Annotated in this window: 58 protein-coding genes (1 of these 58 cut by a window edge); 41 read left to right on the top strand and 17 right to left on the bottom strand. The window is 70.9% G+C overall.

Annotation, left to right across the window (positions count from 1 at the left end):
• On the top strand, nucleotides 1-402 hold the 3' portion of the coding sequence (locus tag FK529_RS16850; protein WP_146563352.1) for a hypothetical protein. It extends 363 nt beyond the left edge of the window; 402 of the gene's 765 nt are visible here — the last part of the coding sequence; the start codon falls outside the window, past its left edge; it ends in the stop codon at nucleotides 400-402.
• A 46-nt stretch (nucleotides 403-448) separates the two neighbouring features.
• On the opposite strand, the gene FK529_RS16845 is transcribed toward FK529_RS16850, so the two are convergent.
• Nucleotides 449-1663: a NupC/NupG family nucleoside CNT transporter gene (locus FK529_RS16845; RefSeq protein ID WP_146563350.1), complete on the bottom strand. Its 1215-nt coding sequence runs from the start codon at nucleotides 1661-1663 to the stop codon at nucleotides 449-451.
• Between the two features lie 108 nt (nucleotides 1664-1771).
• On the opposite strand from FK529_RS16845, the gene fdxA reads away from it, so the two are divergent.
• The 3 genes from fdxA to FK529_RS16830 all read left to right on the top strand — a co-directional run bounded on the left by fdxA (nucleotide 1772) and on the right by FK529_RS16830 (nucleotide 3634).
• Nucleotides 1772-2104, top strand: a complete 333-nt coding sequence (fdxA, locus tag FK529_RS16840; protein ID WP_068524555.1) for a ferredoxin — start codon at nucleotides 1772-1774, stop codon at nucleotides 2102-2104.
• A 17-nt stretch (nucleotides 2105-2121) separates the two neighbouring features.
• Entirely contained in the window at nucleotides 2122-3207 is a 1086-nt protein-coding gene (gene dapC / locus FK529_RS16835; RefSeq protein WP_146563420.1) for a succinyldiaminopimelate transaminase, read from the top strand.
• A 178-nt stretch (nucleotides 3208-3385) separates the two neighbouring features.
• On the top strand, nucleotides 3386-3634 hold the full coding sequence (locus FK529_RS16830; RefSeq protein ID WP_146563348.1) for a hypothetical protein: 249 nt from the start codon (nucleotides 3386-3388) through the stop codon (nucleotides 3632-3634).
• A gap of 72 nt (nucleotides 3635-3706) precedes the next feature.
• Here FK529_RS16830 and dapD read toward each other — a convergent pair whose 3' ends face one another.
• Nucleotides 3707-4657 carry a 2,3,4,5-tetrahydropyridine-2,6-dicarboxylate N-succinyltransferase gene (dapD, locus tag FK529_RS16825; protein WP_146563346.1) on the bottom strand — a complete coding sequence of 317 codons (951 nt, stop codon included), beginning with the start codon at nucleotides 4655-4657 and terminating at the stop codon, nucleotides 3707-3709.
• Between the two features lie 69 nt (nucleotides 4658-4726).
• Here dapD and mgtE point away from each other — a divergent pair, with 69 nt between their 5' ends.
• The 9 genes from mgtE to FK529_RS16780 all read left to right on the top strand — a co-directional run bounded on the left by mgtE (nucleotide 4727) and on the right by FK529_RS16780 (nucleotide 12987).
• Nucleotides 4727-6079: a magnesium transporter gene (gene mgtE, locus FK529_RS16820; protein WP_146563344.1), complete on the top strand. Its 1353-nt coding sequence runs from the start codon at nucleotides 4727-4729 to the stop codon at nucleotides 6077-6079.
• A gap of 16 nt (nucleotides 6080-6095) precedes the next feature.
• A complete protein-coding gene (gene dapE / locus FK529_RS16815; protein WP_146563342.1) occupies nucleotides 6096-7172 on the top strand; it encodes a succinyl-diaminopimelate desuccinylase in 1077 nt (358 codons plus the stop codon).
• 10 nt (nucleotides 7173-7182) lie between these two features.
• A complete protein-coding gene (locus FK529_RS16810; protein ID WP_146563340.1) occupies nucleotides 7183-7977 on the top strand; it encodes an LOG family protein in 795 nt (264 codons plus the stop codon).
• Nucleotides 7974-8522, top strand: coding sequence for an LOG family protein (locus FK529_RS16805; RefSeq protein WP_146563338.1), 549 nt, complete (start codon nucleotides 7974-7976; stop codon nucleotides 8520-8522). Before FK529_RS16810 ends, FK529_RS16805 begins: the two co-directional genes overlap by 4 nt.
• Before the next feature lie 9 nt (nucleotides 8523-8531).
• Nucleotides 8532-10343 (top strand): long-chain-acyl-CoA synthetase, encoded by a 1812-nt coding sequence (locus tag FK529_RS16800; RefSeq protein ID WP_146563336.1) that lies wholly within the window; start codon nucleotides 8532-8534, stop codon nucleotides 10341-10343.
• A 1-nt stretch (nucleotide 10344) separates the two neighbouring features.
• Entirely contained in the window at nucleotides 10345-11238 is an 894-nt protein-coding gene (folP, locus tag FK529_RS16795; protein WP_146563334.1) for a dihydropteroate synthase, read from the top strand.
• Nucleotides 11235-12143: a glucosyl-3-phosphoglycerate synthase gene (locus FK529_RS16790; RefSeq protein WP_146563331.1), complete on the top strand. Its 909-nt coding sequence runs from the start codon at nucleotides 11235-11237 to the stop codon at nucleotides 12141-12143. The genes folP and FK529_RS16790 overlap by 4 nt, the downstream gene beginning before the upstream one ends.
• 68 nt (nucleotides 12144-12211) lie before the next feature.
• The gene (locus FK529_RS16785) at nucleotides 12212-12685 is read left to right on the top strand and encodes a hypothetical protein (RefSeq protein WP_146563330.1); all 474 of its coding nucleotides are present in this window, start codon (nucleotides 12212-12214) and stop codon (nucleotides 12683-12685) included.
• Complete coding sequence (locus tag FK529_RS16780; protein WP_146563328.1) at nucleotides 12682-12987, top strand: winged helix-turn-helix domain-containing protein; 306 nt, start codon at nucleotides 12682-12684, stop codon at nucleotides 12985-12987. The genes FK529_RS16785 and FK529_RS16780 overlap by 4 nt, the downstream gene beginning before the upstream one ends.
• Here the strand turns inward: FK529_RS16780 and FK529_RS16775 are convergent, their stop codons facing one another.
• Nucleotides 12988-13686 (bottom strand): MerR family transcriptional regulator, encoded by a 699-nt coding sequence (locus FK529_RS16775; protein WP_146563326.1) that lies wholly within the window; start codon nucleotides 13684-13686, stop codon nucleotides 12988-12990. It abuts the gene before it with no gap.
• A gap of 57 nt (nucleotides 13687-13743) precedes the next feature.
• Between FK529_RS16775 and FK529_RS16770 the strand changes: the two genes are divergently transcribed.
• From FK529_RS16770 to FK529_RS16755, 4 genes are all read left to right on the top strand, one after another.
• Nucleotides 13744-14922 (top strand): erythromycin esterase family protein, encoded by a 1179-nt coding sequence (locus FK529_RS16770; protein ID WP_146563324.1) that lies wholly within the window; start codon nucleotides 13744-13746, stop codon nucleotides 14920-14922.
• Nucleotides 14923-14929: 7 nt separating this feature from the next.
• Nucleotides 14930-15250, top strand: a complete 321-nt coding sequence (locus FK529_RS16765) for a DivIVA domain-containing protein (protein ID WP_146563322.1) — start codon at nucleotides 14930-14932, stop codon at nucleotides 15248-15250.
• Nucleotides 15251-15361: 111 nt separating this feature from the next.
• Complete coding sequence (locus FK529_RS16760; protein WP_068532479.1) at nucleotides 15362-15529, top strand: DUF3117 domain-containing protein; 168 nt, start codon at nucleotides 15362-15364, stop codon at nucleotides 15527-15529.
• A 74-nt stretch (nucleotides 15530-15603) separates the two neighbouring features.
• Nucleotides 15604-16467, top strand: a complete 864-nt coding sequence (locus tag FK529_RS16755; protein ID WP_146563320.1) for a putative RNA methyltransferase — start codon at nucleotides 15604-15606, stop codon at nucleotides 16465-16467.
• 13 nt (nucleotides 16468-16480) lie between these two features.
• Here FK529_RS16755 and glgA read toward each other — a convergent pair whose 3' ends face one another.
• Nucleotides 16481-17662, bottom strand: a complete 1182-nt coding sequence (gene glgA / locus FK529_RS16750; RefSeq protein WP_146563318.1) for a glycogen synthase — start codon at nucleotides 17660-17662, stop codon at nucleotides 16481-16483.
• 167 nt (nucleotides 17663-17829) lie between these two features.
• Here glgA and glgC point away from each other — a divergent pair, with 167 nt between their 5' ends.
• A complete protein-coding gene (glgC, locus tag FK529_RS16745; protein ID WP_146563316.1) occupies nucleotides 17830-19047 on the top strand; it encodes a glucose-1-phosphate adenylyltransferase in 1218 nt (405 codons plus the stop codon).
• A 30-nt stretch (nucleotides 19048-19077) separates the two neighbouring features.
• Here the strand turns inward: glgC and FK529_RS16740 are convergent, their stop codons facing one another.
• Entirely contained in the window at nucleotides 19078-19887 is an 810-nt protein-coding gene (locus FK529_RS16740; protein WP_146563314.1) for an alpha/beta fold hydrolase, read from the bottom strand.
• 238 nt (nucleotides 19888-20125) lie between these two features.
• Between FK529_RS16740 and FK529_RS16735 the strand changes: the two genes are divergently transcribed.
• Nucleotides 20126-21589 (top strand): HNH endonuclease signature motif containing protein, encoded by a 1464-nt coding sequence (locus tag FK529_RS16735; RefSeq protein WP_146563312.1) that lies wholly within the window; start codon nucleotides 20126-20128, stop codon nucleotides 21587-21589.
• 43 nt (nucleotides 21590-21632) lie between these two features.
• Here FK529_RS16735 and FK529_RS16730 read toward each other — a convergent pair whose 3' ends face one another.
• From FK529_RS16730 to cofD, 3 genes are read right to left on the bottom strand one after another with little or no spacing between them, the layout of a single operon-like run.
• Nucleotides 21633-22190, bottom strand: a complete 558-nt coding sequence (locus FK529_RS16730; RefSeq protein ID WP_146563310.1) for an NUDIX hydrolase — start codon at nucleotides 22188-22190, stop codon at nucleotides 21633-21635.
• A gap of 7 nt (nucleotides 22191-22197) precedes the next feature.
• A complete protein-coding gene (locus FK529_RS16725; RefSeq protein ID WP_146563418.1) occupies nucleotides 22198-23580 on the bottom strand; it encodes a coenzyme F420-0:L-glutamate ligase in 1383 nt (460 codons plus the stop codon).
• A 35-nt stretch (nucleotides 23581-23615) separates the two neighbouring features.
• Complete coding sequence (gene cofD / locus FK529_RS16720) at nucleotides 23616-24641, bottom strand: 2-phospho-L-lactate transferase (RefSeq protein ID WP_146563308.1); 1026 nt, start codon at nucleotides 24639-24641, stop codon at nucleotides 23616-23618.
• 349 nt (nucleotides 24642-24990) lie between these two features.
• On the opposite strand from cofD, the gene FK529_RS16715 reads away from it, so the two are divergent.
• A complete protein-coding gene (locus FK529_RS16715; protein ID WP_146563306.1) occupies nucleotides 24991-25317 on the top strand; it encodes a WhiB family transcriptional regulator in 327 nt (108 codons plus the stop codon).
• Between the two features lie 60 nt (nucleotides 25318-25377).
• Here the strand turns inward: FK529_RS16715 and FK529_RS16710 are convergent, their stop codons facing one another.
• Nucleotides 25378-25878 carry a metallopeptidase family protein gene (locus tag FK529_RS16710; protein ID WP_146563304.1) on the bottom strand — a complete coding sequence of 167 codons (501 nt, stop codon included), beginning with the start codon at nucleotides 25876-25878 and terminating at the stop codon, nucleotides 25378-25380.
• 101 nt (nucleotides 25879-25979) lie between these two features.
• Between FK529_RS16710 and FK529_RS16705 the strand changes: the two genes are divergently transcribed.
• From FK529_RS16705 to manA, 4 genes are all read left to right on the top strand, one after another.
• Nucleotides 25980-26465: a DUF3499 domain-containing protein gene (locus FK529_RS16705; RefSeq protein WP_146563302.1), complete on the top strand. Its 486-nt coding sequence runs from the start codon at nucleotides 25980-25982 to the stop codon at nucleotides 26463-26465.
• Nucleotides 26466-26590: 125 nt separating this feature from the next.
• Nucleotides 26591-27961, top strand: a complete 1371-nt coding sequence (locus FK529_RS16700) for a phosphomannomutase/phosphoglucomutase (protein ID WP_146563300.1) — start codon at nucleotides 26591-26593, stop codon at nucleotides 27959-27961.
• Nucleotides 27962-28030: 69 nt separating this feature from the next.
• Entirely contained in the window at nucleotides 28031-29173 is a 1143-nt protein-coding gene (locus tag FK529_RS16695; RefSeq protein WP_146563298.1) for a tobH protein, read from the top strand.
• A complete protein-coding gene (gene manA / locus FK529_RS16690) occupies nucleotides 29173-30411 on the top strand; it encodes a mannose-6-phosphate isomerase, class I (protein ID WP_146563416.1) in 1239 nt (412 codons plus the stop codon). The genes FK529_RS16695 and manA overlap by 1 nt, the downstream gene beginning before the upstream one ends.
• Before the next feature lie 13 nt (nucleotides 30412-30424).
• Here the strand turns inward: manA and FK529_RS16685 are convergent, their stop codons facing one another.
• Entirely contained in the window at nucleotides 30425-30628 is a 204-nt protein-coding gene (locus tag FK529_RS16685; protein WP_146563296.1) for a hypothetical protein, read from the bottom strand.
• A 185-nt stretch (nucleotides 30629-30813) separates the two neighbouring features.
• Between FK529_RS16685 and FK529_RS16680 the strand changes: the two genes are divergently transcribed.
• Entirely contained in the window at nucleotides 30814-32310 is a 1497-nt protein-coding gene (locus FK529_RS16680) for an amino acid permease (protein WP_146563294.1), read from the top strand.
• A gap of 132 nt (nucleotides 32311-32442) precedes the next feature.
• Nucleotides 32443-33918 carry an adenosylhomocysteinase gene (gene ahcY / locus FK529_RS16675; RefSeq protein ID WP_166436432.1) on the top strand — a complete coding sequence of 492 codons (1476 nt, stop codon included), beginning with the start codon at nucleotides 32443-32445 and terminating at the stop codon, nucleotides 33916-33918.
• Nucleotides 33919-33921: 3 nt separating this feature from the next.
• Here the strand turns inward: ahcY and FK529_RS16670 are convergent, their stop codons facing one another.
• From FK529_RS16670 to FK529_RS16660, 3 genes are read right to left on the bottom strand one after another with little or no spacing between them, the layout of a single operon-like run.
• Nucleotides 33922-34677: an Rv0361 family membrane protein gene (locus tag FK529_RS16670; RefSeq protein ID WP_146563292.1), complete on the bottom strand. Its 756-nt coding sequence runs from the start codon at nucleotides 34675-34677 to the stop codon at nucleotides 33922-33924.
• Nucleotides 34664-35191 carry a DUF1003 domain-containing protein gene (locus FK529_RS16665; protein ID WP_146563289.1) on the bottom strand — a complete coding sequence of 176 codons (528 nt, stop codon included), beginning with the start codon at nucleotides 35189-35191 and terminating at the stop codon, nucleotides 34664-34666. The genes FK529_RS16670 and FK529_RS16665 overlap by 14 nt, the downstream gene beginning before the upstream one ends.
• Nucleotides 35188-36477, bottom strand: a complete 1290-nt coding sequence (locus tag FK529_RS16660; protein WP_146563287.1) for a magnesium transporter MgtE N-terminal domain-containing protein — start codon at nucleotides 36475-36477, stop codon at nucleotides 35188-35190. Before FK529_RS16660 ends, FK529_RS16665 begins: the two co-directional genes overlap by 4 nt.
• A gap of 49 nt (nucleotides 36478-36526) precedes the next feature.
• Between FK529_RS16660 and FK529_RS16655 the strand changes: the two genes are divergently transcribed.
• From FK529_RS16655 to FK529_RS16610, 10 genes are all read left to right on the top strand, one after another.
• A complete protein-coding gene (locus FK529_RS16655; RefSeq protein ID WP_146563285.1) occupies nucleotides 36527-37045 on the top strand; it encodes a YflT domain-containing protein in 519 nt (172 codons plus the stop codon).
• A gap of 428 nt (nucleotides 37046-37473) precedes the next feature.
• Nucleotides 37474-38475 (top strand): AurF N-oxygenase family protein, encoded by a 1002-nt coding sequence (locus FK529_RS16650; protein WP_146563283.1) that lies wholly within the window; start codon nucleotides 37474-37476, stop codon nucleotides 38473-38475.
• Nucleotides 38476-38507: 32 nt separating this feature from the next.
• Nucleotides 38508-39245 (top strand): TetR/AcrR family transcriptional regulator, encoded by a 738-nt coding sequence (locus FK529_RS16645; protein ID WP_146563282.1) that lies wholly within the window; start codon nucleotides 38508-38510, stop codon nucleotides 39243-39245.
• Between the two features lie 82 nt (nucleotides 39246-39327).
• Entirely contained in the window at nucleotides 39328-40779 is a 1452-nt protein-coding gene (locus FK529_RS16640) for an extracellular solute-binding protein (protein WP_231703147.1), read from the top strand.
• Nucleotides 40776-41711 carry a carbohydrate ABC transporter permease gene (locus FK529_RS16635; protein WP_146563280.1) on the top strand — a complete coding sequence of 312 codons (936 nt, stop codon included), beginning with the start codon at nucleotides 40776-40778 and terminating at the stop codon, nucleotides 41709-41711. The genes FK529_RS16640 and FK529_RS16635 overlap by 4 nt, the downstream gene beginning before the upstream one ends.
• An 8-nt stretch (nucleotides 41712-41719) precedes the next feature.
• Nucleotides 41720-42553, top strand: coding sequence for a carbohydrate ABC transporter permease (locus FK529_RS16630; protein ID WP_146563278.1), 834 nt, complete (start codon nucleotides 41720-41722; stop codon nucleotides 42551-42553).
• A 29-nt stretch (nucleotides 42554-42582) separates the two neighbouring features.
• Nucleotides 42583-43764: an ABC transporter ATP-binding protein gene (locus FK529_RS16625; RefSeq protein WP_146563276.1), complete on the top strand. Its 1182-nt coding sequence runs from the start codon at nucleotides 42583-42585 to the stop codon at nucleotides 43762-43764.
• Nucleotides 43765-43773: 9 nt separating this feature from the next.
• The gene (locus FK529_RS16620) at nucleotides 43774-44448 is read left to right on the top strand and encodes a metallophosphoesterase family protein (protein WP_146563274.1); all 675 of its coding nucleotides are present in this window, start codon (nucleotides 43774-43776) and stop codon (nucleotides 44446-44448) included.
• Nucleotides 44438-45304: a chromosome partitioning protein ParB gene (locus FK529_RS16615; RefSeq protein ID WP_146563272.1), complete on the top strand. Its 867-nt coding sequence runs from the start codon at nucleotides 44438-44440 to the stop codon at nucleotides 45302-45304. The genes FK529_RS16620 and FK529_RS16615 overlap by 11 nt, the downstream gene beginning before the upstream one ends.
• 25 nt (nucleotides 45305-45329) lie before the next feature.
• Nucleotides 45330-45938 carry a suppressor of fused domain protein gene (locus FK529_RS16610; protein WP_166436430.1) on the top strand — a complete coding sequence of 203 codons (609 nt, stop codon included), beginning with the start codon at nucleotides 45330-45332 and terminating at the stop codon, nucleotides 45936-45938.
• On the opposite strand, the gene corA is transcribed toward FK529_RS16610, so the two are convergent.
• A complete protein-coding gene (gene corA / locus FK529_RS16605; RefSeq protein ID WP_438947208.1) occupies nucleotides 45935-47029 on the bottom strand; it encodes a magnesium/cobalt transporter CorA in 1095 nt (364 codons plus the stop codon). The genes FK529_RS16610 and corA overlap by 4 nt on opposite strands.
• A gap of 53 nt (nucleotides 47030-47082) precedes the next feature.
• On the opposite strand from corA, the gene FK529_RS16600 reads away from it, so the two are divergent.
• Entirely contained in the window at nucleotides 47083-47988 is a 906-nt protein-coding gene (locus tag FK529_RS16600; protein ID WP_146563268.1) for a glycine betaine ABC transporter substrate-binding protein, read from the top strand.
• 57 nt (nucleotides 47989-48045) lie between these two features.
• On the opposite strand, the gene FK529_RS16595 is transcribed toward FK529_RS16600, so the two are convergent.
• The gene (locus FK529_RS16595) at nucleotides 48046-48876 is read right to left on the bottom strand and encodes an SDR family NAD(P)-dependent oxidoreductase (protein ID WP_146563266.1); all 831 of its coding nucleotides are present in this window, start codon (nucleotides 48874-48876) and stop codon (nucleotides 48046-48048) included.
• Between the two features lie 128 nt (nucleotides 48877-49004).
• Between FK529_RS16595 and FK529_RS16590 the strand changes: the two genes are divergently transcribed.
• Entirely contained in the window at nucleotides 49005-49664 is a 660-nt protein-coding gene (locus FK529_RS16590; protein ID WP_146563263.1) for a TetR/AcrR family transcriptional regulator, read from the top strand.
• 217 nt (nucleotides 49665-49881) lie between these two features.
• On the opposite strand, the gene FK529_RS16585 is transcribed toward FK529_RS16590, so the two are convergent.
• Both FK529_RS16585 and FK529_RS16580 read right to left on the bottom strand, forming a co-directional pair.
• On the bottom strand, nucleotides 49882-53664 hold the full coding sequence (locus FK529_RS16585; protein WP_146563261.1) for a multifunctional oxoglutarate decarboxylase/oxoglutarate dehydrogenase thiamine pyrophosphate-binding subunit/dihydrolipoyllysine-residue succinyltransferase subunit: 3783 nt from the start codon (nucleotides 53662-53664) through the stop codon (nucleotides 49882-49884).
• 137 nt (nucleotides 53665-53801) lie between these two features.
• Nucleotides 53802-54581: a hypothetical protein gene (locus FK529_RS16580; protein ID WP_146563259.1), complete on the bottom strand. Its 780-nt coding sequence runs from the start codon at nucleotides 54579-54581 to the stop codon at nucleotides 53802-53804.
• A gap of 119 nt (nucleotides 54582-54700) precedes the next feature.
• Here FK529_RS16580 and FK529_RS16575 point away from each other — a divergent pair, with 119 nt between their 5' ends.
• The 3 genes from FK529_RS16575 to FK529_RS16565 all read left to right on the top strand — a co-directional run.
• The gene (locus FK529_RS16575) at nucleotides 54701-55129 is read left to right on the top strand and encodes an acyl-CoA thioesterase (protein WP_146563257.1); all 429 of its coding nucleotides are present in this window, start codon (nucleotides 54701-54703) and stop codon (nucleotides 55127-55129) included.
• Nucleotides 55130-55139: 10 nt separating this feature from the next.
• Complete coding sequence (locus FK529_RS16570) at nucleotides 55140-55763, top strand: GNAT family N-acetyltransferase (protein WP_146563255.1); 624 nt, start codon at nucleotides 55140-55142, stop codon at nucleotides 55761-55763.
• Between the two features lie 6 nt (nucleotides 55764-55769).
• The coding region (locus FK529_RS16565) for a hypothetical protein (protein ID WP_205124400.1) at nucleotides 55770-56026 on the top strand (257 nt) is incomplete at its 3' end.

The raw sequence follows: 56026 nt of genomic DNA, 5'->3' as shown, positions 1-56026 counted from the left end.
GAGCAGATCGATCTCGTCGCGCGGGTGCTCTCGCGCCGCCAGATCGACGCCCGCGCGCTCCTCGGCGACCACCCCGGATTCCAGGACCTCGTCCCCGTGCGGGAGACGACCACCAAGCTGCGGGGCGGCGTCTTCTCGGCGATCGGCGCGGTCCGCGGCGTGCTGCACACCGTGAAGTCGGCCCGCTCGGCGCTCGAGTCGCGGCCGCGGCCGGGCGGCGTCTTCGACACGATGGGGAAGCTGCCGGTCGTCGGCGCCGCCGCCGGGTACATCGGCGAGTTCGCCACCCTGCGCACCGTCGAGTCCCGTGCCTCCGACGGCGCCAAGATCCTCGGCCTCGAGGCGTCCTTGGCCGGCACCGCGGCTCGGGGCGGGAGTTCCGACCTCGAGCCCGAGGCGTGACCTCGACGGTGGTCCGAGCATCGAGGCGCGCGGCGCACCGTCGGGACTACGAGATGAGCCCGACGATCGTCGCCGAGATGAACGAGACCAGCGTCGCGCCGTAGAGCAGCTTGAGGCCGAACTTGGCGATCTGGTCGCCCTGCTCGGGTGCCAAGGACTTCGCCGCGCCGGCGATGATGCCGATGGAGCTGAAGTTCGCGAACGAGACCAGGAAGGTCTGGATGATGGCCTCGCCGCGGGGCGAGAGCACCACCGGGCCGCCGGGATTCTGCTCAGTGAAGGAGAGCATCGCGACGAACTCGTTGGTCACCAGCTTGGTGGCCATCAGGCTGCCGACGGTGGTGCACTCGTTCCACGGGACGCCGGTGAGCCAGGCGAGCGGCGCGAAGACGTAGCCCAGGACGTCCTGAAAAGTGGTACCGCCGAAGACGGCGGCGAAAAGGCCGTTGACCAGGGCCATCAGTGCGACGAAGCCGATGAGCATCGCGGCGACGGTGAGAGCCACCTTCGCGCCGTCGAGGATGTACTCGCCGAGCATCTCGAAGAAGGACTGCTTCTTCTGCGCGGGGGCGGCGAAGACGTCGTCCTCCGGGGCGATCTCGTAGGGGCTCAGGAGCGAGACCACGATGAAGGCGCCGAACAGGTTCAGCACGATCGCGGCGACCACGTACCTGGGCTCGATCATCGTCATGTACGAGCCGACGATGGACATCGACACCGTCGACATCGCCGATGCCGACAGGGTGTACAGGCGGTTCGCCGGGAGGGTCGGCAGGATCTTCTTGATCGCGATGAAGTTCTCGGACTGGCCGATGATCGCCGAGCTCACCGAGTTGAACGACTCGAGCTTGGGCATGCCGGTGATCTTGGACAGAGCCAGGCCGAGGTACTTGATGATCAGCGGCAGCACCTTCACGAACTGCAGGATGCCGATGAGGGCCGAGACCAGGATGATCGGCGTGAGCACGTTGAGGAAGAACGGTGTACCCCCGTTCTCGTCCTTGAAGTCGACGAGGCCCCCGAAGACGAATGCGGTGCCTGCGTGGGCGTAGCTCAGGAGTTGCTTGAAGCCGGCCGACAGCCCGTCGATGACGATCTTGCCGACGGGGGTCTTCAGCATGATCAGGCCCAGCACGAACTGGATCGCGAGCATGCCCAGGATGTACGGCGCCTTCTTCTTGAGCATGGCGACGTTCCGCGTGGGCAGGTACGCGAGAAGGAGGAAGACGACGAGTCCGAACACACCGACGATTACGTGCACTGGTGAATGAAAGCACACCCCGGCAAGTTAGGCGACACTTCTTTGTGACAGGTCCTGGCGGGGCGGAATACTGTCGAAGGGACGACGTCGGTGCGAAGGAGATGACAGGTGACGTACACCATCGCAGAGCCCTGTGTGGATGTGCTCGACAAGGCATGTATCGAGGAGTGCCCCGTCGACTGTATCTACGAGGGCAACCGGATGCTGTACATCCAGCCCGACGAATGCGTGGACTGCGGCGCCTGCGAGCCGGTGTGCCCCGTGGAGGCGATCTTCTACGAGGACGACGTGCCGGACGAGTGGGCCGAGTACGTGACCGCGAACATCGACTTCTTCGACGAGATCGGTTCGCCCGGCGGCGCCGCCAAGCAGGGGAAGATCGACTACGATCACCCCTTCATCAAGGCGCTCCCGCCCATGAACACCGACACCGAGCACTGATCGTGCCGCGCGTGCCCGTGGCGTCCGGCCTGCCGGACTTCCCGTGGGACACCCTGGCGGGCGCGAAGGCGAAGGCCGCGGCGCACGCGGGCGGCATCGTCGACCTCTCCGTCGGCACGCCCGTCGATCCGGTGGCGGAGCCGATCCGCCGCGCCCTCTACGAGGGTTCTGCGTTCCCCGGCTACCCGGCGACGATCGGCACCGTCGCGCTGCGCGAGGCGGCGGCCGCGGCCCTGAGCCGCCGGTACGGCACCGTCGAGCTCGCGGAGGACGCGATCCTGCCCGTGATCGGGACCAAGGAGGCGATCGCGCAGCTGCCGTCGACGCTCGGCCTCGGCGCGGGTGACGTGGTCGTGATCCCCGAGGTCGCGTACCCGACCTACGAGGTGGGCGCGCTGCTCGCCGGCGCGCGGCCGGTGCGGGCCGACGGTACCGCCCAGCTCGGCCCGGAGCGGCCGGCGCTGGTGTTCGTGAATTCGCCGTCCAATCCGACCGGCGCCGTGCTCGGCGTCGATCATCTGCGCAAGGTGGTGCAGTGGGCGCGCGAGCGCGGCGCGATCGTGGCGTCCGACGAGTGCTACTTGGGCCTGGCCTGGGAGGCCGAGGCCGTATCGGTGCTCGACCCGCGCGTGTGCGACGGTGACACCACCGGGCTGATCGCGATCCACTCGCTGTCCAAGACCTCGAACCTGGCCTCGTACCGTGCAGGCTTCCTCGCGGGCGATCCGGCGCTCATCGCCGAGCTGGCCGCCGTGCGCAAGCACGCGGGTGCCATCGTGCCCTTCCCGGTGCAAGCCGCCATGACCTACGCCCTCTCGGTGGACGAGCACGAGGCCGAGCAGCGCGCCCGCTACGCCGCGCGGCGCGCCGTGCTGCTGCAGGCAGTCCGCGGCGCCGGCTTCGCCGTCGATCACTCCGAGGCGGGGTTGTACCTGTGGTCGACGCGCGGTGAGCCCTGCCGCGACACCGTCGACTGGCTGGCCGAGCGCGGCATCCTCGCCGCCCCGGGTGAGTTCTACGGTCCGCACGGCGCTGAGCATGTCCGGATCGCGATCACCGCGACGGACGAGCGGATCGCCGCCGCCGCCGAGCGTCTGGCCTGACCGGGAATCTCCGGTGTCTCGGCCGCGTGGCCCGCGGCCGCCTGCGGCGTTCGCGTTGTTCTGTTGAGCGCTCTGCTCACTTTCCCGGCTGAATCCGACGCCCGTGCAACTCCACCGTTGTTTCATTGGTACGCTACTGCAAACAATAGTGAGGTTCGGTTGGATAGGAGACGGTGGGTTGGCGATCGCGGGAGCCAGGGTGGTGCTGATCGCGGTGCTCTGTTCGGTGGTGGTGTTGTGCGGTATCGGCCTATGGCACGTGGAATCGCGCCTGCTGACCACCTATCCCGAGTGCGTGGGCACCGGTTCGCCCCGCGTGTCCGCAGTCGAGTCGCCCGGCGAGGTGCGGGCCGTGCAGTCTGCGATCGACCGAGTCCTCGACGGGCTGGGGTGCAAGGCCGTCCCACTGGGGGGCGGCAGACGCTGAAGAGAATTCACTGGGGTGGCGACGAGAAGGGCGGCCGGTGCGCGCACCGGCCGCCCTTCTCGTCGGGGGCCCTCAGTTCTTGTGCAGCGCGGCGTTGAGCTCGACGCCCTCGCTCTTCCACGGCACGACCTCGACCGCGCCGGTGACCGAGTTGCGGCGGAACAGCAGGTTGCTCTGCCCGGCGAGCTCGCGCGCCTTGATCTGCGTCCCGTCCGGGCCGGTCACCTTGGTGCCGGCGGTCAGGTACAGGCCCGCCTCGAGCACGCAGTCGTCGCCGAGCGGGATGCCCAGCCCCGAGTTCGCGCCCAGCAGGCACCGCTCGCCGACCGCGATGATCTCCTTGCCGCCGCCCGACAGGGTGCCCATCGTCGACGCGCCGCCGCCCACGTCGGAGTGGTCGCCGATGACGACGCCCGCTGAGATGCGGCCCTCGACCATCGCCGTGCCGAGCGTGCCGGCGTTGAAGTTCACGAAGCCCTCGTGCATGACGGTCGTGCCCTCGGCGAGATGAGCGCCGAGGCGGACGCGGTCCGCGTCGCCGATGCGGACGCCGCCGGGCAGCACGTAGTCGACCATGCGGGGGAACTTGTCCACCGAGTGGACGGTGACGTGGCCGCGGCGGCGCAGCGCCGCGCGCACCGACTCGAAGTCCACCGGCGAGCAGGGGCCGAAATTGGTCCACACGACGTTCGCGAGCAGGCCGAACTGGCCCTCGAGGCTGAGCCCGTGCGGTTGCACCAGCCGGTGGCTCAGCAGGTGCAGGCGCAGGTACACGTCGTGCGCGTCGACGGGGGCGGCGTCGAGGTCGCCGATCGTGGTCTGCACGACCACGATCCGGACCCGGCGCTCCGCATCCGCGCCGGCGGAGGACACGAGCGCTTCCGGGGCACCGTCCGGATCCTGGACCGTGCCGACGGTGCCGCCGCCGTCCGTCAGCTCCGGCGCGGGGAACCAGGTGTCGAGCACCGTCCCGTCGTCGGTGAGGGTGGCCAGTCCGTACGCTTTCGCTCCACGATTCGTCACCCGCCCAGCCTACGTGCGCCCCGCCGCGCTCGTACTGCGGAGCCCCGGGATTCGGATACCGTTCTGCGAGTGACCACGACACCCGACACGGCGAAGCTGGCCAACAGGATCGATGACGCGGTCGACGACGGAGACCTGACTGCGGTCGCGTCGCTCATCGCGCCCCTGACCTACCGCCAGGTCACGGACGTCCTCGAACGCCTCGGGCGCAAGGACCGGGCCGTGGTCTTCCGGCTGCTCGCGAAGGACGAGGCGCTCACCGTCTTCGAGTCCCTCGACGCGCCGCTCCAGGGCGAGCTCATCCGCGACCTTCAGGACGAGCAGGTGACGGGCCTCTTCGTGGAGCTCGACCCCGACGACCGGGTCACCCTGCTCGACGAGCTGCCGGCCACCGTCGCCGGACGCCTGCTGCAGGGCCTCCCGGAGAGCGAGCGCGCCGCGACCGCAGCCCTGCTCGGCTACCCGCAGGGTTCCGTCGGCCGCGAGATGACGCCCGAGTTCGTCTCGGTCCACCCCGGCGACACCGCCGAGCAGGCCCTCGCCGCGGTGCGGGCCCGCATCGACGACGTCGAGACCATCTACGGCATCCCGGTCGTCGGCCCCGGGCGGGTGCTGGTCGGCATCGTCGGGCTGCGCGGGCTCCTGCGCAGCGCGCCCGCGACCCCGGTGAGCGAGATCATGAACGTCGCGGGCACGGCGCGGGCGCGGGAGTCGGCCGAGGACGCGGCCCGCCGGTGCGCGGAGCAGCGGCTGCTGGTGATGCCCATCGTCGACGACGAGCACCGCCTCGTCGGCATCCTCACCGTGGACGACGCCCTACGGATCCTCGAGGAGGCCGAGAGTGAGGACGCGGCCCGCCAGGGCGGCGTGGAGCCGCTGAACCGGCCCTATCTGTCGACGCCCGTGCGCACCCTGGTGCGCTCGCGGGTGGTGTGGCTGCTCGTCCTGGCGATCGGCGCCACCCTCACCGTGAAGGTGCTCTCCGTCTTCGAGGACAGCCTGCAGGAGATGGTGGTGCTCTCGCTGTTCGTGCCGCTCATCATCGGCACGGGCGGCAACACCGGCAATCAGGCCGCCACCACCGTGACCCGCGCGCTCGCCCTCGGCGACATCACCACCTCCGACGTGCTCCGCGTGCTCGGGCGCGAGATCCGCGTCGGCGCGACGCTGGGGCTCGTCCTCGGCAGCCTCGGCGCGATCATCGCCGGCCTCCTCTTCGGCGCCGACGTGGGCCTGGTCATCGGTGCCACGCTGTTCGGGGTGTGCACGATGTCCGCCGCCGTCGGCGGGCTCATGCCGATCGTGGCGAAGTCCATCGGTGTCGATCCCGCCGTCTTCTCCAACCCGTTCATCAGCACGTTCGTCGACGCGACCGGCCTGATCCTGTACTTCCTGATCGCCAAGGCGATCCTCGGGATCTGACCACTACCCTGGAGGGGTGACTCTCGAACTCGCCGCCGACCCGATCGACCTCACCGCCGCGCTGGTGGACATCCCCAGCGTGAGCCACGACGAGGAGCGCATCGCGAACGAGGTGGAATCGGCGCTGCGGGCGCTGGGCCGATTCGAGGTGCTCCGCGTGGGGAACAACGTGCTCGCGCGGACGGATCGCGGGTTGCCGCAGCGGGTGATGCTCGCCGGGCACCTCGACACCGTGCCGATCGCGGACAACGTGCCGAGCCGCCGCGAGGGCGGCATCCTCCACGGCTGCGGCACCGTCGACATGAAGAGCGGCGACGCGGTCTTCCTGCACCTCGCCGCCACGATGGCCGACCCGGCCTACGACCTGACCCTGATCTTCTACGAGTGCGAGGAGATCGCCTCGCACTTCAACGGCCTCGGCCGCATCGAGCGCGAGCTCCCGCAGTGGCTCGAGGCCGATGTCGCGATCCTCGGCGAACCCTCCGGCGGGCTCATCGAGGCCGGCTGTCAGGGCACGGTCCGCGTGCGCATCACCGCGGACGGCGTTCGCTCGCACAGCGCGCGATCGTGGCTGGGCGACAACGCGATCCACAAGCTCGGGTCGGTGCTCACGGTCTTGCAGAGCTATACCGCGCGCACCGTCGACATCGACGGGTGCGAGTATCGCGAGGGCCTCTCCGCCGTGGCGATCGAGGGCGGCGTCGCCGGCAACGTCGTGCCCGACGAGGCCTTCGTGGACGTCAACTTCCGCTTCGCGCCGGACCGCACGGTCGACGAGGCGGTCGCCCACGTCCGGGAGGTCCTCGCCGGGCCGCTCGCCGACGGTGCGCTCGGCTTCGAGGTGACCGACGCCGCGCCCGGCGCGCTGCCGGGCCTGGGGGCGCCCGCCGCGGCGAAGCTCGTGGCGGCCGCCGGCGGGCGGTTCCGCGCCAAGTACGGGTGGACCGACGTCGCGCGCTTCGCGGCGCTCGGCATCCCGGCCGTGAACTTCGGTCCCGGGGATCCCAACTACGCGCACAAGCGCGACGAGCACGTCGAGACCGCGCAGATCACCGAGGTGGCCGCCGTGCTGCGCGACTTCCTCGCTGGGTAGGTTGTGCGTCATGGCCTCCGAAAAGATGCCCTCGGCCGATGACTACCTGCGCTACCGCGGACCCGTCCGCGTGCAGGGCGCGGCGGCGAAGGAATCGTCGACCACCGACCAGCGGCTCCTCGCGAATGCGGACGACGCCGACTGGCTGCACCGCGACCCGTGGCGGGTCATGCGGATCCAGGCGGAGTTCGTGGAGGGCTTCGGTGCCCTCGCCGAACTGCCGCCCGCGGTCACCGTCTTCGGTTCGGCGCGGATCACGCCGGATTCGCCCGAGTACGCCACCGGGCGCGAGTTGGGTGCCGGTCTGGTGCGTGCGGGCTACGCCGTGATCACCGGTGGCGGACCGGGCGCCATGGAGGCCGCGAACCGCGGCGCTAAGGACGCCGACGGGCTCTCGGTGGGGCTGGGCATCGAACTGCCCTTCGAACAGGGCCTCAACGACTGGGTCGACCTCGGCATCAACTTCCGCTACTTCTTCGTGCGGAAGACGATGTTCGTCAAGTACGCGCAGGCCTTCGTCTGCCTGCCCGGCGGTTTCGGCACCCTTGACGAGCTCTTCGAGGCGCTGACCCTGGTCCAGACGCACAAGGTGACCCGCTTCCCGATCGTGCTCCTGGGATCCGCCTTCTGGGGCGGCCTGGTGGACTGGATCCGCGGCACGCTCACCGAGCGGGGCATGATCTCGCCCGGCGACGCCGACCTGATCACCGTGACGGACTCGGTCGCGGAGGCCATCGACATCATCGTGCGCGCCGACGCCGCGCGCGAGCGCGAGGCGCGCGCGAGCGAGGTGGATCCCTCGTGACCGCGATCGCCGTCTTCTGCGCATCGCGCCCCGTGCCACAGGAGTACCTCGATCTCGCGACCGACGTGGGCCGGGCTATCGCTGCCGGCGGGGACGCACTGGTCTGGGGCGGCGGGCACGTCTCGATGATGGGCGCGGTCGCGCAGGCCGCCCGCGCCGGCGGAGCCCACACCCTGGGGGTCATTCCGACGGCGCTCGTCGACCGCGAGGTCGCCGACCACGGCGCGGACGAGCTGCTGGTGGTCGCCACCATGCGCGAGCGCAAGCAGCTCATGGACGACAACGCCGATGCCTTCCTGGTGCTGCCGGGCGGCGTGGGCACCCTCGAGGAGTTCTTCGAGGCATGGACCGCGGGCTATCTCTCGATGCACGACAAGCCCGTCGTGATCCTCAACCACGACGACTTCTACACGCCGCTGCTCGACTGGATCGACGGGCTCGGCGCTCGGGGTTTCGTGAGTGACGCCGCTCTCGGAAGGCTGCTGCGTGCGACGGACGTCACGGCCGCTCTCGAGGCGTGCCGTGGTACGGCGGTACCACGGTAGGCTCGCCGCGTGAGCTCTACGCAGAAGAACAGTACGGTCGGTATCGCGGATCTGGCCAGAGGCGTCGGCAAGCTGTTGCCCGATCTGCCCCTGCTGGTCAAGGAGGGCCCGTCGATCCTGCTGCGCAGGCCGACCAGCAAGGAGTCAATCGGAACGGTGTTCGCCAAGCGTGCGGCGCAGCACCCTTCGCGCGACTTCCTTCGCTTCCAGGGCGAGGGCATCAGCTACGGCGAGGCCAACGCCACCGTCAACACCTACGCGCGGGTCCTGCTCCAGCGCGGCGTCAAGGTGGGCGACGTGGTCGGGGTCGTCATGCACAACCACCCGCAGATGGTGCTCGTGATGCTCGCCATCGTCAAGGTCGGCGCCACCGCCGGCCTCGTCAACTACAACCAGCGCGGCGCCGTACTCGCGCACAGCCTCGGCATTCTCGAGACCGAGACGATCATCGTCGGCGCGGAGGACCTCGAGGCCTTCGACTCGCTGGACGCCGCGGACCGTCCCGCCGACGGCGTGGTGCTCACCATCGACCAGCTCGCCGAGCAGGCTCGACAGGTGCGCGAGCAGGATCCGCGTGCCACGGAGAATCCGGCCGTCACCGCCACTCTGCCGGCCAGCACCCGCGCCTTCTACGTCTTCACCTCGGGCACCACGGGCATGCCGAAGGCGTCGATCATGACGCACTACCGCTGGCTCAAGGGCATGGCGGGCTTCGGCGCGACCGCGGTGCGTATGCGCGGCGACGACGTCATGTACTGCCCACTTCCGCTGTATCACAACAACGCTGCACTCGTCGCCCTCGGCTCGGTGCTGGTCTCCGGTGCCACACTCGCGATCGGTCGCAAGTTCTCGGCCTCGAAGTTCTGGGACGAGGCGAACCAGAACTCGGCCACGATGTTCATCTACATCGGCGAGATCTGCCGCTACCTGCTCAACCAGCCGCCGAAGCCCAGCGACCGGTCCAACACCATCCGGGTGGCGGCCGGCAACGGCCTGCGACCCGAGATCTGGCGGGAATTCCAGGAGCGCTTCGGGATCGAGCGGATCATGGAGTTCTACGCCGCGAGCGAGACGAACATCGCCTTCGTCAACGTCTTCAACATCGAGGGCACCGTCGGCCTGTGCCCCTTGCCGCACGCCGTGGTCGAGTACGACCTCGAGACCGCGGGCCCGCTGCGGGATGCTCGCGGCAGGCTCACCCGCGTGAAGCGCGGGCAGAACGGCCTGTTGCTCACCAAGATCACCAAGTCGGCGCCCTTCGACGGCTACACCGACGGGACGGCGGGTGACGCCAAGCTGATCCGCGACGGTTTCAAGGACGGCGACGTCTGGTTCAACACCGGCGACGTGGTGACCAACCAGGGCTTGGACCACATCGCCTTCGTGGACCGCCTCGGTGACACCTTCCGGTGGAAGGGCGAGAACGTCGCGACCACCGAGGTCGAGGGCGCGCTCGACGAGGCCGAGCAGGTGGAGGGCGCGATCGTCTACGGCGTCGGGATCCCCGGTGCCGACGGCAAAGCGGGCATGGCCGCGGTCAAGCTCGCGGAGGGGCGGGAGTTCGACGGAGCCGCGCTCGCGGCACAGCTTCGGAAGACGTTGCCGGACTATGCGATCCCGCTGTACACGCGCGTCGTGGCCAGCCTGGAAGTGACCTCGACCTTCAAGAGCCTCAAGGGCGAGCTGCGCAAGCAGGGATTCGAGGAGGTCGGGGACGACCCGCTCTACGTCTTCGTCGGCGGTGCGGACGGCTACGTCCCCGCCTACGACGGGTACGCGGAGCACGTCGTGGCCGCCAAGGTCCCGGATCTGCGCTCCTAGGATGGCCGCTTCGCCGGCGGGCCCGATCCCGGTGCGCCCGACCTTCTGCGGCCGCCGGGTCCCGACGGACCGGGCTCTGGTGATGGCGATCATCAATCGCACGCCCGACTCCTTCTACGACCGCGGCAGCTATTTCGCCGTGGACGCCGCGCTGGAGCGGGTGGACGCGGCGGTCGCCGAGGGAGCGGACGTGGTGGACGTCGGGGGCGTCAAGGCGGGCCCCGGGCAGGAGGTCGACGCGACCGAGGAGATCGCGCGGACGGTGCCCTTCATCAGGCAGGTGCGCGACCGGCATCCGGACCTGCTGATCAGCGTGGACACGTGGCGGGCGTCCGTCGCCGAGGCCGCCGTCGACGCGGGCGCCGATCTCATCAACGACACCTGGGCCGGCGCCGATCCGGACCTGCCCCGGGTCGCGGCCGCCACCGGGGCGGGCCTGGTCTGCTCGCACACCGGCGGGGCCCTGCCCCGGACCCGACCCTTCCGGGTGCGCTACCCGGACGTGGTCGCCGACGTGCGCGACTCGCTCGCCGCCGCCGCCGAGGCGGCGTTCGCGGCGGGCGTGCGGGAGGACGGCATCGTCATCGATCCGACCCACGACTTCGGCAAGAACACCCACCACGGCCTCGCCTTGCTGCGGCACCTCGACGCGCTCGTCGGCACGGGCTGGCCGGTGCTGATGGCGCTGTCCAACAAGGACTTCATCGGCGAAACTCTGAACGCCGGCCTCGAGGAACGGGTCGCCGGAACCCTGGCCGCGACCGCCCTCGCCGCGCAGGCCGGGGCCCGCATGTTCCGCGTGCACCAGGTCGCCGATACCCGCCGCGTGGTGGAGATGGTGGCCTCCATCGACGGAGCCCGCCCGCCGGCCCGCGTCGTGCGAGGGCTGGCATGAGCACCGCGCACCGGTTCTTCGAGGAGCCCCGCTGGAGCGTCGACGAGCTCGTCGCGGCGAAGGCCGGGCGCACCGTCTCCGTCGTGCTCCCGGCGTTGAACGAGGAGGCCACCGTCGGCGCCGTGGTGGCGACGATCGCGCCGCTGGTGGGGACCCTGGTCGACGAGCTCATCGTGCTGGATTCGGGCTCGACCGACGCCACGGCGGAGCGGGCCCGCGCCGCGGGCGCCACCGTGATCAGCCGCGAGGAGGCGATCCCGGGGCTGCCGCCCGTGCCCGGCAAGGGGGAGGCCCTGTGGCGCGGGGTGGCGGCCGCCTCGGGCGACCTCATCGCGTTCGTCGACTCCGACCTCATCGAGCCCGACCCGCGGTACGTGCCGCGGCTGTTGGGCCCCATGCTGTTCCACCCCGAGGTGCACCTCGTCAAGGCGTACTACCGGCGACCGCTCCGCGTCTTCACGCAGGGTGAGGACCCGACGGGCGGCGGGCGCGTGACGGAGCTCGTGGCGCGGCCGGTCCTGGCGGCGCTGCGGCCGCCGCTGCGCGCGATACTGCAGCCGCTGGGCGGCGAGTACGCGGGCACGCGCGAGTTCCTCGCCTCGGTGCCCTTCGCGCCCGGCTACGGCGTGGAGATCGGCCTGCTCCTGGACGCGGAGGCCCGGTACGGGTTGGCGGGCATCGCACAGGTGAACCTGTCGGTGCGCAAACACCGCAACCGCGACCTGCGCGACCTCGGCGTCATGAGCCGGCAGATCCTCGGGACGGCGTTGCGGCGCTGCGGGATCGAGGACTCGGGCGCGGGCATCACGCAGTACCTCGTCGAGCCGGGGCCGGAGGATCGGTTCACCGAGGTCACGACGGAGCTGTCCCTGGAGGACCGGCCGCCGGTGGTATCTCTGCCGTAACGGCATGTACTTGACGATATGGAAAGTAGTTTCTATGGTTGGTTTCACCGACCGTAGAAGGAGCCGTCATGACCGACAACACCGCCAGCCCCACCCCGGAGGAGGCGCGCCGCGCCCTCGACCTGGCGGACAGGGCCTCCGTCGCCACCCCCGCCGACCGCACCCGGCTCGTGCGCGGTCTCGTCGCGATCGGCCTCGCAGTCGGCGCGCTGGTGCTCGCGCTGCGGCTGACGGTGGGGAATCCCGACGCGCCGCAGTGGTTCCGCCTCGGCGGACTCTTCGTCGTGACGGCGCTCTATCTGGTGGCGGTCGCGGCGGCGACGATCCTCATGCGTCGCGCGTCCGCCGCGCCTCGCGGTTTCACCCTGCGCTACAACCTGGGGCTGGGCGTCACGATGCTGCTGTACGCCGTCTATGTCGCGGTCCCGTCGGTGCGCGGGGACGACGCACTCCCGTGGCCGTGGGCGATCGCCGCGGCGCTGGTCACCGTGATCCCGGCGCTCCTGGGGGCGCGGGCGATCTCCACGCTGGCGCTGCGATGACCACGACGGGCGGCCACGCGCGGCACCGGCTCGACGACGTGATCCACGCGCCGGTGCGGTTCTCCATCGTGGCGGCGCTGGCGAAGGTCGAGAACGCCGAGTTCGCCGCGGTGCGGGATGCGGTGGAACTCTCGGACTCGGTGCTGTCGAAGCAGGCCGCGCAGCTCGAGGCGGCCGGCTACGTCGCGATCAGAAAGGGGCACGTGGGCAAGCGCCCGCGCACCTGGCTCTCGCTGACGGCGGAAGGTCGCAGGGCCCTCGAAGCGCATCTCGCGGCGTTGCGCGCGATAGCGGAGGGGTAGTCAGCCCAGAAGGGCGTCGAGCGCGGCGGCGCCGGCGACGAGGGCGCGGCCCCGTCGGACCAGGTTCGCGCGCCAGCCGTCGAGCGTCTCGCGCAGGGGCTCGACCCCGCCCGCGGAGCGCACATGCTCGGTGAGCTCCGCGATCCGGGCGAGGCCGAAGCCGCCGCGCCGGAGCTGCTCCGCCATCCGGGCGTCGCGAACGTCGGCAGGGGAGTACACGCGATAGCCGGTGGTGCGGTCGCGCCGCGGACGGACGATTCCGGCGCGCTCCCACGCGCGCAGGGTGGCGGGCACGACGCCGAGCAGCTGCGCCACGTCACCGACGAACAGCGTGGAACCCCCATCGCCGTCGCGGGCGTGCATGTCGCCGAGCGCGGCACGCACCCGACGGAAGGTGGCGCGGTCCTCGGCCAGTTCCTCGTGGGCCGCATCCACCAGCGCGAAGGCCCCGTCGAGATCGTCGCGGTGGACGGCGCGGAGGATCTCCGCGGCGCGCGCGTGCCCGCATCCGGGGACCAGCGCGAGGAAGGCGTCCAGGGCCAGGCGGTGCCGTGGGGTGTAGGCCCGGTAGCCCGACGGGGCCCGCTCGGCCGGCGGCAGAATGCCCTGCTCCTCGTAGTTCCGCACCGCCTGAGACGAGAGTCCGTGAGGTCGCGCCAGGTCGACGGGGCGAAGGCCGGATTGAGAGTTCCGGGGCAACTTCCCAGCTCCTCTCGCTGAAGTTTCAACGGATTCTTCAACGATATCGTGAAGTGAATGAATTCCGATCAGGTCGACGTCATCTCCTTCCTCGCCGCCCAGCCCACTCCGACCCGACTCCTCGCCCTCGGCGAACCGATGCACGGCTCCGAGGAGATCCTCCGCGCGCGCAACGCCGTCGTCCTGGACCTCGTGGAGCGCGGCGGCTACCGCTCGATCGCGATGGAGTCCGACCTCCACCGCGCGCCCTTGGTGAACGACTACCTCGCCGGCGCGGACCTCGACCTCGCGCGCGTGCTCGAGGACGGTTTCAGTCACCCCTACCTGCACCGCCTGGAGGCAACGCGCGAGCTGCTCCTCCGCCTGCGCGAGATCAACCGGACGCTGACGATCCCCGTGCGGTTCTACGGCTTCGACGGCCCGATGGAGATGGCCGCTGCGCCGAGCCCGCGCGCGTTCCTCCTGCGCCTGCGGGCCGCGCTGGCCGACGTCGCTCCGGGCGTCGTCCGCGAGGCGGAACTCGACGGCCTGCTCGGCGACGAGGGCCGGTGGACTGAGGAACGCGCCATGTACGAGGCGGACCGGGGCGTGGGGCGGACCGTCGACGCCGACACGGTGCGCGTGCTGACCGACGACCTGTGCGCCGTCCTGGATGTGCATTCCCCCGTCCTCGCCGCTCCGGCGGACGACTGGTGGTGGCTGCGGGCCGACGCCGCCACCGCCGTCGGCCTGCTGCGCTACCACGCGATCATGGCGACCGACACCCCCGATCGGCTCGCGCGGCTGAGCGCCCAGCGGGACGCGATGATGGGCCGCAATCTGGTGGCGATCGTTCGCCGCGAGGAGCCGCGCGGCGGCACCGTCGCCCTCGCGCACAACCTGCACCTGCAGCGCGGGGCGAGCGAGATGCGGATGGGGCCGCGTCCGGTGCGCTGGTTCGGCGGCGGCGCGCAGGCGGCCGTCCGCCTCGGCGACGGCTATCGGTACGTGGCGACGGCCATCGGCGCCGCGCCCGCGCACGGACTCGCTGCGCCGGCGCGGGGCACCGTCGAGGGAGAGCTGGGTCGCGAGCAGGGCGGCCGGCCCCGCCTGTACACAGGGCCGGAGCTCGCAGAGCGGCTGCGCGGCGCGTCCGCCCGGACCGACCGGGACGCGCTCGGGGCCTACTTCCCGCTGGAGCCCGCGCGGCTGGCGGAGACCGACGGTGTCCTCTTCCTCCCCGAGATTCGGGCATGATGGCCCCATGGTGATCGTGTTGTACGCCCTGGGACTGCTGGCCGTCGCGGCCGTGCTGTACGGCGTGGCCGCGTTGGTCTTCGGACGGGGCGACGACACCCCGCCGCTGGAGACCGGCGGCACGCCGACGGTGCTGCCCGCCGAGGACGTCGCGGGCGCCGATGTGCGCGCCCTCCGGTTCCAACAGGTGGTACGAGGGTACAAGCCCGCCGAGGTGGACTGGGCCCTCGAACGGCTGGCGCGGGAGATCGACGTCCTGCGCGCCCGCCTGGCCGCGGAACGGGGCCCAGCGTCGGCCACGACCGAGCTCACCGGCGAGGCCGATTAGGTGCCCGTTGCCAGTGGTCCGCACCGATCGGTGCAGCGCACAGGCTAGAATATGGAGCGGACCCGCTGCGGGCTGCGCTCGGGTGGGTGAAGGATCTGAAGGGAGCAACGGATGGCGGCTATGAAGCCACGTACGGGGGACGGCCCCTTGGAAGCGACCAAGGAGGGGCGCGGGATCGTGATGCGCGTACCCCTGGAGGGTGGTGGACGCCTCGTAGTGGAGCTCACGCCGGACGAGGCCGCTGCGCTCGGCGAGGAGCTGCGCGGCGTCACGTCGTAGCCCGTCGTCCTGCTCTACCTCGAAGATCCCGCGCGGTGTGACCGTGCGGGATCTTCTCGTTCCCAGGGGATCCCATGGTGCACGTTCCGCCCGGCCTGACCGCCGTCCTGCCCGCGCTGGCCTGTCCGCACTGCGGCGGAGGATTCGACGCCGACGCCGGCACGCTCCTGTGCCCCGCCGGGCACGCCTTCGACGTGGCCCGCCAGGGCTACGTGTCGCTGCTCGCCGGCGACGCGAGCGGCCTCATCGCGGACGACGCCGCGATGATCGCTGCGCGGGAGCGGTTCTTCGCAACGGGCCACTACGAGGAATTCCACGCCGCGGTGGCCGCCGCCGCCGCCGGGGCGCCCCCGGGCACCGTCCTCGACTGCGGCGCGGGGGAGGGCGAGTACCTCGCGCGCGCCTGCGCGGCCCGCGCCGTGGACGGGCTCGGCGGCACCGGCATCGGGCTCGACCTCTCGAAGCCCGCCGCCCGGCGCACCGCCCGGCGGGGGCCGTTGATCGGCGCCGTCGTCGCGAACGGCTGGGCGAGGCTGCCGGTCGCCGACGGTGCCGTCGCCGCGGTGCTCTCGGTCTTCGCGCCCCGCAACGCCGCCGAGTTCGCCCGCGTCCTCGCGCCCGGCGGCCGGCTGGTGGTGCTCACGCCCGGGCCGCGGCACCTGCGCGAGATCGTCGAACCGCTCGGGATGATCTCCGTCGAGGAGGGCAAGGTCGCCAGGCTCGACGGTGCGCTGCACGACTTCTCGCTCGTCTCCCGCGAGAGGCACGAGTGGGTCATCGACCTCACCGCCGAGGCCGCCGCCGATCTCGTCGCGATGGGGCCCAGCGCGCACCACGGCGCACCGCAGGAACGCGCCGCCGCGATCGCCCGCCTCACCGCGGACGGCACCGCCGCGGTGACGGCCTCGGGGACCGTCAGCGTCTACGCGGCGCGGTAGCGGCCGGGCCCGGTCAGCCCCGCGCGGCGATCGCGTGCCGGTAGACGTCCAGCGTCTGCGCGGCGATGGACGCCCAGCTGAAGTCGGCGACGGCCCGCGCGCGACCGGCCGCGCCGTACGCGGCGGCGCGCGCCGGATCCGCGCACAGGGCGTTCACGGCGTCGGCGAGGCCCGCCTCGAAGGCGCCGGTGTGCGCCTCGTCGTAGTGCACCAGCGTGCCGGTCTCGCCGTCCACGACAACCTCGGGGATGCCGCCGACGTCGGAGGCGACGACGGCGGTGCCGCACGCCATGGCCTCGAGGTTGACGATGCCGAGCGGCTCGTACACCGAAGGGCAGACGAAGACCGTCGCGGCGCTGAGGATCTCGCGGACCTTCGGCGTGGGCAGCATGTCCTGCACCCAGTGCACGCCGTCCCGGGACTCGGCCAGCGCGGCGACGGCGTCGGCCGTCTCCGCGGCGATCTCGGGGGTGTCCGGGGCGCCGGCGCACAGCACGAGCTGGATGTCCGGATCGAACCGGTGCGCGGCAGCGATGAGGTGTTTGACGCCCTTCTGCCGGGTGATCCGGCCGACGAAGGCGACGATCGGGCGATCCGGGTCGATGTGGCGCTCCACGAGCGGCGAGTCCTCGCCGAAGGTGGGAGCCGGGTGCCAGACCTCGGAGTCGATGCCGTTGAGCACCACGTGAACCCGCGCTGGATCGAGGTTCGGGTAGGCGTCGAGCACGTCGCTCGCCATGCCCCGGCTGACGGCGATCACGGCATCCGCGTACTCCACGGCATTGCGCTCCGCCCAACTCGAGAGCCGGTAGCCACCGCCCAACTGCTCGGCCTTCCACGGGCGATGCGGCTCGAGGGAGTGCGCGGTGAGGATGTGCGGCACGCCGTAGAGCTGAGCGGCGACGTGCCCGGCGAGGCCCGTGTACCAGGTGTGGCTATGCACCACGTCGGCCTCGGCGGCGAGGTTCGCCATCCGCAGGTCCGTGGAGAACATCTCGAGCGCGGTGTTCGCGCCGGCGAGCTCAGGATCCGGACCGGAGACGGTGACGCCGTCCATGTCCGGCCGGGGCGCGCCCATGCAGTGCACGTCGACCTCGCACAGGCTGCGCAGGCGCGCGACGAGCTCGGTCACGTGGACGCCCGCCCCGCCGTACACCTCCGGCGGGTACTCCCTCGTCATCATCGCTACGCGCATGGCCACCACGCTAGAGCGTGCCGGGGCTGCACGCAGAAGGTTCGAGGCAGCCCGAGCGGTGCGGTTCACCTGTGGTTCTCCGCCCGGACGCCTGTGCATGGCGGTGGATCGGCGTGCACTGGCGCAGAGCGCTGCACGGGCGCCCGGATTGGGGTTAGCGTGGACCCGTGAGCAACCAGCCTCGAGTCCTGGGAATCGTCCTCGCCGGCGGCGAGGGCAAGCGCCTGTATCCGCTGACCGCGGATCGCGCGAAGCCCGCGGTGCCCTTCGGCGGGTCGTACCGACTCATCGACTTCGTGCTGTCGAACCTGGTGAACGCCGGGTATCAACGATTGTGCGTGCTCACCCAGTACAAGTCGCACTCGCTGGACCGGCACATCAGCCAGACGTGGCGCATGTTCGGCTTCCGCGGCGAGTACATCACCCCCGTGCCGGCGCAGCAGCGGGTGGGCAAGCGCTGGTTCACGGGGAGTGCGGACGCGATCTTCCAGTCGATGAACCTCATCACCGACGACGATCCCGACCACATCGTGGTCTTCGGCGCGGACCACGTGTACCGCATGGACCCGTCGCAGATGGTGCAGGCGCACATCGAGTCCGGCGCGGGCGTCACCGTCGCGGGCATCCGCGTGCCGCGCGCCGAGGCGAAGGCCTTCGGCTGCATCGAGTCCGACGAGTCCGGCCGCATCACGCAGTTCCTGGAGAAGCCGGCGGACCCGCCCGGCACCCCCGACGACCCCGAGGTCGCCTTCGCGTCGATGGGCAACTACGTCTTCAGCAGACAGGCCCTCGTCGAGGCGATCATCGCCGACGCCGAGAACCCGGACTCGGATCACGACATGGGCGGCGACATCATCCCCGCGTTCGTGGCCCGGGGCGAGGCCGCCGTCTACGACTTCAGTGACAACGAGGTGCCCGGCGCCACCGAGCGCGATGCCGGCTACTGGCGCGACGTGGGCACCATCGACGCCTTCTACGACGCCCACATGGACCTCGTCTCGGTGCACCCGATCTTCAACCTCTACAACCGCCAGTGGCCCATCCGCTGCGAGAACGAGAACCTGCCCCCGGCGAAGTTCGCGCGCGGCGGACTCGCGCAGGAGTCCATGGTGGGCGCCGGCAGCATCATCTCCGGCGCGACCGTGCGCAACTCCGTCATCGGCGCCAACGTCACCATCGGCGACGGCGCGACGGTCGAGGGCTCCGTGCTCATGCCCGGCGTGAGGATCGAACCGGGCGCCGTGGTGCGTCGCGCGATCCTGGACAAGAACGTCGTGGTGGGGCGCGGAGAGATCCTGGGCGTGAACCTCGACCGCGAGCGCGAACGGCTCAACGTCTCCGCCGGTGGTGTCGTCACCGTCGGCAAGGGCATCCGGATCGGCTGAGGCGCTCGGGGCGGGGACTCCGAACGGTCGTCAGGCCGCGTCGTCGGCGCGGGCGAGGAGTCCGTGCGAGGAGCCGCGCAGGATGACGTCGACGACGGCGTCGGCATCGTCGGACATGGGGACGTGACCGCTGCCGGGAAGCCAGACGTGCTCGGCCTGCGGCAGCAGGCGCCGCGCGCGCCGGGCCTGGTACGGGAAGAGGACGCGGTCCTGCGTGCCCCACGCGATGGTGACGGGGATGTCGGCGGCGATCTCGGCCTCGAACGGGAACGCGACGCCGATGATGTCGCGGAGGGCGTGCCGCGCCTCGACCATGTTCCGGAGGTCACCGAGCACGCGGTCGGCGGCGAGGCGCTCGCCGTGCGTCATCAGTGACGCGAGCATCAGGCGCCGGCCGATGCCGTTGCGCGTGAGTAGCGGCGCGAGCGGTGCCGCCAGCCGGCCCGCGGCGATCAGTGCGGTGAAGTGAGCGCGGATCAGCAGGAAGTCCCTGTCGTCGTGCCAGAAGCCGGCGGGGGAGAGTCCTGTCGCGCTGCTGACGATGCCGCTGGCCGCCGCCTCGAGCGCGATGCGTCCGCCCAGGGAGTTTCCGGCGATGTGCGGCCGGACCAGCCCCAACTCGTCGAACAGCTCCTCCAGGTGCTGCTGCAGGGCCTCCGGGACCGTCCGTCCCGCGAGGTCGAGCGCGGGGGACTCGCCGTGACCGGGAAGGTCGAGGAGGATGACCTCGCGGTGCTGCGCGAGCCGTTCGGCCACGGGGTACCAGGCCTGACGGCGGTGTGCGATCCCGTGTACCAGGACCAGCGGCTCGCCCGATCCGAATCGTTCGTACGCCAACATCGTGTGCCACCTCGTCGTGGTCGGCGCGGGCGGGCCCGCGCAGTCCGACGGTGCGCCGGACGGATTGTTCGGAGCGTACGGATCGATAGATGTCGACGCAATACCTCTCAGAAAAGGCGCGGGTGATGGTTCGTGGCGAGACGTGTTCGATCAATGTTCGAAAGTTATGTGATTGTGACCTTGTGAGCGAATTTCGAGGATAGGATGGGAGTCGTCCACCTGGGGAGGTGAGTGATGGATGAACAGCACTATTGGCGGGTACGGCGAGGCGGTGGGGGAACTCGAACACGCGGTCGCACGCGTGCTCGCCGAGGACCCGGCGCGGCTCGGGCCGGCGGAGCTGACCGACGCGTTGGGGCGGATCGAGACCGTCGCGCGGAGGCTCTCCGCGGTGCAGGTCGCGGTCGCCGCGGCGGCGAACGCCGCGGGAGTGCCGGGGCGGTGCGGATACGCCAACCTCAAGGTGCTGCTCCAGCGTCGCTACCGGCTCACCGGCGGCGAGGCGGCGGCGCGGGTGCGTGGTGTGCAGAACCGGGCGGCGCGGCAGCAGCTCAGCGGCGCCGTCAGCGAGCCGCGGTACCCGCTGCTCGCCGAGCATCAGCGTGCGGGCGCGGTGTCCGAGGGGCAGCTGGCCGAGATCGAGAAGGTGCTCTCGAAGGCGGCGCGCGCGGGTGCCGACGCCGAGGTGCTGTCGCTGATGGAGTCGATCCTCGCGGACGCCGCGCTCGATGAGCAGCCGCACGCGCTGTGGGCGGCCGGGCGGTACGCCATGTCCCTGCTCGACGCGCAGGGCGAGGAGCCCGACGATCGCCGGGCCCGCGCCCAGCGCGGCATCGACCTCGGACCGCAGAACGCGGACGACCTCACCAGCGAGATCGGCGGCGTCGTCACCGCGCCCGTGCGCGCCATGCTCGACGCGGTCTTCGCGAAGTGGGCGCGCCCCGGAATCAACAACCCGGCGGACGGCGACGATCGGCTCCTGGGTGAGGGCGGTGACGCCGCAGCGATGGCCGCGGCGGCCGAACGGGACGACCGATCGGCGTCGCAGCGGCGGCACGACGCGCTGTGCACTGCCCTCGCGAGCGTGCTGGATGCGGGACTCACGGGCGCGCACCGCGGTCTCCCTGCTGTCCCGATCGTGACGATGACCCTGGAGCAGGTCGAGGCAGAGGTCGGGGTCGCGACGACCGCGACGGGCGGGTCGGTCTCCGTGGCGGACGCCGTGGAGATCCTGCGAACGCACCCGTACTACGTCCTCCTGTTGGACGCGCACTCGCGGCCCCTGTGGCTCGGACGATCCCGGCGGCTCGCAACGGCGGACCAGCGGCTTGCTCTGGTCGGCGCCGAACGAGGTTGCACCGCACCGGGATGCGACAGCGCTCCGGCCTACTGCGAGGTGCACCACCGCGACGAATGGGCAGGCGGCGGAGCCACCGACATCGACAACCTCACGCTCGCCTGCAGCGGCGACCACCACAGTGTCGGACCGCCGGGCGCGGAGGCGGGTTGGGAGACGATCGCCGCGCCTCCGGGGAGCCGGTACGCGGGGCGCACCGTCTGGCGGCGTGGTGACGGGCCCGCTCGGGTGAACCACGCCCACCACCCCGACGAGCTCTACGAGGAGGCCCTGCGTCGATGGCGCGAGCGGAGAGACGAGGCGCTCGCGAGGTTGCGGGCCGCACGGATCGGAGAGGCGTCGTGATGGGCCGTGGGGCGCGGCCGTCGTGGATGGGCAGGGGCGAGGATCAATCCCGGGCGAGGGCGGCGCGCACCTGGTGGGCCACGGTGGTGTGCTCGGCGGACTCGGGGAGCGCGTCGACGGGCCACCAGCGGAGGTCGTTCGACTCGTCGCTGATCGCGAGCTCCGGCGTGCCGGCGCCCACGGCGAAGGCGCGGAAGCGGAGGTCCAGGTGGCGCGTCGCGACGCCGAGGGAGCACCGGATGGGGTGCGTATGCAGCGTGAGCAGGTCCGCGTCGAGGACGAGGTCGGCCAGCCCGGACTCCTCGTGCCCTTCGCGGAGCGCGGCGGCGGCCACCGTCGCATCGGTGCCCTCGCAGTGCCCGCCCAGCTGCAGCCACTCGCCGACCCGCGGGTGGTGGGTGAGGACCACGTGGGTGCGGGCTTCGTTGAGGATCACCACCGACGCCGTGATGTGGCCCGGCACGTTGGAGCGGGCGCAGGCGTCGGGTTGGGCGTCGAGGAAGGCGAGCACGGTGTGGCGCAGGGCGTCGTCGGCGTCGGTGCGGGCGTCGAACCGCGCGAGCACGTCGACGGCGGAGGCGTGCAGGGAGGAGAAAGTCATGCGCGGGCTACCTTTCGATCAGCATGTCGCCCGGCGGGAGCGGTGGCCGGGGTGCGGACAGCGCGCCCGGGTCCGCCGGGTAGCCGACGGCGATCGCGCCCGCGGGGCGGTAGTCGTCGGGGAGGCCCAGCGCCTCGCGCACGTTCTCGGCCGCGAAGATCGTCGATCCCACCCAGCAACTGCCGATCCCGCGCACGGCCAGCGCCACCAGCAGCGACTGCACCGCTGCCCCGACGGCCACGGTGAACATCGTCTCCTCGGCGGCGGTCCGCCGGGCGTCCGGGTAGTCGTGGGCGCCGTCGGGGACCATGAACGGGAGGATCAGCTCGGGGGCGTCGTAGAGCAGTTGGCCGCGGCGCACCCGCTTGGCGATGGACTCGGGCGTGCGCCCGTCGCCGGAGAGGTCCTGCGCCCACTGCTCCTTCATGGCGTCCAGCAATGCCGTACGCCGCTCCGCGTCCCGGACCCACACGAACCGCACGGGGTGCGTGTGGTGCGGTGCTGGGGCCGTCAGGGCCTCCGCGACGGCGTCACGGACGTCGTCGGCGGGCACCGGCTCGTCGGCGAAGGCGCGCACCGATCGCCGCACGAGGAGCGCCTGCCGGCGGGCGAGCTCGACACCGGTGTGGAACAGGTCGTCCTCGCCCGGGCGCACCAGGCCGCGGGCCGTCGCGAGCGGCGACCCCGCCTCGGGCGCGCGCACGGTGAAGCCGCGCACCACCGCGGCGGGAACACCGCCCAGCTTGCCCTTCACCAGGTCGGCGGCGGCGGCGAGTTCATCGGCGACGGCGATCTCGGTGACCACCAGGTCGTTGCCGTAGGCGTCGACCGCGCCCGCGTAGCCGTGCAGCACCTGCATGCCGGCGGCGCCGATCGCCGCGTCCGTCTGACCGTTCCGCCACGCGCGGCCCATGGTGTCGGTGACCAGCACCGCGACGTCCACGCCGAGGCGCTCGCGCAGCCCGGAGCGCACGGCGGCGGCGCTGCCGTCGGGATCCCGGGGCAGCAGGGCGACGGTGTCCGAGGCGACGTTCGACGCGTCCACGCCGGACGCGGCCTGCACGATGCCCAGGGGATTCTCGGTGATCCAGGTGCGGCCCTTGGTCGCCAGCACGCGCACCGACTCCTCGGCGATGAGCCGGCGTCGGAAGGCGTCCCGCTCCTCGGGGTCCGTCGGTGCGTCGAGCACCCGGCCCTCCGCCTTGGAGAAGACCTTCGAGGTGATGACGACGACGTCGCCGTCCGCGAGCCAGGGTGCGGCGGCGGCGAGGAGCGCGGCCACGTCGTCGCCCGGCAACACCTCGGGGACGCCGACCACGGGGAGGATCTCGAGCGACGCGGCGCCGTGGTCGCGGTCGGGGCGCGGCGCGGACCGCTCCGGGCCGACGATGCCGGGATCGTCCGCGTCGCCGTGCGCCGGCGTACTCACAGGCCCACCAGCTCGAGGGCCGCGTCGATCATCGCCGCGGTGGCCCGCGGCGAGCTCATGAGCAGCGGCACCGCGGCGACGGCTAGGCCGTCGATCGCGACGCCCGCGTCCTCCTCCGCGACGAGCCAGCCGTCGAGGATGCCGTTGCCGCTGCGGGCGCCGAAGTGCGCGCCGATCGCCTGCGCGCTGGTCTCGATGCCGAGCACCTCCAGGCAGCGGTCCGCCATGCCGCGCAGCGGTGCTCCGCCGATCACGGGGGAGATGCCGACGACCCGGGCCTTCGTCGTGCGCAGCGCCGCGCGGATCCCGCCCACCGACAGGATCGCGCCGATGGAGACCACCGGGTTCGACGGGGCGAGGAAGACCACGTCGGCCTCCTCGATGGCGGCGATCGCGGCCCGCGACGCCTGCGCCTTGCCGGAGCCGGCACCGTCCGCGCCGCCGACCTGGGCGAAGCCGAAGGTCTCGATGTCGGCGCGGTACCGCACCCACCACTCCTGGAAGTGGATGGCCTTCTTCGCTCCGTCGGTGGACTCGGGGTCCGCGACCACGACGTGCGTCTCGTGCCGGCCGTCGGTCGCGGGCAGCAGCCGCACCCCCGGCTGCCAGCGGTTGCACAGCGCCGCGGTGACGTCGGTGAGCGGGTATCCGGACGAGAGCATCTGCGTGCGGATCAGGTGGGTCGCGAGGTCGCGATCGCCGAGGCCGAACCAGTCGGGATCGGCGCCGTACTTCGCGAGCTCCTCCTTGGCGTGCCAGGTCTCGTCGCGGTGCCCCCACCCCCGCTGGGTGTCGATGCCCCCGCCGAGGGTGTACATGCAGGTGTCCAGGTCGGGGCAGATCCGCACGCCGTGCATCCACGCGTCGTCGCCCACGTTCACCACCGCGGTCACGGCGTCGCCGACGGCGCCGTCGGACGGGTGGTCGTCCCTGTCCGGGAACGGCGTCACCCCGAAACGCTCCCGTGCGCCCTCGAGGAACCGCGCACCGCCGACACCGCCCACCAGCACCGTCACCTTCACGGTTTCGAGGGTAATGCGCGCGGGGCGAGCGCCCTCGCGACGGGTATCGGCCGCTGAGAAGGTCGCGCGAACACCGATCGTCCTGGCATGATCGAGGGCGCGGCGCGCCTCGGTGGCGCGTCGGCGGGGGCGTGTGAAATATGACGCGGATCACATCTCAACCACGTGTCGAGGGCTCGCATTCGGGCATCCAGGTGGTATTGGCTGATTTCCCGGTTCAGCTTGACGTGGCAGCTTTGCACGTGTGTAATCACAACCGTGTCATTCAGTGCCGCGATCTTGGGTCGGCGCGGGGCATGCAGACCGAAAGACCATCGAACACCACGAAAGCAACGAGGGAGGCGGGCCGATGACGATCGACGCTCATCGTGAACCGTTCGGAAGCTTCTCCGGTGGGTCCAGCCGCGCGCACCTGAGTGTCGTGCCCGCGGGATTCGAGGAACTCTACGAGGCCGTCGAGGATCAGTGGCAGGACCGCGCGCTGTGCTCGCAGACGGACCCCGAGGCGTTCTTCCCCGAAAAGGGCGGCTCCACCCGCGAGGCCAAGCGCATCTGCCTGGGCTGCGAGGTGCGCAACGAGTGCCTCGAGTACGCCCTCCAGAAGGACGAGCGTTTCGGCATCTGGGGCGGTCTGTCCGAGCGCGAGCGCCGCAAGCTCAAGCGCGGCATCGTCTGATCGTTCCTCGCGTTGTGCCCGCTGTTCGCGCAGCGACGCGCACGACGGATCCGTCCGTGTTCAGAGCGCGTCCGGGCCGGCGATCAGGGTCTCCTCGGTCACGCCGAGATAGTCGCTGATCTGGTGGACCAGGATCGCGAGGATCTCATCGAGCAGATCCGCCTCCGTCTTCGCGCGACGTTGCAGCGGCCGGCGGAACAGGATCAGTCGCGCGCGCGTGCGATTGCCGCGCCGGTCGATCCCCACGGGCACCATGCGCGCCAACGGAATAGGGCCGTCGGCCTCCACTTCGACGGGCCACGACACCGCGTCCGGATCGTGCGGCAGGATCCCCGGCACGTCGTCGACGGCGATGTCCAGGTCGCTCAGCTTGTCGTGCCACAGCGAGTCGATCTCCGCGAACGCGTCGAGTACCGCCTCGTCGAAGTCCTGTGACCGCGTCCGGTGCGCCGGGAGGTCGCGGGGCACCAGCGGGCCGCGCATCCCGTGGCCACGGCGGTCCCGCGCCACGCGCCGCCGCATCTGCGCGCCGCCCTCGGGCGTCCGTCTCCTGCTTCTCATCGTGCTCTCAGTCTAGGCGGAACCGCCCCGCGCGGCCGTCGCACGGCGCCGTCCGGTGTGTCGGGGGCACGCCACCCGAACCAGGGGTTAACCTTCTTGCTGTGAACTCCGTCCGTCAGTGCTGCCGTCCCGGCTGCAGGAACTACGCCGTGGCGACGCTGACGTTCGACTACCGCCAGTCGATCGCGGTGCTGGGTCCCCTGGGAACCACGAGCGAGCCCCACTCCTGGGACCTCTGCGAGTTCCACGCCACCCGCATGACCGCGCCGCGCGGCTGGGAGATGCTCCGCAACCTGCCGGCGTACAGCGCCGCCTCCGTCGGCAACGCCGCCCTCGACGACGACCTCACCGCACTCGCCGACACCGTCCACGAGCGCGCGGTCCGCGAGCAGGGGCGCCACACGTCCGAGCCCGCCGATGCGCCCCTGCGCTCCCTGCCGCCGATCGGCGCGATGCGCCCGGTCCACGACGGTCTCGGCGGCCCCGGCGCCACGCCTTCCGCTCAGTCCGGCGGATCGGCACCCAAGCACGCCGCCCGGCCCGGTCGCCGCGGCCACCTGCGGGTGCTGCCCGACCCGGTCGACTGAGAGTCGCCCGAGAAGCCGTCATGCCCCCGCGCCGGATGCCGGTCCACGCCCCGTTTGCCGCTAGTGTTGGGGCTCCCGCACGGGCCCGCCGGTCCGTGTCTGCCGTTCACAGGAGGTCGTCGAGCGTGGTTCGAGCGCTGGAGTCGGTGCAGGCTGTCATCAAGGCGTACGACGTGCGCGGCCTGGTCGGGGAGCAGATCGACGAGGACTTCGTCCGCGACGTGGGCGCCGCGTTCGGTGCGCTCATCCGCGGTGAGGGCGCCACCGACGCGGTCGTCGGCCACGACATGCGCGACTCCTCGCCCTCGCTGTCCGCGGCCTTCGCCGAGGGGGTGACCGCGCAGGGCGTGAACGTCACCCTCATCGGCCTCGCCTCCACCGACGAGCTGTACTTCGCCTCCGGACTCCTCGACCGCCCGGGCGCCATGTTCACGGCGTCGCACAACCCGGCCGCCTACAACGGCATCAAGCTCTGCCGCGCCGGCGCCAAGCCGGTCGGGCAGGAGAGCGGCCTGCAGCAGATCACGGTGCAGGTGGCCGAGGGCGTCCCGTCGTACGACGGTGCCCCCGGCCGGGTGTCCGAGCGGGACGTGCTCGACGAGTACGGCGAGTACCTCCGGGGGCTCGTCGACCTGTCGGGCTCGCGCCCGCTGCGGGTGGCGGTGGACGCCGGCAACGGCATGGGCGGCTTCACCGTGCCCTCGGTCCTCGGCCCCGTCGAGGCGCTCGACGTGCGGCCGCTGTTCTTCGAGCTGGACGGCAACTTCCCGAACCACGAGGCCAACCCGCTCGACCCGAAGAACCTGGTCGACCTGCAGAAGTTCGTCGTCGAGCAGGGCGCCGACGTGGGCCTCGCCTTCGACGGCGACGCGGACCGCTGCTTCGTCGTCGACGAGAAGGGCGAGCCCGTCTCCCCCTCCGCGGTGACGGCGTTGGTCGCCGAGCGCGAGCTCGCGAAGAACCCGGGAGCCACCGTGATCCACAACCTGATCACGTCCAAGGCGGTGCCCGAGATCATCGTCGAGAACGGCGGCACCCCCGTCCGTACCCGCGTCGGCCACTCCTTCATCAAGGCGCAGATGGCCGAGACCGGCGCCGTCTTCGGCGGTGAGCACTCGGCCCACTACTACTTCCGCGAGTTCTGGGGTGCCGACTCCGGCATGCTGGCCGCGATGCACGTGCTGGCCGCGCTGGGTGAGCAGAGCAAGCCCCTCTCCGAGCTGATGCGCGGGTACGAGCGGTACGCCGCGTCGGGCGAGATCAACTCGACGGTGGCGGACCAGGGCGAGCGCACCCGCGCCGTACTCGATGCTTTCGCAGACGAAATCCAGAGCACCGATGAACTGGACGGGGTGACGGTACAGTTGGCATCGGGCGCCTGGTTCAACCTGCGCGCTTCCAACACCGAGCCGCTGCTCCGGCTGAACGTCGAGGCCGCGACTGCGGACGAGGTAGGCGCATTGACCGAGCGGATCTTGGCGATCGTACGTGCCTGATCGTGCAGTGCGCTCCGGCGGCCGTGACGGCGCCGGCGGACCGCAGCGCCGATGGGACGGGAGGAAGCCGTGACCGAGATGATCGGCGCCGGGGGCGGAGAGAGCGGGCCGCAGGTCACTGATCTCGATGATCCGGCTGGTCTGATCGCGGCCGACGTGGGCGGCCACCTGCGCGCCGCCGCGCTCGCGGGCGCGCAGGTACGCGCGGTCGCCACCGCCGTCGACGAGGGCGCGCTCGCCCAGCTCGACGACCTGACCCCACGGGCCGTGGTCGTGGTCTGCGGCGCCGGCCCCGCGGCCGCCGCCGCGGGCTTCGTCGAGGCCCTCACCGCCGGTCGGTTCGACGTCCCCCTCGTCCGCTCCACCGAGCTGCCGCCCTGGGTGGGCGCGCTCGACGTGGTCGTGGTCTGCGGCTTCGACGCGGGCGATCTCGTGCTTGCCCGCGCCATCGCCACCGCCGCGCGCCGCGGTGCCGTCGTCGTGGTCGCCGTCCCGATGGAGGGCCCCGTCGCCGAGGCGGCCGCGGGCCGCACCGTCGACCTCTCGCCCCGCCTGCGCGTGCCCGAGCGGTTCGGCTTCGTCGGCGTCGCCGCCGCGCTGCTCGCCGTCCTCGGCCGGATCGCCGGCACCGACCGCGGGGACGCGCCCGGCGAGGGCTTCCTGCACACTCTCGCCGAGACGCTCGACGACGAGGCGGTGCGCGGCGCGCCCGACCGGGACGTCGCGTCGAATCCCGCCAAGCGCCTCGCCGCCCGCATGACGGGCCGGCGGATCGCGCTCACCGCCGACACCGCGCCCGGCCTCGCCATCGCGGAACACGCGGCGTCGCAGGCGCTCACGCTGGGCGGGCAGGTCGTCGCCGCGGTCGGGCTCGCCGACGTCGAACTGGCCACGCCCGAGCTGGCGGCGGCGCCGTCCGGCGGGGCGCTGGAGACCGGTGCCGCGGCGGATCCGCTGTTCCACGATCCGTTCCTCGACGGTCCGGCGGCCCAGTCCCCGCTGCGGGTCCTGGTCCTGACCACGGAGCAGAGCGCTCCTCTGGTGGAGGCGCGCCTGCGCGCCCTGCCGGACGTGGCGTCGCTGCCCGTCGACGAGGGCGCCGAGCGCGCTCCGGCGGAGACGGGACCGCGCTCGGACGCGCGGGACCTCCTGGCACTGGCGGTACGGTTCGATCTCGCGTCGGTGTACCGGCGCTTGACGGGGGAGGCGTGATGCAGCGGATCGAGGGGATCATCCGGCCGTACGCCTGGGGCTCGCGCACGGTCCTGGCGACGATGCAGGGACGACCCGTGCCGTCGAACCATCCGGAGGCCGAGCTGTGGTTCGGCGCGCACCCCGCCGATCCGGCCAAGCTGTACGCCGCTGACGCCGCGACCGGCGGAGACCTGCTGTCCCTCATCAGCTCCGACCCGGACGGTCAGCTGGGCGCGCCCTGCCGCGCCCAGTTCGGCGACCGCCTGCCCTACCTGGCGAAGGTGCTCGCGGCCGACGAGCCGCTCTCCTTGCAGGCGCACCCGTCGAGTGAGCAGGCCGCGGAGGGCTTCGCCCGCGAGAACGCCGCGGGCATCCCACTGGACGCCCCGGAACGCAACTACCGCGACGCCGCGCACAAGCCCGAGGTCGTCATCGCCCTGAGCCGGTTCGAGGCCCTCGCCGGCTTCCGCGACCCGGCGGTCACCGTCGAACTGCTGCGCGCGCTGGCGGTGCCGGAGCTGGACAGCTACCTGGGCCTGCTCGCCGGGCAGCCGGATTCGCTGGGCCTGCGCGCGCTGGTCACGACCTGGATCACGCTGCCGCAGCCCGCGCTCGCGGTGCTGGTGCCGGCGGTGCTCGCCGGCTGCGTCCGGTACTTGGAGGGCGGTGCGGAGAGGTTCAAGGGCGAGGTCCAACTCGCGCTGACGCTGGGGGAGCGCTACCCCGACGACGCCGGTGTGCTGGCGTCGCTGCTGCTCAACCGGATCGTGCTCGAACCGGGGCAGGCGCTCTACCTCTCGGCCGGCAATCTGCACGCCTACGTGAGCGGCGCGGCCGTCGAGGTCATGGCGAACTCCGACAACGTGCTGCGCGGCGGGCTCACGCCGAAGCACGTCGACGTGCCGGAGCTGCTGCGAGTGCTGGACTTCACGCCCCGCGCGCCCTCGGATCTGGCGCCCCGCACCGCGACGGTGGGCCCGGAGGTCGTCTTCTCGACGCCCGCGCCGGAGTTCCGGGTCTCGCGGGTGCGGCTCGACGGGACCGCCCTCAAGCGCGCCGCGTCGGTGGAGCTGGACGCACGCGGCCCGCAACTGCTGGTCGTCACCGACGGGACGGTGACGGTGCGCAGTGCGGGCCGGACGATCGACGTGCCGGCGGGCAGCGGCCTGTGGATGGCCGCCGCGGACCCGGGCGCCGTGGTGACGGCCCACTCACCTGCGGCGGAGTTCTTCCGGACGCTGGTGGGCGGGCACTAGGCCACCGAACGGGTCAGCAGCCGCCGAGGTTCTCGTAGAACGTCTCGGGGATGTCGAAGGTCTGCATGTTCGCTACGGCGACCGTCTCCGGCTGGGCCTTGCTGAGCACGGCGAACGGCTTGCCGTCGCGCGTGAGCAGCACATCGTCTCCACCCTCGACGATGCTGAGGAGCTGGACGACGGTCTGATCGGTGGTGTGCGCGAAAGTCTTGGTCATAGGCCGACGGTAAGTGTTACTTGCCGGTACGCCAACACTTTTCACTTACCAACGAGTAACACCGGCGGGTAACTTGTTGCGCCCGCGCGGGCGGACGGCGGTGCCCACTCCGGCCGAAATGCCGCGCGGCCGTGAGGCTGTGGTGTTTGATGAGTCGTCACACCCGAGACGACACAGGAGCACGCATGGCCAACCCACTGCTGCGTACCAAATCGGTGGAACAGTCGATCGCCGACACCGAGGTGGTCGGTACCCGACTCAAGAAGCAGCTGACCGCCTGGGACCTCACGATCTTCGGCGTCGCCGTGGTCGTCGGTGCCGGCATCTTCACGATCGGCGCGTCGACCGCCGGCGACTACTCCGGACCAGCGGTGTCCGTCTCGTTCCTCATCGCCGCGATCGCGTGCGGCCTGGCGGCCCTCTGTTACGCGGAGTTCGCGTCGACGGTGCCCGTGGCCGGCTCGGCCTACACCTTCTCGTATGCCACGTTCGGCGAGTTCGCCGCGTGGATCATCGGCTGGGACCTGGTGCTGGAGTTCTCCATCGCCGCGGCCGCGGTCGCGAGCGGATGGTCGAGCTACCTCGGAACGGTCTTCGGCACCGGGCCCGCGGCGGTCCAGATCGCGGGACACACGATCGACTGGGGCGCCATGCTCATCGTCGCGGTGCTGACGGTGCTGCTCACGTTCGGCGCGAAGGTCTCCTCGCGGGTGTCCGCCGTGATCACCGCGATCAAGGTCGCCGTGGTGCTGCTGGTCATCATCGTCGGCGCCTTCTACATCAAGGGCGCGAACTACTCGCCGTTCGTCCCCGCGTCGGTGCCGGGTGAGAAGGCCGGGGTCACGTGGGACTCCACGCTGTTCCAGGCGATCTTCGGTAGCGGCTCGTCGTACGGGTGGTTCGGCGTGCTCGCCGGTGCCGGCATCGTCTTCTTCGCCTTCATCGGCTTCGACATCGTGGCGACCTCCGCCGAGGAGACGGTGAAGCCGCAGCGCGACGTGCCGCGCGGCATCCTGGGCTCGCTCGCGATCGTCACCGTGCTGTACATCGCCGTCACCGTGGTGGTCACCGGCATGGCGAGCTACAAGGACCTCGCGACGAAGGCCGGAGACGGCGGCGAGAAGAACCTCGCCTACGCCTTCTCGCTCAACGGTGTCGACTGGGCCGCGACCGTCATCTCCATCGGCGCGCTCGCAGGCCTCACCACGGTGGTCATGGTGCTGCTCATGGGCCAGAACCGCGTGCTCTTCGCCATGGCGCGCGACGGCCTGCTGCCGCGCCCGCTCGCCAAGACCTCCGCCCGCGGCGTGCCGGTGCGGATCTCGATCGGCGTCGGCGTCGTCGTCGCCATCCTGGCCGGGATCTTCCCGCTGAAGGAACTGACCATGCTGATCAACATCGGCACGCTCTTCGCCTTCGTTCTGGTGTCCATCGGCGTCATCGTGCTGCGCAAGCAGCGCCCTGACCTCAAGCGCGGCTTCACCGCCCCGCTGGTGCCGCTGGTGCCGATCCTCTCGGTCATCGCCTGCAGCTGGCTGATGTTCAACCTGACGATCGAGACCTGGGTCCGGTTCCTCATCTGGATGGCGATCGGCGTCGTCGTCTACTTCCTGTACTCGAAGAACAACTCGATCCTCGGCAAGCGCGAGCGCGGCGAGGTCGTCGAGCCGCTGGCCGACTGATCGGCGGGCCCCCGCACGCAGGCACGAGTACCGCGGCCGGAGCACCTGCTCCGGCCGCGGACCGTCGGAAACCCGACGCTCCGCGCGCAACTGCAACGGTCGGCGGGACCGTCGGACACCTGGAGCGATAGCCTGGGGAGCGTGACTTCTACGCTGACCGCCGATACGGCGAATGGAATCGACTTCAAGGTCGCTGACCTCTCTCTCGCGGAGGCGGGCCGCAAGCAGCTGAGCCTGGCTGAGCATGAGATGCCGGGTCTGATGGCGTTGCGTCGCGAGTACGCCGACGTCAAGCCGCTGCAGGGTGCGCGGATCTCGGGTTCGTTGCATATGACGGTGCAGACCGCGGTGCTCATCGAGACCCTCGTGGAGCTCGGCGCCGAGGTCCGCTGGGCCTCCTGCAACATCTTCTCCACCCAGGACGAGGCCGCCGCGGCCGTCGTCGTCGGCCCGCACGGCACCGTCGAGGCGCCGCAGGGCGTGCCCGTCTTCGCGTGGAAGGGCGAGACCCTGGAGGAGTACTGGTGGGCGGCCGAGCAGATGCTCACCTGGCCGGGCGAGCCCGCCAACATGATCCTCGACGACGGCGGCGACGCCACCATGCTCGTGCTGCGCGGCGCGCAGTTCGAGGCCGCCGGCGTCGTCCCGCCCACCGACGAGGACGCCGATAGCGCCGAGTACCAGGTGTTCCTGGCCCTGCTGCGTGAGTCGCTGGCCAAGGACGCCACCAAGTGGAGCACGATCGCGGAGTCGGTGAAGGGCGTGACCGAGGAGACCACCACCGGTGTGCTGCGGCTGTATCAGTTCGCGGCCGCGGGTGAGTTGGCGTTCCCGGCGATCAACGTCAACGATTCGGTCACCAAGAGCAAGTTCGACAACAAGTACGGCACCCGCCACAGCCTGATCGACGGCATCAACCGCGGTACCGACGTGCTGATCGGTGGCAAGAAGGTCCTCATCACCGGCTACGGCGACGTGGGTAAGGGCTGCGCCGAGTCGCTGGCCGGCCAGGGCGCGCGGGTGCAGGTCACCGAGATCGACCCGATCAACGCGCTGCAGGCGCTGATGGACGGTTTCGACGTGGTGACTGTCGAGCAGGCGATCGGTGATGCGGACATCGTGATCACGTCGACGGGCAACAAGGACATCATCCTGCTCGAGCACATGAAGGCGATGAAGGATCACGCGATCCTGGGCAACATCGGTCACTTCGACAACGAGATCGACATGGCGGGGCTGGAGAGGTCGGGTGCGGTGCGCCTGAACATCAAGCCGCAGGTGGATCAGTGGACGTTCGGTGATACGGGTAAGTCGATCGTGGTGCTGTCGGAGGGGCGGCTGCTGAACCTGGGCAACGCGACCGGCCACCCGTCGTTCGTGATGTCCAACAGCTTCAGCAATCAGGTGATCGCGCAGGTCGAGCTGTGGACCAAGCCGGACGAGTACGACAACGAGGTCTACCGCCTGCCCAAGCACCTCGATGAGAAGGTCGCGAAGATCCACGTCGAGGCGCTGGGTGGCACGCTGACCAAGCTCACCAAGGAGCAGGCCGAGTACATCGGCGTCGACGTCGAGGGCCCGTACAAGCCCGAGCACTACCGCTACTAGCGGCTAGCGCACCCGCGACGAACTGATACACACCTTCCACCCTCCGGATTCCTTCCGGAGGGTGGTCGTGTCCGTGAGGGAGCGCGAGACGACCGTCGACGAGCCCACCGGCGTCGAGGTCACCTCGGCCTCCGCCCTGCCCGCGTCGGCGTCCACCCGGACCTCGCCGACGATGACGTCCCAGCGCCCGTCCGGCCCGAGCAGCGTGTCGATCTCGGCGGCGAAGGTCTGCGAGGTGAACTGGGTCCGCAGCATCTGGACGTCGGCGGCGCAGCGTACGCCGATCAAGGCGGCGAGATCCCGATCGTTGAGGGTCTTGGTCTCGGCGGCGATCACGTCGCGGATCCGTTGCTCGTCGTCGGCGCCGCCGCGGTTCGCCAGGATGTACCAGGTGGTGCCGAGGATGATCGCGATGATCGCCACCGTCGCGCCGAGCACGATCGCCACCGACCGGTCCCGCGTCGGAGGCCCTGCCGGCGCGCCCGGGGCGTAGGGCGGCGGGCCGGGCACGGTCGTCGCGCCCCACCCGGGCGCGCCCTCGCCGGACGGTGCCGGCGCGACCTGGCCGGACGGTGCCGGGGCGACCTGCGCCGGTGCGCCGGTCACGGCGCGCCCCGTCAGGTACGGCGTGCCCGCGGAGGAGACGGGGCCGCCCGTGCCGTACAGCTGCGGCGGCCGCGGGGGAGCGATCCCGAGGCGCTGGTAGGTCTCCGGCGGCAGGACGGGGTGCAGCAGCTCGCGGGGGTCAGTCGGGCGCATCGGAGCTCCCCTCCGGGCGATGCTGTCGACGCTCGATCGACTGCAGCAGAGCGGTCAACGCATCCAGCTTCTCGTGCACCTCGTCGAGCTCGCGGCGCATGTAGTCGCGGCTCGCCGCCTCGCCCACGGCCAGGCGGACCGACGCCAGCTCGCGGGCCAGGAACTCCGTGTCGGCCTTGGTCTGCGCGGCGCGCATCCGGTCCTCGTCGAGCGAGACGCGGTCGCGGCTCTCCTGCCGGTTCTGCGCGAGCAGGATGAGCGGCGCGGCGTACGCGGCCTGCGTGGAGAACGCCAGGTTGAGCAGGATGAACGGGTACGGGTCGAAGTGGAACGTGAACCACAGGACGTTGAGCAGGATCCAGATGATCACGAACACGGTCTGGATGGCCAGGTAGCGGCCGGTGCCCAGGAACCGCGCCACCCGCTCCGCGCCCTGGCCGACCATGTCGTCGCCCAGGTTCAGCTGGAAACTGCGGCTCAGTCGCGGGGTGTCGAGCCGGGAACGTTCCTTCATCCGCTGACCTCCACGGTGCCCTCGTCCTGATCCTCGTCTCGCCAGTCCTCGGGGAGCAGGTGGTCGAGCAGGTCGTCCACTGAGACCGCGCCGAGCAGGTGGTTCTCCGCGTCGATCACCGGACCGGTGACCAGGTTGTACGCCGCGAAGTACCGGGTCACCGCGCCCAGCGGGTCGTCGGGCCCGAGCCGCGGCAGTTCGGTGTCCACCATGCCGCCCACGAGGTCGGCCGGGGGCTCGCGCAGCAACTGTTGCAGGTGCACCGTGCCCAGGTACCGCCCCGTCGGGGTGGCGGTGGGCGGCCGTACGACGAAGACCATGCTGGCCAGCGCCGGGGTGATGTCGGGGTTGCGGGCCCGGGCCAGCGCCTCGGCCACGGTGGTCGACGGAGTGACCACGATCGGCTCGGGGGTCATCATGCCGCCCGCGGTGTACGGGGAGAAGGTGAGCAGGCGCCGGACGGTGCCCGAGTCCTCCGGGTCCATCACCGCGAGCAGCTCCTCGCGCTGGCTGTCGGGCAGCTCGCCGAGGAGGTCCGCGGCGTCGTCGGGGTCCATCGCCTCGAGCACGTCGGCGGCGCGCGCCTTGGACAGGTGTGCGATCACCTCGGCCTGGTCGTCGTCGCCGAGCTCCTGCAGCACGTCGGCGAGCCGCTCGTCGTCGAAGGCGGCCGCGATGGACAGCCGACGCTGCGTCGGCAGCTCGCGCAGGGCCTGCGCGACGTCGGTGGCGCGCATGTCCTCGAACACCGTCAGAGCCTCGGCGATGTCGTGGTCGGCGCCGGTGAGGGCGGTCGTGGTGAAGCCGGAGACGTGGGGGAGGTCCACGATCTGGACGCCGCCGCGCCGGTTCCACCCGGTCGCGCGGATCTTCACGGCCAGCCGGTGCACCACCCAGTCGCGGGTGCGGGTCTGCTCGATCCCGACGTCGACCACGGTGGCGTCGGCCCCGTCGTACGGCTCGCCCGGCTCCTCGACGCGCACCTTGGTGCCGAGGAGCTGGCCCAGTGCGAGTGCCTCACCGGGGCGGATGTGCAGGCGGCGAAGGCTGACCGACCCGGTGTTGAGGGTCACCGCGGCGGGTTCGATGCTGGTCACGCGCAGCATCGGCACGAAAATGCGGCGGCGGTTCGCCAGCTCCACGGCGAGACCCAGCACGCGCGGGGCCTTACGGTCGGCGCGCAGCCCGAGCACCGCGTCGCGGACGCGGCCGACGGATTCCCCGTCCGGGCCGACGACGGGGAGGCCGGACAGCCGCGCGACGAATACTCTGGAGACAGCCGACATGGACTTCAGGGTAGTTTCGTTACGAATCGCATGTGAGGGAGGGCGTCGAATGTCGCAACCGTTACCCGGATCCGGGCCGCAGAACCAGCCGGGAGGGCCCGCCGGACGTGGCCTGCCGACGCCGCCGAAGGGCTGGCCGATCGGCTCCTACAGCACCTACGCCGAGGCGCAGCGCGCCGTCGACTACCTCTCGGACCAGCAGTTCCCGGTGCAGAACGTGACCATCGTGGGCGTCGACCTGATGCAGGTCGAGCGCATCACCGGCCGCTTGACCTGGGGCCGCGTCCTCAGTGCCGGCGCCGCCTCCGGCGCGTGGCTGGGCCTGTTCCTCGGCCTGCTCGTGGGCCTGTTCGTGAGCGGCGACGCCCTGGTGTCGACGATCATCGCCGGCGTCATCGGCGGTGTGGTCTTCGGCCTGATCAGCGCGTCGGTGCCGTACTGGGCCTCGCGCGGCACCCGCGATTTCTCGTCGACGATGCAGCTCGTCGCCGGCCGGTACGACGTGCTGTGCGATCCCCAGGTCGCGGAGCAGGCGCGCGACATGCTGGCGCGGCTGAACATCCAGTAGCGGCTGTCCAGCGGCGACGAACGCGCCGTGTCGAAAACCATCGGCAGTGGGGCGAGCTCACGCCGACGGGAAGTCCGCGTTCGCGCCACACGTCGCGGCGCTGCGTCTGATCTGCGGTGTCGCTCAGTGCCCGGCGTGAAGGGACCCGGCCGCTGAGCGAATCCGCGGGGTGTGCCGGTGGTCGTGCCCGATCCTGTGTGGCCCGGGTGGGCACGTCTGAAATGCACGGCCGCGACGATGTTCGCACTCGTAACGCGCGGAGCAGGGCTCGTTCACAGCCGAATCGCGTCGGCGCAGGCGGGATCGCACCCGCGATGCACGGCTTGGCCGACCGCGGGACCGGGGTAACGACAAGAGTCTCGCCGATCTATTTACCGGGTCACTATGTCCTGCTAAATTGCGTGATAGCGATCACAAGGAGGACTCTCATGGCGGACATCTTGGGGCGTGTGAGCCGGCGCGAGCTGGAGCAGGGCTACCGCGACGTGCTGGAAGACCTGTCGGAGGGATCGGTGTACCGCCGGTTCGACCCGTTCCTCGACATCGACTGGGACGCGCCGGAGCTGACGCTCGACCCGAACGACCCGCGCTGGGTGCTGCCGCCGACGCTCGACTCGCTCGGCGCGACGCAGTGGTACCGCGACCTGCCGCTGGAGCGCCGCATCGAGATCGGGAAGTGGCGCATGGCGAACACCATCAAGGTGGGCGCGGCCTTCGAGTCCATCCTGATCCGCGGAATGATGCAGTACATCATGAAGCTCCCGAATCATTCGCCGGAGTTCCGCTACTCGCTCCACGAGATGACGGAGGAGTGCAACCACATCCAGATGTTCCAGGAGCTCGTCAACCGCATCGACGTGGACGTCCCCGGAATGCGGAAGTGGTTCCGGCGGGCGTCGCCGATGATCGGCGTGCTCGGCGGCTACGCCCACGTGATCCTGTTCATGGGCATCCTCGGCGGCGAGGAGCCGATCGACCACTACCAGAAGGCGATCATGCGGCACGGTGGCCAGGTCCCGCCACTCGTGCTGCGCACCATGGAGATCCACGTCGCCGAGGAGGCGCGGCACATCTCCTTCGCCCACGAGTTCCTGCACGCCCACCTGCAGGATATGACGAAGCGGCAGAAGCGGATCTGCGCCTTCGCCTTCCCGCTCGCGATGCGCTGGCTGGTCGGGGAGATCTTCACCCCGCCGAAGTCCTTCTTCGAACGGTTCGATGTCCCGCGTGAGGTCAAGCGGGAGGCCTTCTGGCGCGGCCCGACGGCGCGCGCCTTGCTGAACGACTACTTCGCCGAGATGCGTGCCCTCGCCGACGAACTGGGCCTCATGACGCCCTTCGGGAAGCTCATGTGGAAGCTGCTCAAGATCGACGGTCACAGGGCGCGGTACCGCGGCGAGCCCACGCGGCCCGCGCAGATCGCCGGCTGAGGCACGCCGCCGCGGGCGTAACATCACGCGGTATGGTCACCGCGCACGAGCCCGAGAGCGGCTACGAGTTGCGCTGGCGTGCCCACAATTCGCAGCGCCGCGACCTCATTCTGCGCGCGGCCGCGGAGCTCGTGGAGGAGTCGGAGCCCGGCGCCCCGATCCCCGTGCGCAGCATCGCCGAGCGCGCGGGCCTCGTGAAGTCGGTGGTGTACCGACAGTTCAAGAGCAAGGACGACCTGGCCCGCGGGCTCCGCGGCTTCGTCGTCGAGCGATTCGCAGCGGAGCTCGAGGCCGACCTCGACGTCTCCGCCGGCTCGCTGCGGGAGATCCTGCGCCGCTCGATCGCCAGCGCCGCGACCTGGATGCAGGACAATCCGCGCCTCGTCGACCTGCTGCGCGCCGGCCCCACGGACGCCGCGGCCCCGGACGGCGTCCCCGTGGCGCCGGACGCGATCGGCGAACTCCGGCACCGCGTGGTCGCCAGGGCCGAACAGACCATCGACGGCCTCGCCGCCCTCACCGGCCTGGATCCGGCGGCGTTCGCCGGCGTGCCCTTCGTGGTGTTCACGATGGTCGAAGGCACGCTCACCAGCTGGGTACGGGGCGAGGCCGCCGTCCGCGGCCGCACCCGTGCGGAGGTGGTCGAATCGCTCACGGACGTCACGTGGTTCGTGCTCGACGGTGCCGCCCGCACCCTGGGCCTCCAGGTGGACCCGGACGCCGAGTTCAGTGAGGTGATGAACGACTTGGCATCCTCTCTGGCACGATAATGCCGAATGTGGTTCACCTCACCGGCCGCGTCGGCTAGCTTTCGAGCGGACGCCACCGGTCGGGGGCGGCGAAGGAGGCGGCGTGACGACACGACGGAGAACGCGGCTCGGTAGCCGGCGGCGCACGCGCGCCGCGGCGGTGGGACTCACGGCGACGATGGCCGTGACCCTGCTCGCGGGGTGCGGCGCCGAGGGTGGCGGCATCACCCTGAACGTCTACGCCGTGGCGGACGGCGCGAAGACGGTCAAGGAGGTCGCCGGCGACTGCTCGACCGATGAGTACAAGGTCGTGGGGCACGCCCTGCCCAAGCAGGCCGACGACCAGCGGCTGCAGATCGCCCGCCGCGCCAACGGCAACGACCGCACCATGGACATCGTCACCCTGGACGTGAACTGGACCGCCGAGTTCGCCGAGGCCGGCTGGATCCTGCCCGTGCCCGAGTCGATCTCGGAGGGCGCCGCGAAGACGGTGCTCGCCGGCCCGCTGAAGACCGCGATGTGGCAGGACCGGCAGTACGCGGCGCCGGCGTGGACCAACACGCAGCTGCTCTGGTACCGCAAGGACGCCCTGGAGAAGGTGCTGGGCCGCAAGATCGGCAACCAGCCGCCCAGGCTCACCTGGGACCAGGTCGTCGAGTACGCGAAGAAGTCGGGCGAGCTCGGCGGGCCCACCCAGATCGAGGCGCAGGCCGCCCAGTACGAGGGCGTGGTCGTCTGGTTCAACTCCCTGCTGGAGAGCGCGGGCGGCCGGATGGTCGCCGACGACGGTAAGACGGTGACGCTCACCGACACGCCGGAGCACCGCGCCGCCACCGTCAAGGCGCTGTCGATCATGAAGGCCGTGGCCACCGCGCCCGGCCGCGATCCGTCGTTCACGCAGCTCGACGAGAACGCCTCCCGGCTCGGGATGGAGACAGGCAAGGCGATCTTCCAGGTCAACTGGCCCTTCGTCTTCGCCAGTGCGCAGCAGAACGGCGCCGCCGGCGAGGTGCCGTACCTGACCGAGCTCACCAAGTTCGACGCGCTCCTCAATCCGCCGAAGGACGCGGAGAACCCGCCGTCGCCCACGGTGGCGCAGCTCAACGAGATCAACGCGCTCACGCGCCAGAAGTTCGACTTCGCGCCGTATCCGTCGGTGATGGCGGGCAGGCCGGCGAAGACCACCGTCGGCGGTATCAATTTCGCCGTCACCAAGACAACGCGGTACGAGAAGCAGGCCTTCGACGCCCTCGCCTGCCTCACCAACGAGGCCGCCGAGCGGAAGTACGCCGTCAAGGGCGGCACCCCGCCGATCCTCGCGAAGCTGTACGACGATCCGGAGTTCCGCAAGGCCTATCCGATGGCCTCGCTCATCCGCGACCAGCTGCAGGATGCCACCGCCGCAGTGCGCCCGATCACGCCGCAGTACCAGGCGATGTCGACGCTGCTGCAGGCCAAGTTGGCCCCCGTCGGCTCCTGGGATCCGGAGACGCTGGCCGATGAACTGACCGCCGCCGCGCAGAAGGCGATGGACGGAAAGGGGCTGGTCCCGTGACCACTCCGACCAAGCCCGCTCCCGAGCGGATCGAGGCCGCGACCCCGGAGAGCGAGGGGCGCCGCGCCGAGCGCAAGCTGGGCCTGCTGCTCATCGCCCCCGCGGCGCTGGTGATGCTCCTCGTCACCGCGTACCCGATCCTGTACGCCTTCTGGCTGAGCCTGCACAAGTCCTCGCTCGCCTACCCCGGCCAGGACGAGTTCATCGGTCTCACCAACTACCTGACGGTGCTGCAGGACGGCTACTGGTGGCAGGCGCTGGGCATGACCTCGCTGATCACGGTCGTCTCGGTGGTCATCGAGTTCGTGCTGGGCATGGCGATCGCGCTGGTCATGCACCGCACGCTCGTCGGTCGCGGGCTGGTACGCACCGTCGTGCTGATCCCGTACGGCATCGTCACCGTGGTCGCCGCGTTCTCGTGGTACTACGCCTGGACCCCGGAGACGGGCTACCTCGCCGGCCTGCTGCCCGACGGGAGCGCGCCGCTCACCGAGCAGTGGCCGTCCGTGGCGATCATCATCCTGGCCGAGGTGTGGAAGACGACGCCCTTCATGGCGCTGCTCCTGCTCTCGGGCCTGGCCCTGGTGCCGGACGACCTGCTCAAGGCCGCCGCGCTCGACGGCGCCGGCCCGTGGACGCGCCTGGTGAAGATCACGATCCCGCTGATGAAGCCGGCGATCCTGGTGGCGCTGCTGTTCCGCACGCTGGACGCCTTCCGCATCTTCGACAACATCTACATTCTGACGAAGGGCAGCAACGGCACCGGCTCGGTCTCCATCCTCGGGTACAACAACCTGTTCAAGGCGTTCAACCTGGGCGTGGGGTCGGCGATCTCGGTGCTGATCTTCCTGTGCGTCGCGGTCATCGCGTTCATCTTCGTCAAGGCGTTCGGCACCTCGGTGCCGGGTTCCGACTCCGGCGATCGACGGTAGGGGGAGACATGGCTCAAGGTTCCGTCGGTAAGAAGCTCGGCTGGGGTGTCATCGATCTGTTGGTGATCCTCTACGCCCTGATCCCGGTGCTGTGGATCATCTCGCTCTCGCTCAAGCCCACCTCGTCGATCGCGGACGGCAGCTTCATCCCGAAGGCGTTCACGACCGAGAACTACACGGCGATCTTCGAGGGCGCCGGCTTCGTCCGCCCGCTCATCAACTCCATCGGCATCGCGCTGATCTCCACCGTGATCGCGGTGGCGATCGGCATGTTCGCCGCCTACGCGGTGGCGCGGCTGGACTTCCCCGGCAAGAAGCTGTTCGTCGGCGCGGCGCTGCTCATCGCGATGTTCCCGCAGGTCTCGCTCATCACGCCGCTGTTCAACATCGAGCGCAAGCTCGGCCTGTTCGACACCTGGCCGGGCCTGATCCTGCCGTACATCACCTTCGCGCTGCCGCTCACGGTGTACACGCTCTCGGCGTTCTTCCGCGAGATCCCGTGGGAGCTGGAGAAGGCCGCCAAGATGGACGGCGCCACTCCCTCCCAGGCCTTCCGCCGCGTGATCGCGCCGCTCGCGGCGCCCGGCGTGGTGACCGCGGCGATCCTGGTGTTCATCTTCTGCTGGAACGACCTGCTGTTCGCCCTCACCCTGACGGCGACCGACGCGTCGACCACCGCCCCCGTGGCGATCACCAACTTCACCGGCAGCTCGGAGTTCGAGACGCCCACCGGGTCGATCGCGGCCGCCGCCGTGATCGTCACCATCCCCATCATCATCTTCGTCCTGATCTTCCAACGACGGATCGTCGCCGGACTCACCTCCGGCGCGGTCAAGGGCTGACGCCGAGAAAGTATTCGAGGAGCAATCACATGGCCGATATCGCCTTGGACCACGTCACGAAGACCTACCCCGACGGCTCCACCGCCGTCAACGACATCAACCTGGAGATCGCCGACGGCGAGTTCGTGATCCTGGTGGGCCCGTCGGGCTGCGGCAAGTCCACCACGCTCAACATGATCGCCGGTCTGGAGGACATCTCCTCCGGCGAGCTGCGCATCGGCGGCGAGCGGGTGAACGAGAAGGCGCCGAAGGATCGCGATATCGCGATGGTCTTCCAGTCCTACGCGCTCTACCCGCACATGACGGTCCGCGAGAACATCGCCTTCCCGCTCACGCTGGCGAAGCTGCCGAAGGATCAGGTCGCCGCGAAGGTCGAGGACGCCGCCCGCACGCTGGACCTCACGCAGCATCTCGACCGCCGCCCGTCGCAGCTCTCGGGCGGCCAGCGGCAGCGCGTCGCGATGGGCCGCGCGATCGTCCGCAGCCCCAAGGCTTTCCTCATGGACGAGCCCCTGTCGAACCTCGACGCGAAGCTGCGCGTGCAGATGCGCACCGAGGTCTCCCGCCTGCAGAAGCGCCTCGGCACCACCATGGTCTACGTGACGCACGATCAGACCGAGGCCATGACCCTCGGCGACCGCGTCGTCGTGCTCAAGGGCGGCGACGTGCAGCAGATCGGCGCCCCGCAGGAGCTCTACGACCGCCCGAACAACCTGTTCGTCGCGGGCTTCATCGGCTCGCCCGCGATGAACCTCGTGCCCGGCCGCCTCACGTCGGTGGGCATCGACACGGCACTCGGCGAGATCCTGCTGCTCGACGCACCGCAGCTGGCGGACAAGGCCTCCGCCGCCGGGAACAAGACCGGCGACGTGGTGGTCGGCATCCGTCCCGAGCACTTCGAGGACGCCCGCCTGCTGGATCCGAACCAGCGCGTCGGCGGCCTCACCTTCCGGGCGCGGGTCGACGTGCTCGAGTCGATGGGCTCGGACAAGTTCGTGCACTTCGCCGTCGCCCCCGACGACGCCCGCACCGACGTCCTCGGCGACCTGCGTACCGGCCAGCAGCTGCCCCCGCCCGCCGGCGTCGACGAGGTCGTCGCGCGCCTGTCGGCCGATTCGACCGCGACCCGCGGCGCCGACGTCGACCTCTACTACGACCCGACGAAGATCGCGGTCTTCGACGCTGCGACCGGGCGCAACCTGGCCCTGTAGGTCTTCTCGATGCGGGTGCTCGCCGTCAGCGACGAGGAGGTGCCGGGCCTGGTCCTGGCCTCGTCGACACTGCGTCCCGACCTGATCCTCGGGGCCGGCGACCTGCCCGGCGCGTATCTGGAATCGCTCGTCGACCGGTACGGCGCGCCCTGTGTCTTCGTGCCCGGCAACCACGACCCGGATCATTCGGGGTACCGCCGCACGCGCGGCGGCTACGTGCGCGGCGGCCTGCCGTGCGAGCCGCCCGGCCCGCGGGGCGGGATCAACGCCGACGGGCGGGTCGTCACCGTCGCCGGCCTGACGGTGGCCGGCCTCGGCGGGTCGATCCGCTACCGGGGCGGCCCCAACCAGTGGACGCAGGCGCAGGCGGCGCGGCGGGCGTGGCGGCTGCGGCTCGCGGCCCGGCGGCGGACCGTCGACGTGGTGCTCGCGCACTCGCCCGCCCGCGGCGTGGGCGACGGGGACGACGGCCCGCACCGCGGGCTGGCGGCGCTGGGCGGGCTGGTCGCGGGCCTGCGGCCGCAGGTCTTCGTGCACGGCCACGTGCACCCCTACGGCCGGCCCGGACCGGATCGCGAGATCGACGGCGTGCCGGTGCTGAACACCGTCGGGTACACGTACTTCGAGATCACCCCGGGGAGCCCCGGGACCTACGGCGTGAAGGAGCGGCGGCGTGGCGCGTGACACCGGATTCCCCGACGAGGACGCCCGCACCGATTTCGAGCGGTCGCGGCGGCGCGCGAACATCGCCCGCCTCGCGGCCTGGGTGCGCGGGCAGCCCGGCGACGTCAACGAGGTGCTGCCCTACGACGAGGTGGTCTCCGCGCTGGGCTTCGTCACCGAGCGCGCACTGGGGCTGCAGGTGGTGCCGGTCGCGCGGATCGTCGGCAGCGTGGACCGCACCCGCGATTTCGACCGCCACTTCCGGCCCCGCTCGCCGGCGCTGCGCGCGCGGTGGCAGCGGCTGGCGGCGGCGCAGCGGCGGGGAGAAGCCATGCCGCCGGTCGAGCTGAAGAAGGTCGGCGACCTGTACTTCGTCGTCGACGGCCACCATCGGGTGTCGATCGCCTTCGCGCGCGGCTTCAGCACCATCGACGCCGACGTCACCGAGGTCGTCACGCGGATCGGCTCGGGCGGGATCGCGGTGCGCTCCGATCTGCTGCTCAAGGACCACCGGCGGCTGTTCCTCGAGCGGGTGCCCCTGGGTGGGGCCGCGCGCGAGCGGATCCGGTTCACCAACGCCTGGGACTACTCCGTGCTCGCGGAATCGGTGGAGGCCTGGGGTTTCCGTCTGATCCAGGAGGCGGGGGAGTACCTCTCGCGCGCCGTCGTCGCCGGCCGGTGGTACGACGAGGAGTTCGCGCCCGTGATCGAGATGGCCCGCGCCGCCGGGATCATGGAGGCCTCCACCGACGCCGAGGTCTACCTGTTCGTCGCGTGCGAGCGGTATCGCCTGGTCCGCAAGCACGAGTGGAGCCACGAGATCATCGACGAGGTCTCCGCGCAGAACCCGCCCCGGCGACCCGGCACTTTCTTCTGACGGCCCGTCCGTAGGATCGGGACCCGTGACCTCCGTCGTCGACGCCGTCCGGGCGCACCTCGCCGAGCACTACGCGGACCGCGGCTTCGCGCCGCCCGCGTCGGCGTCGGTCACCTTCCTCGGGCTCGAGCCGATGACGATCCAGCGCTGGGTGGGGGAGCCGCTGGTGGCCTTCGCGAGCGTCGGTTGCTCGCGGCACGCGATGACGGACCCGAACGCGCTGCTCACCGTCGAGGACGGCCCGCGCGCCGAAGTCGTGCTGGAGCTGAGCCCCGCCGCCGACGGGCCTGGTGCTGCGCTGGACGGCGTGCACCGCTCGCTGGCGATCCTGGCGGCGACCCCGGCCGTCGAGGGGCTGGTACTCGCGCCCGATGCGCTCGTCGACCTCGGCGCCCCACTGTGGGCGGGGGCGCCGTTCACGGCGGTCCTACTGGGGGAGTCGGCGGTGCCCGACCTGGCGCGCGCGGACGGCGAGCCGGTGCGGTTCCTGCGCGCCGACCCGATCACCGCCAACGAGGCGGCCTGGGTGCGGCTCAAGGGGGCCGCGGCGCTGCGTGAAGCGTGGGCGGAGGCCGGCATCGACCCGGCCGACCCCGGACGGCCCGCGGTGCGCGCGGTGCACGACGCCGGTTAGAGCCACCTGATCCTGCGGAAGACCACGTACAGGCCGAGACAGGCGACGAGCATGATCGCCAGCACGATGAAGTAGCCGTACCGCCAGTGCAGCTCCGGCATGAAGTCGAAGTTCATGCCGTACACGCCGGCGATCATCGTGGGCACGGCGACGAGGCCGATGATGGCGGACATCTTGCGCATGTCCTCGTTCTGCTGCATGCCGATCTTCGCGACGGCCGCGTCGATCAGTGAGCTCAGCACGTCGTTGTAGGCCTCCACCTGGTCGGCGACCATCGCCTGGTGGTCGAGTACGTCGGAGAAGTAGCGCTGGATCTCGTGCGGAATGATGTCGCTGAAATCGCAGGTCAGGCGCTTGAGTGCGTGGGACAGCGGGTGGATGCCGCGGCGCAGCTCCACGATGTCGCGCTTGATCTGGTAGATCTCGTCGACCTCGGTGCGCGCGCCGGCGCGGAAGACGTCCTCCTCGACCCGGTCGATGTCGTCCTCGAGCAGGTCCGAGACCGCGACGTAGGTGTCCACCACGTGGTCGGCCACGGCGTGCATCACCGCCGACGGCCCGCGTGTGAGGAGCTCCGGGTTGGACTCGAGGTTGCGGCGCACGCGCCGCAGGCTGCCGTGGTCGCCGTGCCGCACGGTGATCACATGGTCGGGCCCGACGAGCACCATGACCTCGCCGGTCTCGACGATGCGCGCCATCGGGCCGGAGCGGTCGTGGCCGACGTAGTTCACGGTCTTGAGAATGAGGAAGAGCGTGTCGTCGAATCGGTCGACCTTGGGCCGGGTGTGCGTCACCAGAGTGTCCTCGACGGTCAGCGGGTGCAGTCCGAAGACGTTCGCCACCTCGTCCATCTGATGCTGGTCGGGGTCGAGCAGGCCCACCCAGACGAAGCCCTCGCCGCGGCGCCGGACCTCCTCGATCGCCTCGACGTAGCCGAACCGGCCGGGGAGGCGCACCCCGTCGACGTAGGCGCCGCAGTCGACGACGGCGCGGGCCACCGGCACCGGGACGTCCGGGACATCCGTCTCGCGGGCCTCGCGGCGCCCGGTTCCGGGCCGGGGCAAGGAGGGCATGGAGGGCATGAACGAGATAATAGACCCGGGCCAGGCGCCGGGCCCGGGTCCGTGCCGGGTAGAAAGTAGGCGTGAGCACTCGCCTGTCCCGCTTCGCCGCCGCGGCCCTCGTCGCGCTGGCGGCCGCGGGCTGCTCGGACCCCGGCGACCAGGCTGACCTGGGCCCGCGCACCGCGCCGGGCACCGTCACCGTCGGTTCATCTTCGAGTGCGGTTTCGAAGGTCGCGGCCCTGATCTACGCGAACGCGCTCCGCACGGCAGGGACCCCGGTCGAGACCCGGTTGGGGCTCGAGCCGGGGGACGACGCCGCGGTGGCCGCGGTCGAGAAGGGCGATGTCACCGTCGCGCCCGCGCTGACCGGCGCGCTGTGGGAACGGTACCGGCCCGGCGCCGCGCAGCCGACGAAGGCGAAGGAAGAGGAGTCGGAGAACCCGCGCGCGCAGTGGGATGCGCAGTTCGTGGCGCTCAGCGCCGTGCTCCCCGAGGGGCTCGGCCTCGGCGACCCGACGCTCGCCCTCGATCAGCCGATGCTCTTCGCGCCCAAGGACGCGCCGTCCGCGACGCTCCGGGGCTGCGAGGGGCTGTCGGTCCCCGTCGCCGTCCCCGCCGGCTCGCCGCCGGACCTGCGCGCCCGCTACGGCTGCGCGACGGGGCCCGTCGTGGCCGTCGCCGACGAGGCGGCCGCCGCGCGGGCCGTCCGCGAGGGGCGCGCCGGGCTGGCGCAGCTCGGCACGCTCTCCGCCGCGGCGAAGGACCTCGTCCAGGTGGCCGATCCCGACGGTGCGGTCCCCTCGCGGGCGGTCGTGCCGTTGGTGCGGCGCGACGGGCTGACGGTGGCGCAGACGAAGCGGCTCTCCGCGATCGCCGGCGAGCTGACCACCGCCGACCTGGCGGCGCTCGTCGCGCAGGTCGACTCGGGGGAGCGCACGCCCGAGCAGGCGGCCGGCGATTGGGCGGCCGAGCACACGCTCAAGTGACCCCGGATGCGGACCGCCCCGCGCCCGGCGGGCGCGGGCGGGGCGGTCGGCGGAGTACTACGTGAGGCGCTTGTTGAGCTGCTGATCGATCAGGGCGTTGACGCGCTCGTAGGCGGAGCCGCCGATGCGGACCAGCACGTCGATGATCTTCGCGTCAGCACCGATGAGCACCCGGCCCCGGTTCTTCTTGACCCCGTTGAGGATCGTGCGCGCAGCGTCGTCGGCCTCGGTGCGGGCGAGGTACTTGTCGAAGAGCGCGGCGGTGTGCGCGGTGTCCACGTTCTCGGCGCCGGTGGCGTTGCGGGCGATGGCGGTCTTGATGCCGCCCGGGTGGACGCAGGTCACGCCGACGTTGTGGTCGCTCGAAAGCATCTCGATGCGGAGGGCCTCGGTGAAGCCGCGCACGCCGAACTTGGCGGCGTTGTACGCGCTCTGGCCGCCGACCGACAGCAGGCCGAACAGCGAGCTGGTGTTGATGATGTGCGCGTCGCCCGAGGCGATCAGGTGGGGCAGGAAGGCCTTGGTGCCGTTCACGACGCCCCAGAAGTCGATGTCCATGACCCGGTCGTAGTCCTTGAAGGACGTGGTTTCGACGGGCTCGTGGTGCGCGATGCCGGCGTTGTTGAACAGCAGGTTGACCGCGCCGTAGTGCGCGATCACGTCGTCGGCGTAGGCGAGGAGCTGCTCGCGCTCGCCGACGTTGACGACCTTGGTGTGCACCTCGGCGCCGCGCGCGCGGGCCAGCTCGGCGGTCTGCTCGAGCCCGGCGGGGTCGTAGTCGCACAGCGAGAGCTTCGCGCCCTCGTCGGCGAGCTGGAGCGCCAGCTCGCGTCCCATGCCGGAGGCGGCGCCGGTGACGACGGCGACCTTGCCGCGGAAACTCTTCATGCTCTGTCCATCCCTCACGCTGATTCCTGGCCGGGCGGGCCGCAGATGCGCTGTTGCTCGGCGTTCTTACTCGACAGTAGGGTCGGGATGCGAGCTCTGTCAACGACCTATTGAGTATGATTCAGTAGGTGACCAGAAAGTCCGTCGCCGCAGCGGTGGGGCGCAAGCGCACCCGCCTCAGCCCCCAGGCCCGGCGCCAGCAGTTCATCGACCTGGGCCTGCTCAGTCTGAAGCATCAGGCGCTCGAGCAGGTGTCCATCGAAGACATCGCGAGCCAGGCGGGCGTCTCCGCCGGCCTCCTGTTCCACTACTTCGACTCGAAGCTCGACTTCCAGGTCGCGCTGGTGGAGGAACAGGCGCGCATCGTGGGGGAGGTCGCCACCCCCGACCGTGACCCCGAGGACATCACCGACGTGATGCCGATCCTCACCGCCACGCTGGGCACCTACGTCGACCACATCATGGAGAACCGGCAGTCGTTACTGCCGATGCTCGCCGGCGTGAGCTGGTCCGAGCCGCGGATCCGCACCGCCGTGAAGTCGGTCCGGGAGCAGATCGTCGGTCAGTTCGTGAGCCAGGCCGAGAACATCGGCATCGAGCGCTCGCCCCGCTTCGTGCTGGCCGTGCACGGCTGGATCGCCGTCGTCGAGGAGACCCTCGTGCAGTGGCTCGACGAGAACGCCGGCTTCGCCGCCATGACGCGCGACGAGGTCGTCGACCACCTCGCCACGATGTTCGTGGGGATGGCGGGGGCGGTCGGGCTGGATCTCACGTCGGGCGCGGCCTGACGGTGCCCTGCGTGCCCCCGTGTGGCACGCGTCCTCAAGGCGTCGGGGTTCGAGGGAGCCCGGCTCTCGGATTCTGACCGGATCGGACAGCGTGTCCGAAGTGGACAGGAATCGAGAGCGGCCGGCGGGGGAACATCAACCCGTCGCGCCGGGAGCAGCGCAACGAGAAGGGCCGGTCCTCCCGAGGGAGGATCGGCCCTTCTTCTGGCTCAGCGGATCAGACGACGAAGGCCTCGTCGATGATCTGGGCCTGCTCCACGGCGTGCACCTTGGACGAGCCCGAGCACGGGGCCGACATGGCGCGGCGCGAGACGCGCTTGATGCCGACGAGGCGGTCATCGAGCTCCGGCAGCGCCAGGCCGAAGAAGGGCCACGCGCCCTGGTTGGCCGGCTCCTCCTGCACCCAGCGCACGTCCGTGGCGTTGGGGTACAGGTCGAGCGTGGCCGGCAGGCGCCGGGAGGGCAGCGGGTAGAGCTGCTCCATGCGGACGATCGCGACGTCGTCGCGCTTGTCTTTCTTCCTGCGCGCCTCCAGCTCGTAGTAGAGCTTGCCGGAGACCAGCAGCAGCTTGGTGACCTTGCTGCGGTCGCCGCCCTCCACCTCGAACGCCGGGTCGTCGATGACCGAGCGGAACTTGCCGCTCGTGAAGTCCTCGACCGGGCTGACGGCGGCCTTGTTGCGCAGCATCGACTTCGGCGTCGCGACCACCATCGGGCGCCGCACGCCGTCGAGGGCGTGTCGCCGCAGCAGGTGGAAGTACGAGGCGGGCGTCGACGGCATCGCGACCGTCATCGAGCCCTCGGCGCACAGCTGCAGGAAGCGCTCGATGCGGGCCGACGTGTGGTCCGGCCCCTGGCCCTCGTGGCCGTGGGGGAGCAGCAGCGTCACGCCCGAGGTCTGGCCCCACTTGGCCTCGCCCGAGCTGATGAACTCGTCGATGATCGACTGCGCGCCGTTGACGAAGTCACCGAACTGCGCCTCCCAGCACACCAGCGCCGACGCGTCGGCCACGGAGTATCCGTACTCGAAGCCCAGGCCGGCGAACTCGGTGAGCGCCGAGTCGTAGACCATGAACTTGCCGGGCGATTCCGTGCCGTCGGGACCGAGGTAGTCGAGCGGGGTGTACTCCGTGCCCGTCCGCCGATCGATGAGTACCGCGTGGCGCTGCGTGAACGTGCCGCGACGGCTGTCCTGGCCGGACAGGCGGACCGTCCGGCCCTCCTCGAGCAGCGTGCCGAAGGCGAGCAGCTCGCCGAAGGCCCAGTCGATATCACCCTCGCGCGACATCTCGAAGCGGCGCTTGGCCACGGGGGCCACGCGCGGGTGCACGGTGAACCCCTCGGGAACGTTGGCGTAGGCGTCGCCCACGCGCTGGATCTGCTCCAGCGGCACCGCGGTCACGAGCGAGCTCGGCAGCGGCTGGTCGGCGATGATCGACGGCGCCGGCTCGGCCTGGAACTTCTCGAGTTCCTTGACCTCGTTGAAGACCCGCTCCAACTGGCCCTGGTAGTCGCGCAGCGCGTCCTCGGCCTCCTTGGTCGAGATGTCGCCACGACCGATGAGGGCCTCGGTGTAGGACTTGCGGACACCGCGCTTGGTGTCGATCACGTCGTACATGCCGGGCTGGGTCATCGACGGGTCGTCGCCCTCGTTGTGGCCGCGACGGCGGTAGCAGACGAGGTCGATCACGACGTCCTTGTCGAACTTCTCGCGGAAGTCGACGGCGAGCTTCGCCACCCAGACGCAGGCCTCGGGATCGTCGCCGTTGACGTGGAAGATCGGAGCCCCGATCATCTTCGCGACGTCGGTGCAGTACTGCGAGCTGCGCGAGTTCTCCGGCGAGGTGGTGAAGCCCACCTGGTTGTTCACGACGATGTGGACCGTGCCGCCGTTGGAGAAGCCGTCGAGGTTCGCAATGTTGAGCGTCTCGGCCACGACGCCCTGGCCCGCGAAGGCCGCGTCGCCATGCAGCATGAGCGGCAGGATCGGGTGCTCGCCCTCGGGCGGATCCTTCATGACCTGCTTGGCGTGCACGATCCCCTCGAGCACCGGGTCGACGGCCTCGAGGTGCGAGGGATTGGCGACCAGCGAGACGGTGATCTCGTTCTCACCGAACATCTGGTAGTACTTGCCCTCGGCGCCGAGGTGGTACTTCACGTCGCCGGAGCCGTGCGCCTGCGACGGATTCAGGTTGCCCTCGAACTCGGTGAAGATCTGGCTGTAGGGCTTGCCGACGATGTTCGCGAGCACGTTGAGGCGCCCGCGGTGCGGCATACCGATGACCACCTCGTCGAGCGCGTGCTCGGCGGCCTGGTCCAGCACGGCGTCCATCATCGGGATGACCGACTCCGCGCCCTCGAGCGAGAATCGCTTCTGGCCGACGTACTTGGTCTGCAGGAAGGTCTCGAAGGCCTCCGCGGCGTTGAGCTTGCTGAGGATGTACTTCTGCTCGGCGACCGTGGGCTTGATGTCCTTCGTCTCCACGCGCTCCTGCAGCCACTTCTGCTGCTCGGGCTCGAGGATGTGCGCGTACTCGACGCCGACGTGGCGGCAGTACGCGTCGCGCAGCACCGAGAGCACCTTGCGCAGCTTGAGTCGCTCGGCGCCGTGGAAGCCGCCGACATTGAACGTGCGGTCCAGATCCCACAGGGTGAGCTCGTAGGTCAGCACGTTCAGGTCGGGGTGCGACTCGAGACTCTCGTTGTTGTAGCGCAGCGGGTCGACGTCGGCCATGAGGTGGCCTCGCGCCCGGTACGCCGCGATGAGCTCGAGGACGCGCGCGTCCTTGTCGATGCCGTGCGCGGGGATGTCCTGCCGCCACCGGATCGGCTCGTAGGGCACGTGCATCGCGCGGAAGATGTCGTCCCAGAAGTCGTCGCTCAGCGTGAGCTCGTGGACGTAGCGCAGGAAGTCGCCGGACTCGGCGCCCTGGATGATGCGGTGGTCGTACGTCGAGGTCAGGGTGGTGAGCTTGCCGACGGCCAGCTCGGCGATCTTCTCGTCGCTCGCGCCCTGGAACTCGGCGGGGTACTCCATGGCGCCGACGCCGATGATGGCGCCCTGGCCGACCATGAGGCGGGGCACCGAGTGCACGGTGCCGATGCCGCCGGGGTTGGTCAGCGAGATCGTGACGCCGGCGAAGTCCTCCGCGCCCAGCTTGCCCTGGCGGGCGCGACGCACGATGTCCTCGTAAGCGGCCACGAACTGGCCGAAGTCCATCGTCTCGGCTTCCTTGACGCCCGCGACCACGAGGCTGCGGCTGCCGTTCTTGCCGACGAGGTCGATGGCGATGCCGAGGTTCACGTGCGGCGGGGTCACCGCGTTGGGCTTCCCGTCGATCTCGGCGAAGTGCCGGTTCATGTTGGGGAAGGCCTTGACGCCTTGCACCAGGGCGTAGCCCAGGATGTGGGTGAAGCTGATCTTGCCGCCGCGGGTGCGGGCGAGGTGGTTGTTGATCACCACGCGGTTGTCGAACATCACCTTGACCGGCATCGAGCGCACCGACGTCGCGGTCGGCACCTCGCGGCTGGCGTTCATGTTCTTGACGACCGCGTTCGCCGCGCCGCGGAGCACGGTGCGCTCCTCCTCCGCCGGGAACGACGCAGGGGCGGGGGCCTTGGGGGCCGGGGCGGGCTTCGCGGGCGACGACGGTGCCGGGGTCACCGGGGTGGACGGCGCGGGGGTCAGAGTGGTGTCGGTCGTCTTCGGTGCCGCCGCGGGTTTCGCCGCAGGTTTCGCCGCGGGTGCGGGTTCGGGTGCGGCGGATCCGGCCGGTGCGGCGGGTGTTGCCGAGGGCGTCCCGCCGCTCGCGGCCGGTGCGGCCGCGGGAGCCGCGCCGTTACTCGCCGCGGCGCCGCCTTCCGGGCCTCCCGGGGTGTACTTCGAGAGGAATTCGTGCCAGCTCGGGTCGACCGAATTCGGGTCGGCCTTGAACCGCTCGTACATCTCCTCGACCAGCCATTCGTTCTGGCCGAAATCCGATACAGAACTGCTGCTCACGGCAGGTCCTCGCCTCGATTCATCATCGTCGTATCAAGCGCGCGCCACCCCGGATCGCAGAGGGCGCAGGTCCGCACGCTCCAGGGTAGTCCACCACGGAAAAGGCGTGTCGGTTACTCCCGGACCGCGGCCCTCGATCAGTCGGTGCCGGACGCCGGGAGTCCGGGCGCCGGGCCGTCGGTCGCGGAGCCCTCGACCACCCGCAGGTGGGCGTTGGGCCACGTCGTGGGAACGGGGCCGAAGACCGACCGGGCGTTCTTGATCACGCCCTTGCCCAGCACGCGGTTGCCGCCCGCGCCCACCACGGCACCGATGCCCGCGGGCAGCAGCTTGCCGAGGATGAGCGGCGACTTCTTCGCCATGAACCGGCGGCTGAACATCTTCATCAGCTGCTTGTTCATGCCGCCCAGGCCGGGAATCTGGGTGGGGTTCTTCTTCAGGTTCATCAGGGAGGCGTTCTTGGCGCCGACGGTGGCCCGGAGCGTGCCGAGCCCGGCCTCGCCGAGCACCGCGGTGAGTACCAGGGCCTTGCGCAGCTCGCGGTCCTCGGGAGAGATGCCGTACACCTCGGCGATGGCCAGGGCGTAGAGGGCCGAGGCCTCCATGAAGACGACGGTCTCGGCGCCGACGGTGCCGATCGCGGCCAGGGTGCCCAGGCCGGGCACGGCCGCGGTGGCGCCGGCGGCGCCGCCGGTACCGGTCACGGTGAGGAGGTACCGCTTCTCCAGTCGGGCGATGATCTGCGCGGGAGACTCGTCCGGGTGGTCGGCCCGCAGGCCGGCGACGTACTTCGCGACGGCCGGCGCCTGCAGGCGGGCGGCGCGGTCGATGACGGAGCCGAGGACCCCGCCACCGCCGTGCTGGACGGCGGGCGGGTCGGCCTGGTCGGACTGGATGCGCGCGGGCTTGTTCGCCATGGTGTCCTCCGAAGTGGGAAGCGGTCCTGGAGATCTTTCATACATCTAACCCCGGGCGCCGCCGGAAAGTTCCCGTTCGGCGCGCGCGGCCGCGTCCCGCCCGCGTACCGTCGGAGACCGTGCCGAGCATCGACGAGCAGCCGTACACCCTGGTCATCCCCACCCGCTGGAAGGACAACGACGTCTACGGGCATGTCAACAACGTCGTCTACTACAGCTTCTTCGACACGGTGATCAACACCTTCCTCATTCGCGAGGGCGGCCTCGACATCCACGGCGGCGCCACCATCGGCCTGTGTGTGGAATCTCACTGTCGCTACGACGCCCCGCTCGCCTTCCCCGAGCCGGTCACCGCCGGGCTCGCGGTCAGCAAGCTGGGCCGATCCAGCGTCACCTACGCCGTCACCCTGTTCGACGGGGACGGCACCGCCGCCGCGGAGGGCTGGTTCGTCCACGTCTTCGTCGACCGAAAGACGCGCCGTCCCGCGGGGGTCCCCGACGAGATCCGTGCCGCGCTGGAGCGAATACTCGTCAGTGCCGCGCAGTAGCCTGCACGCCATGGCCTTTCTCACTGCTCTGGAGCCCGTCACGCTGACGGGGCACCTCGTCACGCTCGTGCCGCTCGCGCACGACCAGCACGACGACCTGCTCGAGGCGCTCGAGGACGGGCAGCTGTGGGACCGCTGGTACACCTCGGTCCCCGCCCCGTCGGGCCTGCGCGCCGAGATCGATCGGCGCCTGCAGTTGCAGGAGAGGGGCGAGATGATCCCCTTCACCGCGATCGACGCTGCCGGCCGGGTGCTCGGCATGACCACCTATTACGACATCGACCCGGCGGTGCCGCGGATGGAGATCGGCTACACCTGGAACCGCGCCTCCACACACGGCACCGGCACCAACGCCGAGTCCAAGCTGCTGCTCCTCGGGCACGCCTTCGACGTGCTGGGCTGCGAGTGCATCGGGCTGCGCACCCAGTGGGTCAACACCCAGTCGCGCGAGGCCATCGCCCGGCTCGGCGCGAAGCAGGACGGGGTGCTGCGCAGCAACAAGCGCTACCGCAACGGGGCGCTGCTGGACGCCGTGCTCTTCTCGATCCTCCGGCACGAGTGGCCGGCGGTGGAGGCGCACCTGCGGCACCGTCTGCGCCACCGGCACGAGGCCTACCGCACCTCCCCGGAGTAGGGACCCATGCCCCGCCCCCAGGCCGCCGCGCACGGGCTGTGGCGCCCGGGCCTCGGGCTCGCGCTGTGGTTCACCGACGACCTCGGCGAGCCCACCGCCGAGCCAGAGCTCGCGGCGCTGCCCGCGCCCGTCGCCGAGGTCCTCGGCGACCGCCGGCCCCGCCGCTCCGTCGCGCTCGCCGGGCCCCAGGGCCGGCTGGTCGCACCGGCGCTCACCCTCGGCCCCGCGCGTGCCGCCGCGCTGCCCGACGCCCTCGCCCCGTC

The sequence above is a fragment of the Tsukamurella asaccharolytica genome (assembly GCF_007858435.1).
Lineage (GTDB): Bacteria > Actinomycetota > Actinomycetes > Mycobacteriales > Mycobacteriaceae > Tsukamurella > Tsukamurella asaccharolytica.
Note: the sequence above shows the minus strand (reverse complement) of the source record. Positions and strands in the feature narration are given on the sequence as shown.

Excerpts from the sequence above, each read along its gene's own strand:
- FK529_RS16810 (WP_146563340.1), top strand. The coding sequence starts at position 7,183 with ATGGCCTCCGAAAAGATGCCCTCGGCCGATGACTACCTGCGCTACCGC.
- folP (WP_146563334.1), top strand. The coding sequence starts at position 10,345 with ATGGCCGCTTCGCCGGCGGGCCCGATCCCGGTGCGCCCGACCTTCTGC.
- FK529_RS16790 (WP_146563331.1), top strand. The coding sequence starts at position 11,235 with ATGAGCACCGCGCACCGGTTCTTCGAGGAGCCCCGCTGGAGCGTCGAC.
- FK529_RS16785 (WP_146563330.1), top strand. The coding sequence starts at position 12,212 with ATGACCGACAACACCGCCAGCCCCACCCCGGAGGAGGCGCGCCGCGCC.
- FK529_RS16780 (WP_146563328.1), top strand. The coding sequence starts at position 12,682 with ATGACCACGACGGGCGGCCACGCGCGGCACCGGCTCGACGACGTGATC.
- FK529_RS16770 (WP_146563324.1), top strand. The coding sequence starts at position 13,744 with ATGAATTCCGATCAGGTCGACGTCATCTCCTTCCTCGCCGCCCAGCCC.
- FK529_RS16765 (WP_146563322.1), top strand. The coding sequence starts at position 14,930 with ATGGTGATCGTGTTGTACGCCCTGGGACTGCTGGCCGTCGCGGCCGTG.
- FK529_RS16760 (WP_068532479.1), top strand. The coding sequence starts at position 15,362 with ATGGCGGCTATGAAGCCACGTACGGGGGACGGCCCCTTGGAAGCGACC.
- FK529_RS16755 (WP_146563320.1), top strand. The coding sequence starts at position 15,604 with ATGGTGCACGTTCCGCCCGGCCTGACCGCCGTCCTGCCCGCGCTGGCC.
- glgA (WP_146563318.1), bottom strand. The coding sequence starts at position 17,662 with ATGCGCGTAGCGATGATGACGAGGGAGTACCCGCCGGAGGTGTACGGC.
- FK529_RS16740 (WP_146563314.1), bottom strand. The coding sequence starts at position 19,887 with ATGTTGGCGTACGAACGATTCGGATCGGGCGAGCCGCTGGTCCTGGTA.
- FK529_RS16735 (WP_146563312.1), top strand. The coding sequence starts at position 20,126 with ATGAACAGCACTATTGGCGGGTACGGCGAGGCGGTGGGGGAACTCGAA.
- FK529_RS16730 (WP_146563310.1), bottom strand. The coding sequence starts at position 22,190 with ATGACTTTCTCCTCCCTGCACGCCTCCGCCGTCGACGTGCTCGCGCGG.
- FK529_RS16715 (WP_146563306.1), top strand. The coding sequence starts at position 24,991 with ATGACGATCGACGCTCATCGTGAACCGTTCGGAAGCTTCTCCGGTGGG.
- FK529_RS16710 (WP_146563304.1), bottom strand. The coding sequence starts at position 25,878 with ATGAGAAGCAGGAGACGGACGCCCGAGGGCGGCGCGCAGATGCGGCGG.
- manA (WP_146563416.1), top strand. The coding sequence starts at position 29,173 with ATGCAGCGGATCGAGGGGATCATCCGGCCGTACGCCTGGGGCTCGCGC.
- FK529_RS16685 (WP_146563296.1), bottom strand. The coding sequence starts at position 30,628 with ATGACCAAGACTTTCGCGCACACCACCGATCAGACCGTCGTCCAGCTC.
- FK529_RS16680 (WP_146563294.1), top strand. The coding sequence starts at position 30,814 with ATGGCCAACCCACTGCTGCGTACCAAATCGGTGGAACAGTCGATCGCC.
- FK529_RS16670 (WP_146563292.1), bottom strand. The coding sequence starts at position 34,677 with ATGCGCCCGACTGACCCCCGCGAGCTGCTGCACCCCGTCCTGCCGCCG.
- FK529_RS16665 (WP_146563289.1), bottom strand. The coding sequence starts at position 35,191 with ATGAAGGAACGTTCCCGGCTCGACACCCCGCGACTGAGCCGCAGTTTC.
- FK529_RS16660 (WP_146563287.1), bottom strand. The coding sequence starts at position 36,477 with ATGTCGGCTGTCTCCAGAGTATTCGTCGCGCGGCTGTCCGGCCTCCCC.
- FK529_RS16655 (WP_146563285.1), top strand. The coding sequence starts at position 36,527 with ATGTCGCAACCGTTACCCGGATCCGGGCCGCAGAACCAGCCGGGAGGG.
- FK529_RS16650 (WP_146563283.1), top strand. The coding sequence starts at position 37,474 with ATGGCGGACATCTTGGGGCGTGTGAGCCGGCGCGAGCTGGAGCAGGGC.
- FK529_RS16645 (WP_146563282.1), top strand. The coding sequence starts at position 38,508 with ATGGTCACCGCGCACGAGCCCGAGAGCGGCTACGAGTTGCGCTGGCGT.
- FK529_RS16630 (WP_146563278.1), top strand. The coding sequence starts at position 41,720 with ATGGCTCAAGGTTCCGTCGGTAAGAAGCTCGGCTGGGGTGTCATCGAT.
- FK529_RS16625 (WP_146563276.1), top strand. The coding sequence starts at position 42,583 with ATGGCCGATATCGCCTTGGACCACGTCACGAAGACCTACCCCGACGGC.
- FK529_RS16620 (WP_146563274.1), top strand. The coding sequence starts at position 43,774 with ATGCGGGTGCTCGCCGTCAGCGACGAGGAGGTGCCGGGCCTGGTCCTG.
- FK529_RS16595 (WP_146563266.1), bottom strand. The coding sequence starts at position 48,876 with ATGAAGAGTTTCCGCGGCAAGGTCGCCGTCGTCACCGGCGCCGCCTCC.
- FK529_RS16580 (WP_146563259.1), bottom strand. The coding sequence starts at position 54,581 with ATGGCGAACAAGCCCGCGCGCATCCAGTCCGACCAGGCCGACCCGCCC.
- FK529_RS16570 (WP_146563255.1), top strand. The coding sequence starts at position 55,140 with ATGGCCTTTCTCACTGCTCTGGAGCCCGTCACGCTGACGGGGCACCTC.